Here is a 40,732-nt window from a genome sequence, read left to right as displayed (position 1 = left end):
ATCTTTCTCAAAAAAGACAGCGGCATCAAATCCGGGACGGTTCACTATCCGCGCAGCACGTCAACGTAGCCCAGAATTGCTGGCCCAACTCAACTGTCAAGGGCCATGAGTTTCTGCCCACCAAGGATTGAATTCTAATGGTCATTGCAACAGAAGCAGTTCGAACGGATCTAAGAACTCACCCCCCGCTCCCCTGCCCAGTCATCCGGTCCAGCGGCAACCCAAGCAACCCAGCCCCGGTCATGAGGAATCGGCCCCGAATGACTATGAAGAAGGTAGTAAGCGGATTACGGCCCCGCCGAAACAACCAGAAAAGAGCTGCCAATAACAAACAGCTAAATCAGCGTCAGAAACCCATCACGCTGCATAACAAGACCTCAACAGAGTATCCACGCCTGTCAACACTTGCCAACATCGTGTCAACACTTAAACACGAAAACCCCCTGTCACCAGGAGGTTTACCGTGCCCAAGGTGGGATTCGAACCGGCTTTCAGCCCTTACAAACAAACGGAAGTGGCGGGTTCTTGCGGATTTCCGGCCCAGTACGACACAGTCCGGGCCAGTCCAGAAAAAAGTGTTCCCGGCGGGAACACACCAGATCCGAACGTTTAAGCCTCGACTATCCACCCCTCACCAAATACGCACCTAAGTTGCAAAGCAGTCCTCAACGGCGCCTCAGGATCGTGACACCACGAGGACCATGCGCGATGGCATTGTCCTACCGGATTCGACCCGCAGACTGGCGGATAGCCCTGTTTGGGACAGGTAGTCCACGTACTTGATGCCATGAGACTCACTGCCTACGAAATCACGAGATTCGGTGTCCACGAAGTCATGAGGTGACACTCCAACTACGTGGATTACCGGTACCAACTGAGGCTATCCACCGCGCGATCATTCCGAATTAGCGAAGGTAGTCAAGGCCGCACTCGAAGGCCGCTATGAACTTGCAAACCAGAAATTAAACGAACCCGCTGAGCCTGCGGAACGCATTGCAGCTTATGTAGTAGGTGAGAAAGTGACGGAGTACAAGTCAGGAGGGTATGCATAGAAAGTCATGGTGACGAGGTCAGCTACTTGCTATGGTGCCCTGGTGGCGACGAAGTTCATCGCATTACCATCTCCTGGGAGTTCAATGGAAACGTTGAGAGCCCAATATTCAGTCCTAGCCTTGCCCGGTTTCTGACGCTTTCAAATAATTCTTCATGGCTTCTACGCCATTGTCTTGCACGAAGGCGATATCAAGATCCTGCCCCAGAATGTTGACGACAATGCGACGGATCTCGCCCTTGGTCTCCTGAGACAGTTCGTAGCGTGTTGAAACCCGCACCCATTTGTCATTGAGCATGACCTGTGAGAAGTCACCTTTCCGGCGAGGCTCTTTTGCATCAGCGGCAATCAAGTAACCGATCTCGTTCTGAAGCTGTTGCTTCTGACGCGCCATTAGTTCTTGGTCGTTGAGCATGGATATGGGCACAAGCCCAGAAACGATCGCACGTTTCTCAATACTTCGAACCGTATAAAGGACTTCTTCGATGAGTTCCGCTTGGTCTCGCGGGGCCGGGAGGTCATCTGGCAGCTTGGCCGCCGCCTTCTCTGCTTCCCGCTTGATCTTCTTCCACCAGACGTCAGAAACGTTTTCGAGCGACGCCCTGTCACGGCGGTGGGCCTCGATGATGACCTCGTTGATGGACTTGGCCGCCTTCCTAAACCCGTTCTGGTCCATCTTGATCATATTGAATGACACGGCAGGCTGACCAACTTGCCCTGTGCTTTCAAAGCCGATTAGCAGCGGAATAACGCGAGTGTCGTCGCCGTCGACAGCCTTTGATAGCGCGCCCATCTCGAAGTTAATCCACTTGGCATCCTGGTTCTCGGGGGTAAGGCAGATGATACCGATTTTCGTATCCGCCAGTTCTTTCTTAATCCGCTCTGACCAGTTGGTACCAGCGCTGATGTCCTCGTCACTCATGAAGACGATCGAAGTCTGAAAGACTTCCTTGACCCAAGTCTTAACTTCCCTCGCTACTGCTTTACTCCGGTCACCTGACCAACTAATAAAGACCTTCAAGATACTCCCCATCCTCGGCACGAATTCCCAGGTAAGCGTACCAATATCATGTTCCTAATCTCGTCAATCTCTGACGCCCCCATTCAATTAGTCTCTTCGGCCAAGAAACATGAGGACGACGGTATTGATGGAGCAATCTGGTTTGCTCACGACCTGCGACTGGCCAGCCATGCTTGGGAATGTTTTTGACAATAAGACTGGGGGACGTCACCAAAATGGTGTTCACAGTGGTCTTCTTACGGGTTTCATCTGGCGGTGCCTGCGCATGGACTTTTGAAGAATCCGTGCCACCGGAGAAAACTCCAGCGATCACTAGGCTGTGACCGCTTGGATGGATAGCGCCGATTCCAGCCTGCGTATGCATGAAGGTGAAGTTCTGGTACCCGCCAGGGTTACCCAAATAGCTTACTTCGGCGTATTCATACGTGTTGGCACCACACGACTCAATCCATCCAGATGGCTTCGCATTGAGTGACTCAAAAGTCGAGCGGCCCAATTTTCCCCTAATGATGCCAAACGTTGCATTCTCAACGCTCCACAAAAACTTCGGGTCAATGACGGTGACCGACCACGCTTCGACTCGCTCGTTTATGCTGCGAGTGGCGACGAAGGCATGTGGCGTCGAATAAACACGGTCAATCCATGCCTTTTTCTCACCTTGGGTACCATCTGATACGGAGCCTTGATTCCGAAACACTGGTGTGCCAAGTAGATCTTTCACATACTCGTCAGTAACCCAGTTGGATATGAGATTGAGCTTCTTCCGCCACACACGGCGGCTACCCCAGCCTTTCAGATACCACTTTCTGGTTCCAGACCATATGGTTCTGGATGCAATCAGTGCCGCGAGAACGGCACCAGCTATTTTTACGATTTCGAAGAGTTCCACACACTAATGATCTGTTGACAGTGCACTAATGGCAGAACCGCCGCTCCGGTGCAGGCGAAGATAGACGCCATTCTTGACGATATGGCGCGGTATGTCATAAATTTGACTTTTGCTAGCTAAAGGACGGCCCAAGTTACAACCTCTGCCGATTACCGCCGCGCACGTACGTGTCAGGCGGAGGCGGTACCAAATCTTGGCATTGACTATGCTGTGGTCGCTAATAGGCGAGCATGTGAATCAGAGCCCAGATAGCGCCAGCTCTGAGGGGGCTCTAGCCCAAGATCAGATCGGAGTTCAGCCAAGCTAACCGGCCTCTGGCTAGGTGTCACCTCGCTGAGCTGAAGGGCATACGCAATTTCGACTCCTTGAAAATAATCATCGAACTCTTGCCGATTCACGCCTAGCTCTAACGAGAATCTCTTCCATATTGACTCCGGGGTTCCGGTGGCCACATCTGCGACTTTGGCATGGGCCATGATGGCGCGATCTTGTCCCGAGGAGTACACGAAAACTGTCATTCCAGTAGCCCGATTTGGCACCCTCCGCCTGAGTTCAAACTTCTTAGTGCCATCTAGGATGAGCCTGACGTACCTTGTCTGAATGGACATGAGAACAGCGCTGCGGTCGGAAGTGGATGAATTCCTCAGTGTCAACGGTTCATTCCCCTTCCATAAATTTCAGTAAAAGCCTCTGCAGATATCGCCCGAGCTGTCGGTACTTGACCGAGCGAGCTTCCATAACTCACCACAATAGATTCTGCTTCTGACAACTTGACTGGATGCCGTAAGACCTCCGTGTCACCGAATCTAATTGCGATTGCTACACCCGTCCTCTGTGAGTGGTGATTCACGTCAGTCAGCGTCCATACACCATATTTTTGAAACCGCGCGTGCAAGGACTCAGGACGGCCACGATGAGAACTCAAGAGCTGTGAAGCCGCGACGATCTGTCCTCCCTTGGCGCCGCTGGCATACCAGAGAATTCGGCCAGGAGCTTGAGGACGTATTCCATCAGCCTTGTAGTATACGTGACGTCGACTGATTCCGAGACTTGACTCTCTGGGAAGTAGAGGCGTGTCGTAACCAAGTAGTTCGCTAGCAAAATGCTGCCTAATGGGAACAATGTAGCAGGTCAGTGGTGCATCCAGAATCTTAAGCGGCCAAAGTTCTCGCTCCAATCGCGCGCAGCTCTCAGCGGTTTCAGGTGTCTGAGTTAGCCACGGCCGAACGTCCCAATCCCCGACAAGTCCGTTGGCCAGGTCTCGGGAGGTCAGCTGTGCATCAACAACTTCGAAGGTCCAGTTACCGTTAGTCTGCTTAGCACCTTCATCAACGAAGACAGAGACCGCAGCTTCCCCTCCACCTGGATGGGGGTCAACTACTAGGATCCGAGCAAGCCCGGACTCAAGCGCTTCGTGTCTGAGCTGGAAAACCAGTTGTTTTAGAAGAGTCCGACTCAGCGGTGATCGGCGCACACGAAGGAGGTCAACCATGAGTGCGTTCCCAATAATCCACGTTGAGACGATTCCATCTGCAAGGATGCTATCGGTGGCATGAACGACGCGAATATTAGCAACCGAAGTGGACCGAATGCGCTTCATGAATTCTGGCTTGGACTCACCGCTGAACGAACTAACCAGGTGGCTTAGGTCTCTGTCTGCCCCTGCCGAGGCCGTGGAAATTGTGAACGATGTATTCTGAATCCTATTGGGAGAATCATCACGGACATCTCGAAGCTTGTCGATCATGACAACCAACTGGGACGGATGAAGTATTTCAACGCCATGCTTGAGCGCTATGGGACGAAGAACATTTGCGGCGTTGTCATCATTTGTTAGCAAGACCGATGCTCCCGATGTAATCGTCTCAGCCAGTACGCGGGCGTCATTGCCGAGACTCTTGTCTCTTGCCAAAATCCGAGGACTGATCTCCGCTATGACTTCCTCGGTCAATTTCTCGCATAGATCCAAGTCCGAAGCAAGGTTCTCAAATCTCAACATGGCTGCCATGACTTTACGTCGTTGGCTCAGCACCTTAGTCTCGGACAGCTCATTATTTATTGAACGAGTAGTGCAATACATCACTTCTCCATCCAAAGCCGGAGCCTCAAAGTATTCCCGAGTTAGGGCGTTACGTTCTAAGACGAGGTCCAGGACGACATTCGTGTCGAGTACCGCTTGCACTCGAGTATCGTCTTCAATGGCCGATGAGAAAAGATCAGGCTGACCGAAGCTACGAGACCATGCGGTCATTTCAGCCTTCCCAAGACCGCGACCCGTCGGAAGACTTTGCGCCTCAAATCCGAGCTTTGGCCACATTTTGTGGGCGCCATAGTCACGACGACATTTGAGCCGGATTCTCTGTCGGTCCCCATGTCGGTCTTGGATCGAATCTACGAGTTTGCGCGCTATCCCGATCGATCGATGTGAATCGCTAACACACAAATGTACTAGCCGAATATCTGCGTATGGCAAGTCGAACAGAACATATCCAACGAGTGTTTCATTTTCAAATGCCCCAATGACTCTGTAGCCTTTTATCGACTCCATAATCGCACTTGACGGGTAGAGCCCGAGATATTTCTTGAATCTGTTTCCCAATTCAACTACGGCGTCTAAGTTTTCCGGTATGCATACACCTATCGAAATTTCCCGATTGTCATCATGATCTTGACCGGGTATCTTTTTCGACATGGTCACGCAGCCCCATCTACTTGGATTTAATATTTCTGATATAAGAATAGCCCTTCATTGGCAAAGGCCAGCCAAATACACACGTTTGGCAGGAAATGTTAGGACGCTGACCGCCCGATCCACACCGACCTCACCAATCAAGAAGCAAGACCAGGACGCTGAAACAGAGGCATACGACCCCTACGGCATTGAGGCTGCCGCTGACGACCGGGGCTAATCGCCCTCCCCGCCCCGAGCAAGAAGCCCTTCTCACAGCCGAGACATTATGCCCTAGGCCGCGAGAGGGGCTTTTTTGCATTTTTTTGGCCAATGCTCATTAGCGGACGTAGGTCGGGATAAGATCCGGCTATTGTCTATTTTCATTCTTTTGGGGGGGAAATCATCAAGAAGCTACTCGAGCCGCTGGCACTGTCGTCCCTCGTTCTAACCGCTTGCAGCGGGAGAGCCGATACACCGGCGAGCAAGAGCCCGAGTGCGGCACCGACCGTCGACAAGTACGCGCAGACCTGGACGAAGGCCTACTCGAAGACCACATGCTCGGACTGGCTGAATGTCTTGACGCCCGCCCAGCAATTCGCTGGCGCTGCCGACATACTTACCAGCAGGCGAAACAAGGTCGACAAGGGGACTGGGATGCCGCCGGACTCCCCTAACCAAGGAATTTCAGGCCCCACCACTGGCTATTGCCTCATACCGAGCAGGACACTTACCGATGCTACCTACGCAATACATATGGACGGAAGGAAGTACCGGCCGTGAATTCAGAGCGCCCTAGGAACGTGCACCCAAATGGAACAACTACGGCGGAGATCATATGGCCGGACGAAGCTGAGTTGCGTCTGCGGTTTCCGCCGCGCTATATGGAGCTCGCCATTGAGCCATCGGAGTTTGAAAACTACTGGAGACAACTTGGATATGCGTTTGGTCTTCCGGATCCGAACCATTTTCCGGCGCTGACGCTTCCCCTGAAGGACGCAGATCGCAATGCGATCGCGAGATACGTCCTGTCGTGTCAAGAACTAGCCACGTACACCCTCCTGGGAAGTGATCGAATTCAACGCCTCAGCAAGGCCGAAGGCAAGCCCGTGAGCTTGGACTACACCATGCCACCAAAAGAGATTCTGAGGGGCTATGCAACCCTCTTCCGCCAGCTCCATTCCAAGGATGAAGCTAGCTACGAAGTTGTGAAGAGCATCTTAGCGTCCAGGCTCAAGCGGGAAGACGACGCCGTCCGATCCCCCGGTCTTGACTACATCCGACAGTGGTCTCGCGCTCGCGCCAAGCTTTTGCAGTTCTCCCTCATGGAAATCGTCCAGATGAAGGTGCTGCAAGCGGAGCGGCCAGGATTCGAGGTGCCACTTCCCGAGAACACCCACACGCCGAGCGAGCTAATTTCGATGTTTCAGTATGGGGAATACATTCACTGGGGCAATAAGCGCGAGGAGCACGCGGCTATTCTCCAATATCCTGTATATGCCAAACTTCGTGAGCTAAAGTTTCATGACATTCAAATTGGACTCTCCCACTTCTACTTTGGCTTCGCGAAGTTGGCAGAGGCTGCTGTTAGCGACCGGGGGTAGTCGATCCCTCCGCGCTCGTGCGCGAACGCACACATTTGCACTTTCCGTTGGAGCTAGCTGTTGAGTTGATGGCCAAGCCTGACGTCGCGATGCTCAAAGATGCGCGGGAGCGAGCTGACAAGCTGGTCCAACAGCCTAAGGGAATCAAACGTCGATGACTGCGGGAGAGTCTCGGTCCATATCAGGGTTGATGTTCGGCGGCGGGGGCTGCCGTCTTTTCGCAAACCAAAAACCTTTTTGTAGCGGCGAGTAACGACAAGGGACAGAGTCCCGGGCCTGATTGGCAATCTAGATGGCACTCTAAGAATGCGTTTTTGACCCCACCCTGACCCGTCAGCGTCATCGGTGGACGTCGTCGAAAACATCCCGCCCACTGTAATCCTGAGCGGGTGAAATGCCGCGATCATCATCGTCCCAGTCGTCCTGACCTGCTGGATCGTAGTTCTCACGTGCCCAATCTTTTACCTCCTCAGCGTCGGCAGAAGCCTCCCGAAAGGTTTCGCCAATAGTCGAAAGCCCGACCTCTTCAAAGTAGTCCGCATAGTTGTCGAAGCATTCAATCAGAGGTAGAAAATAGGATTCCGGATCGTCCGACGAATCCCAGCGGCTGTCCCATGAAGAAATCACTTCATTGGCATTTGGACCCAATTCCGCGCTGACACGTCGCTCGATTTCGGCACGCTCATCCTCGGTGTGAAGATCTAGCACGGTGTGATGGACCCAGCTGTCGTCCGGAACGTCTGCGGCTCTTGCTAGTGACTGGCCAACTATCCATAAACGGGCGGCTTCGTTCAACAGCCCCATGCCATGCATACGGGCGCAGAGTCGGACAACTGGAGAGGAGTCGAAGCGCTCATCAATGGGCAGCAACCGATTGGCCAGTAGCGGATCCGCAGCTACCATCATGCTTAGGAACTCGTCAGAGGTACTACTCAAGAGGAAATCTGCATACCGACGTCCCTGAATATCCATCGAAACCTCATGGTCCATCTCTGGTGTAAAGCCAACGAGTCGATCCACTACTTGGGGATACAGAGAGCTGGGGACTGAAACCACTTTGCCATAGCCCGTTTTGTGCTTTTCACCACCGCAGTTCAGACGCTCTACGATGTTTGATGGTCGGAGACCGGCGACAAAAACTCCCAACAGCTCTGGATTACTTGAAATCAAACCAGCAAAACCTTCGCGCAAGGTCGGGTGCCAGAAATGCCAGTGCCGCGCATTCTCGTTGTCGACAAGCCGCACGAATGAGCCGTCCATGGCGTTCAGAGCTTGCGTCACGTGCCCGAGATCGCTACCCAGACCATGCAAAGTGGACTCGGCAATTCCGCTCTGTGCAACCGGTGACTGCAGCCCGTCCACGCTCATATAGACGAGAGACAGCGCCGCTTTATAGTGATCATCGAGCTGTTCAAGAACCGCCACTGTAAATTCTTCATTGTGCGTGAAAAAGTGACTCACAGATGAGCGGGATAGTGAAAGGCCACTTGTAAACTCCTTGGCCCCAAGCCGGCGTGCAATCTCCGGCTTGAAAGAGGGCATATTCGCAACCTCTGCCAAAAATGGTCTAAGTTCCTTCTTGAAATCCCTACTCTGGTTCCCTAGGCGAATATGATTGTAAAGCATTCGTTGTTTTTCAAGGGCAGTCAGTTCGGCAAGATCAATCACAACTTGATTTTCTGAAATCATAGGGAAAATGTATGTCTTGAGGACTTTCCGCGCTTCATTCCATATGTATCCTCGGGAAGTCAGCACGACTTTTGCGCCGCCTTCGATGGCCGCTTTGATGTGTGCCGCGTTTGCAACCCAACTTTGCGCCAAGGATGGATCATAGCGAAGGGACCCGAACACGTCATCCAGCCAAAAGAACTGACCGGGTTCATTTGGATTCCAGCCTTCCACAAGTCCGCCCGGCGTCGTTGGCCGCTGAACAAGGCAATCCCATTCATGCATGGCAGCCGCCGCTAAAGTAGACGCAATGACACTCTTGCCCGACGCCGGATCGCCCAGCAGCATTACGAAACCATGCTTCTCGACTGCCTCCACAGCCCGCCTGTGAGATTCCGTGGGAACAAACGTAGAAAGGTCTTGTCCCATGGACGCTATGAGCGCTTTAGACTGCTCATAGCGCCTCTCGTCAAGAATCGTTGACAAGTCGCCCAATCCATAAACTCTCGGAACAAACCGCCGCAATCGACCGTTGGTCGCTATTGCAAGATTAATACTATTTCGCTCGTAGATGAGAACGTGTTTTACGCCGACACCCTTGAGCGCGTCTTCAATCTTCGCTGCAGATGCGGCCGAAACTGTTGCGTTTGTCATTAGGACGTAGGAGTCGCATCGACCCTTGTTGACTAGGATTTTGGCTTTAGCGATCTCGTCACTCACCGTTGAAAGCGATACAGTACCGCTGGAGTTGGTAGTCGCCTTGCACTGAGCTACGAGATGGCCAGTCAATGCACTGTTCGGAACACCCACAGGATCCCAAGTGCCCTCAAACGCCCCATCCCGCCCACCATCATTTGAATCCGCGAACGCTTGCACAGTCTGCCCGAGGACCTCACGCAAGACAACGAGGCATAAGTCTTGAAAGGCCCTCCACCCGAGAGTATGAAGGGCAAAGTTTGGACTTGCTACCGCCATTGCGAGGGAATTTCGGGAAGACATGCTCTGATTCCTTAGGAAACGGCTTGAAATTAACAAATCTTATGGTTTAGAACAAATCTAATTCGGCGAATAGTGCTCGAAAATACAGCATACCTTTTATGAATTTGAACAGAATACTATCAGTGTTGCCTTACGCGATCGTCGGTGACATTCCGTAACAGCGCCGACTCTCGGCCAGAATCTCAGACACAGGGAGACGGGCACTGGCGGGGATCCTTCCGCCCCCGAATGTGCGATACGGCAGTAGTTCGAGTCGCACTGACACGAACGCAGCGGCACTATCGCTTCACAAGCCATGCCCGGAGACAAGCGCCGTCTTTCGATACCTGCCGTCGACGTGGTTGTGAGTTCCCCTTATCCCGGCCGTCGACCGCGGCACGGCTGAACACGCTGGTCAATACTCACGAGCAAGCCGACGAAAATTGCTGGCAGGGGCCACGGCCCGGCAAGCTACCAACTAGTGGATGGCCTCAATAATGAAACATGCACTCAATCCGTTTCAATAGCCTGACACGGCAACAAGACGCACCTCCATATGGCTGGGCGTAGACCTAACGGCGGCTGGGGTCTGCCCAAGGTTTTGTTGAAAGTTTGGGCAGACCCTCGCGTATCAACGCCTCAGATCCCTGACACACATCAGTCTCTATTGTTTCCACAGTGTGGCGGATCGTTGCACGGCGTCGGCGGCGTCTTGGAGGGCTTGTGGCATGAGGTGACCGTAGATGGACTCGGTGGTGCGTGTGGAAGCGTGTCCGAGTCGGCCGGAGATCGTAAAGAGCGATACGCGGTCTTGCATGAGCCAGGACGCGTGTGTATGTCTGAGGTCGTGGATCCGGGGCGTTTTCGCCAAGCCGGCGTCGTGGGCAGCTGTCACGGACGGTACCCAAGTTTTCTGCCAAAAGGTGCTGTGCACGATCCGTCCGCTCGACTCCGAGACAAATACCAGCTCACTTCCGCCCCGCCCCGCTATGAGCAGGGTGAGTTGTTCCACTTGAACCGGTGGCAGGGAGACGGTGCGTCTTCCGGCGCGCGATTTGGTTGGCCCGACATAGTAGGCGTTGTTGCCGTCCCGCTTCCACGACTTGGTGATCTGCACCGTCGCCGGGTGGGATGGCAGTTCTAGGTCGTCGATAGTCACGGTATTGGCCTCACCGAAGCGGGTGCCGGTCATGACGAGAAACTGCACAAACACCTTGTATCCCAATGGGATCTTGTCCGGGAGAACTGCGAACTCATCCGGGGTCAGGAACTGGGCGTCATCGCCGATCGTCTCGCCCACCGGTAGGCGCATGCCGCGACACGGGTTATCGGGCCGGTACCCGGCACGGATGGCGAATTCTATCGCCGAAAAGATCAGGCCATGGACGTTGTGGATCGTCTTGGGGCTACTACCCTTGGCCTGCATGGCCCGCACCCAGTGCGTCAGGTGCCGCTCATCGAGGTCAGCTACGGCAATGGTCCCGATCAACGGTGCGATGTGGTGCTCCAGCATGGGCTGATACGTCCGTATCGTCCCGGACGAGGGACGAACCAGGTGCTCAAGGTGTTCTTTAACAACGTCGGTGACCGTCCGGGTTTTTTGACGTTGCGCTTTGACGGCGTCTTGGGAGATCGTGAAGGACTGGCCGTTAGCATCCAAGAGGCGCTCGAGAACGGTGGCTTCGATCTCTGTGCCGAAGGAGAGTCCCTGCTCGACCCGGGTCACTGGATCACGCCACCGCACGGTGAAGGACGGGGAACCGTCCTTTTTCACCCGCCGTCTGATGCTGGCCATAGGGATAACTTTAGGAACGGTGTCCACACCGTGACGGGTTTTGTCCACAGGTCAGAGGTAATTATGCCTCTGACCTGCGATGATACTGTGCCCGAGGTGGGACTCGAACCCACACACCTCTCGATACTGCATTTTGAGTGCAGCGCGTCTGCCATTCCGCCACTCGGGCCTTAGCATCGTTGTCGGAATACACAACGTCGCAAAGATCACGCCCTCATTCAGGACTCTGTTCTGAACAAGTGCGCGAAACTACTCTACATGCAGATAGGCTATTTCGTAGAACCGGTGCTTTCCTACCGGTTGAATACCTCGATTTTCCATGGAAATACCACTGAAATACAGCTTTCAAGGAGCCCACGTGTCTGAACAAACGGAATCAACCCGAGCGCGCCGCGTCATCGTTGCTGAGGATGAGACCCTAATCCGCTTGGACATTATGGAGATCCTGCGCGGAGAAGGCTACGACGTCGTCGGCGAAGCGGACAACGGTGAAAAGGCCGTCCAGCTCGCCAAAGAGCTAAAGCCAGACCTTGTGCTGATGGACGTCAAAATGCCCGTCATGGACGGAATCACAGCTGCCGAACAAATCGTCAAGGCTCGCATCGCTCCCGTAGTCCTGCTAACCGCCTTCAGCCAGAAGGAACTCGTGGAACGCGCTCGCGACGCCGGCGCCATGGCCTACGTCGTCAAGCCCTTCACCCCGGCGGACCTCATTCCTGCCTTGGAGATCGCTCTCTCACGCCACGAGGAAATCAAGATCCTCGAAAACGAGGTCTCCGACCTCCAGGAGCAGTTCGCCACCCGCAAGCTCGTAGAGCGCGCTAAGAGCCTGCTCACCACCAAGATGGGACTGACGGAGCCTGAAGCGTTCCGCTGGATCCAGAAGACCTCTATGGACCGCCGCCTGAGCATGCGCGAGGTCGCCGAGACCATCATCAATCAGGTCAACTAACTCGCCCACAGCTTTCCAATGAATCCGACTCACAAATAACTGTGGGGCCCTCATCCGAACCAACGGATGAGGGCCCCACAGTTATTTAGCCCAGTGCTGCAGGGCAGGACCTTAGCGGGCCCAATTTGGCAAGACTAAGTTAGAGGGACGGCCAGGGGCCGACCTTTTCCTTGTTCCCGCGAACGCCATTCCCGCTCTTGCCCGAGTCAGCCAAATCTCCGACCTTGTGAGCCTTGACCAGGTTGGTGGTGCCAGCCTGTCCGGGAGGAGAACCAGCGGCGATGACGACCATGTCGCCTTCTTCCACCAGTCCCTTTTCCAGCAGCGTGCGGTCAACTTGCTCAGTCATGGCATCGGTATGGGCCACAGTCGGTACCAGGACCGGCTCAATGCCCCATGTGAGCGCCAGCTGGTTACGGACGTGCTCATCCGGTGTGAACGCAAAAACCTGCTTGGAGGGCCGCAGGCGGGAGAGTCGGCGAGCCGAATCTCCGGACTGCGTGAACGTTGCAATGTACTTCGCCTCAAGCTGATCGGCGATCTGCACAGCTGCAGCGGTGATCACCCCTCCACGTGTCTTGGGCTTGGTTCCCAAGTCCGGGATACGGGTGAGACCGTCCGTCTCGGTGGCCTCGATGATGCGGGCCATAACCTTGACGGTTTCAATGGGGAACTTGCCCACGCTGGTCTCGCCGGAGAGCATGACTGCATCGGCGCCGTCGAGGACGGCGTTAGCACAGTCTGAAGCTTCTGCTCTGGTGGGGCGCGGGTTTTCAATCATTGACTCGAGCACCTGGGTGGCCACGATGACGGGCTTGGCCCAGCGTCGAGCCAGATCCACGCAGCGCTTCTGAACCAGCGGGACGTCTTCCAGAGGAAGCTCCACGCCCAAGTCGCCGCGGGCCACCATGATGGCATCAAAAGCGTCAACGATTGCTTCGAGATTCTCCACTGCCTGTGGCTTCTCGATCTTGGCGATCACCGGCACCCGGCGACCCTTTTCGTCCATGATCTCGTGTACACGCTTAATATCTGCGGCGTCGCGCACAAATGACAGAGCCACCATGTCAACGCCACATGCCAATGCCCAGCGAAGATCATCCTCGTCTTTTTGGCTCAATGCCGGCACGTTGACGGCTACACCGGGCAGGTTAATGCCCTTGTTGTTGGAGACTTTTCCAGGCACCGTCACTTCAGTGACAACATCAGTTGCATCCACGGATGTGGCGCGCAAAGAAACCTTGCCGTCGTCGATCAGCAGAATGTCCCCAACATTGACGTCCTCGGTCAGGGACTTCAGTGTTGTGGAGCAAATGTCTTTGGTACCCGGGACGTCTTTAGTCGTGATGGTGAAAACATCGCCAACCGCCAGATCGTAACCTTCACCGTTAGCAAAACGGCCCAGCCGGATCTTGGGTCCTTGCAAGTCAGCCATGATGGCAACACTCTTGTGCAGTTCACCTGCCGCCTTGCGTACGTTGTCGTAAGTGTTCTGGTGCACGGTGTAATCGCCGTGGCTCATATTCATCCGGGCTACGTTCACGCCCGCATCTAGTACCGCAAGTGTGTTCTCGTAGCTGGCAATAGCCGGCCCAAAAGTGGCCACAATTTTTGCGCGTCTCAATTTACCTACCTAGTGATGTGGTTAGTAGTGGAAATCTATGGTTCCTGTATCTAGCCTAGCTGTTCTGCTCTAAACACTCATAGGGCGATCACTGGGCGAGACGGGTGCGGGCAAAAACGTCTCTCCCATCAAGAACGCATCAACGGCGGCTGCACATGCGCGGCCTTCAGCGATGGCCCAAACAATGAGTGACTGCCCGCGTCCAGCGTCACCAGCAGCAAATACGCCCGGGCGACTCGTCATGTAAAACTCGTCACGTTTCACGTTGTTCTTCTCATCCAGCAAAATAGGCAATTGGTGCGTCAATTCAGCAGTCTCCGGTCCAGTGAACCCCAGCGCCAAGAACACCAAATCTGCAGGGATCACGCGTTCTGTACCTTCCTTGGGTACCCGACGTCCGTCGACATATTCCGTTTCTGCGATTTTCAGTCCCGTCAGCACACCGTTTTCGCCCACAAATTTTACCGTGGAAGCCAGGAAGGTGCGCTCTCCTCCTTCTTCGTGCGCACTAGCGACCTCGAAGAGATTGGGAAACGTGGGCCACGGATGCCCAGCAGCGCGTTCCACCGGCGGTTGATTGCCGATGGCCAGCGTGGTCACTGACGCCGCATGCTGGCGGTGCGCGGTCCCTAAACAGTCCGCTCCCGTGTCACCTCCACCCAGAATAACAACGTGCTTGCCCCGCGCATCAATCTGGCCCTCCACCGCATCACCAGCGACGCTCTTGTTGGACTGCGTCAGGTAGTCCATGGCATAGTGCACCCCCGTGAGATTCCGCCCAGGGATCGGAAGATCTCGCGGCACCGTGGCACCCGTGGTCACCACGACGGCGTCGTAGCGCTTACGCAGTTGGTCCCAGCCGACGTCTTTGCCCACCTCGATTCCAGTGCGGAAGCGTGTCCCTTCGGCGCTCATCTGCGCCAAACGACGATCCAGCTTCTCCTTCTCCAGCTTGAAGTCCGGGATGCCATAGCGCAGCAAGCCACCGATTCGGTCCTCGCGCTCGTAAACTGCCACCGTATGCCCGGTCCGCGTTAACTGCTGTGCCACCGCCATACCGGCAGGCCCGGAACCCACGACGGCAACCGTCTTGCCGGTGAGTCGGACGGGAGGAAGGGGAACCACCCAGTCCTGGTCAAACGCCTCATCGATGATGGAGACTTCAACCTGTTTGATGGTGACGGGAGGTTGATTGATACCCAGGACACAAGCACTTTCACACGGAGCCGGGCACAGGCGGCCAGTAAATTCGGGAAAATTATTGGTCGAATGCAAACGCTCCACAGCGTCTTGGCCCTTGTCACGCCACGTGAGATCATTCCATTCGGGAATCAGGTTTCCGAGCGGGCAGCCCTGGTGGCAGAAGGGAACACCACAGTCCATGCACCGCCCAGCCTGGCCTTGGAGTACGCCCTTTTCTTGCCTCTCGTAGACTTCCTTCCAGTCCATGATGCGCACCGGTACGGGGCGCCGAGTTTGGGTAATACGTTCTTTATTCTTCAAAAAACCGCGAGGATCAGCCACCGGTAACCTCCAAAATTTTGTGCCAGACGGCGTCGCCATCCGGGTCTTCTCCACGGGCGGCGCCCGCCAGCCGGGTCTCCAATACTGCTGCGTAATCCCTCGGAAGAACCTTAGTAAAGCGCTGCACGGCACCAGCAAAGTCGGCAAGCAGCGCCGACGCTATTTCAGATCCGGTCTCCTGCGCATGTTTGAGCAATAGATCGTGGACTATTTCCTGGTCCGCCGGATCCAGAGGAAGCAGTTTCAGTTCCCCCGCTGCCAGAGCAGTCGGATTGATATTGCCGCGTTCCAGATCCAACACAAAAGCTGTGCCTCCGGACATCCCGGCGCCAAAATTACGACCAGTGGGACCAATCACCAAAGCTTGCCCACCCGTCATGTACTCGCAGCCGTGATCGCCGATGCCTTCCACCACTGCTGTGGCCCCTGAGTTGCGCACCAAGAAGCGCTCCCCCACTTGTCCCCGCAGGAACAGTTCTCCGCTGGTCGCGCCGTAGCCAATGACGTTGCCAGCAATCACGTTTTCGGACGGCACAAACGTATTTGTTCGGTCTGGTCGAGCGGTGATGCGCCCACCCGAAAGCCCTTTTCCCACGTAATCGTTCGCATCGCCGAACAAACGCAGCGTGACACCGACGGGCAAGAATGCGCCCAACGATTGTCCGGCCGATCCCGTCAGAGTCACGTCGATCGTGTCTGGACCTAAGACATCGATCCCAAATTTCTTCGTGACGTAGTGACCCAACATTGTGCCCACCGAACGATCCGTGTTGCGCACGGGAACACTGATCTTGACCGGCTTACGTTCTTGCAGTGCATCTGCAGCCATCGTCAATAGTTGCTGGTCAAAGTGCTTTTCCAACTCGTGATTTTGAGCTTTCAGGTTCCGTCTGGGCACATCGGCCTGGACGCCCGCATCGGAAATGATCGGGGACAAATCTAGCCCCTCCGTCTTCCAGTGATCCACAGCGCGGCGCACGTCCAGCACTCCCGATTGGCCAGTGGCCTCCGCGAGCGATCGGAAGCCTAATTCCGCCAAAATCTCACGCACTTCCTCCGCCAAGAATTCAAAGAAGTTCACCACAAACTCCGGCTTACCGGTGAAGCGGGCACGTAACAGCGGATTTTGAGTGGCCACCCCCACAGGGCAGGTGTCCAAGTGGCAGGCGCGCATCATCACGCAGCCAGAAACCACCAGCGGTGCAGTTGCGAAGCCGAATTCCTCGGCACCTAGCAAGGCTGCAACCACCACGTCGCGACCCGTTTTGAGCTGCCCGTCAACCTGGACCACCACGCGATCACGCAAACCGTTAAGACGCAGCGTCTGCTGGGTCTCGGCGAGGCCCAGCTCCCACGGCATGCCAGCGTGTTTGAGCGAGTTCAGCGGGCTCGCTCCCGTGCCGCCGTCGTGCCCTGAGATCAGTACGACGTCGGCCTTGGCCTTAGTAACTCCGGCCGCCACCGTCCCTATCCCCATTTCAGAGACCAGCTTGACATGGACTCTGGCGCCAGGATTGGCCCGTTTGAGATCGTAGATCAGCTGTGCTAAATCCTCGATGGAATAGATATCGTGGTGCGGTGGCGGAGAGATCAGTCCCACCCCTGGCGTAGAGTGCCTGGTGGCGGCGATCCACGGGTAAACCTTGTTAGCCATCAACTGCCCGCCCTCGCCGGGCTTGGCCCCCTGGGCCATCTTGATTTGGATGTCTTGGGCGCTGCTGAGGTACAGGCTGGTCACACCAAAGCGGCCAGAAGCCACTTGTTTGATGGCGCTGCATCGCTGCGGATCCAAGAGCCTTTCCACTTCCTCTCCGCCTTCGCCAGTGTTGGATTTGGCGCCGAGACGGTTCATGGCAATGGCAAGGGTTTCGTGTGCCTCCTTGGAGATTGAACCGTAACTCATTGCGCCAGTCGAGAAATGCTTGACGATCGAGCTGACCGATTCAACCTCTTCAAGGGCTACTGCTGGGCGAATCCCGTCCTTGAATTCGAGCAGTCCCCGAAACGTCATAAGGTCCTTGGACTGATCGTCGATCCCCTGTGTGTACTTCTTGAAGATGTCGTAGCGGCGCTCCCGCGTGGAATGCTGAAGCCGGAAAACAGTATCCGGGTTGAACAGGTGTGGTTCCCCGTCACGGCGCCATTGATATTCGCCGCCGCCCAGCAATGGGCGGTGCGGAACATCGACGCCGTCCACGGGGTAAGCCAGCGTATGCCGCGCAGCGACCTCCGCAGCGATCACGTCCAAGCCCACACCACCAAGCTGGGTAACAGTGCCCGTGAAGTGCGCGCTGACCAATTTCTCCGAGAGGCCCAACGCTTCAAAAGTCTGCGCCCCGCAGTAAGAGGCCACGGTGGAGATGCCCATTTTGGACATGATCTTCAGCACGCCTTTGCCCAGGGCCTTGATGAGATTACGGACGCCTTGTTCAGCCGTGACCAACGTGATCTCCCCCGTGCGGATAAGTTCCTCAACACTTTCCATGGCCAGATACGGATTCACTGCAGCGGCACCGTAACCAATCAATACCGCTACATGGTGGACCTCACGGACATCGCCGGCCTCAACCACCAAGGAGATCTTGGTGCGGTTGGCGCTACGCAACAAATGGTGATGGACGGCGCTGAGCAGCAACAGCGATGGAATAGGGGCCCATGCAGCTGAAGAATCGCGGTCCGAAAGGACCACGTACTGCACACCGCGGTTGATGGCACCGGAAACCTGTTCGCAGATCTCCGTAAGCCGGGCACGCAAGGCCGCCTCGCCGCCGTCGAACTTGTACAAGCCGCGCACCTTCACGGCAATATGCTCCCCGCCCGTCCCATCCGGCTGAACCGGGGATTCGATGTTGGCAATCTTGGCGAGTTCGTCATTGTCGATCACGGGGAACGTCAGCGCCACCTGGGGCATCTTCACCCTGGTTTGAGAGAGCAGGTTACCCTGCGGACCGATTGCAGTGTTCAAGGACGTCACCAGCTCCTCCCTGATGGCGTCCAAAGGAGGATTGGTAACCTGAGCGAACGACTGCACAAAATAGTCAAAGAGCAGGCGCGGGCGCTGCGAAAGGACAGCCACGGGGGTGTCGGTTCCCATGGCTCCTAGTGGCTCTCCCCCGGTCTTCGCCATGGGGCCAAGCAGGATCCTTAACTCTTCTGTGGTGTACCCAAAAGTACGCTGGCGGTGAAGTACCGAGGCGCTAGTGTGCACTACGTGCTCACGCTCTGGCAGATCAGCCAACCGGATAGTGTTCTCTCGCACCCACTCCGCCCACGGGTTGGCAGCAGCCAGCGCCTCTTTAATCTCCTCATCGCGCACCAGCTTGCCAGCCTCAGTGTCCACAACGAACATCTTGCCGGGAGCAACACGGCCCTTTTCAACGATGCTGGCCGGGTCAAGATCCAGCACTCCAACCTCGGAGGCGAACACCACCAAACCGTCGTCAGTGACCCAGTACCGGCAAGGACGCAGACCATTTCGATCCAACGTGGCTCCTACCTGGGCGCCATCTGTGAAGGAAATAGCAGCTGGACCGTCCCACGGCTCCATCATCAAGGAGTGGTATTCGTAGAAGGCTTTGCGATCCGGGTCCATCGTGGCATGGTTTTCCCAAGCTTCAGGGACCATCATCATGATGGCCTGTGTGATGGGCCGGCCGGAAAGCCACAACAATTCAGCAACCTCATCAAAGGAAGCAGAATCTGAGGCACCGGGTGTACAGATGGGGAACAGTTCCTCCGGCGTCTCGCCCAGTAGTGAGTGAGACATTGTGGACTGACGGGCGCGCATCCAATTCCGGTTGCCTTTAACGGTGTTGATCTCACCATTGTGGGCAATGGTGCGGAAAGGCTGAGCCAGCGGCCACGATGGGAACGTGTTCGTGGAAAAGCGTGAGTGCACCACAGCCAGCTTTGTAGCAAAGCGAGCATCCGAAAGATCCGGGTAAAAAGGTTCTAGCTGGGCGGTCGTGAGCATGCCCTTGTAAACAATCGTCTTGGAAGACAGAGAAGGGAAATACACGCCGTACTTGTGCTGTGAGCGCTTGCGTAGGCGGAATGCTTTAGCGTCAAGTGCGTTCTCTTCCCTACGGGCGTATTCACGCTCCGGATCGATCGCCACGAACAGTTGACAAAAATACGGCATGCACGCGCGTGCGCTGGCACCCACCAACTCGGCTTTGATAGGCACATCACGCCACCCCAAAACTACCAAGCCCTCGCTGTGTGCCAGCGCTTGCATCCCGTCTCGGGCAACCGCGGCTTCCTTGGGATCGGCAGGAAGAAACGCTATCCCAGCGGCGTACTCACCGGCAGCGGGGAGTGAAAAATCGTTGACAGCACGAAAGAACTCATCGGGAATCTGGGTCAGGATTCCGGCACCATCGCCAGTTCCTTCATCCGCTCCAACGGCACCCCGATGTTCTAGATTACGCAATGCCACCAGGGCTGCCATCACGATGTCATGGCCAGCAGTCCCTCGCAGGGTGGCAACGATCGCCAACCCGCACGCATCTTTCTGCGCTTCTTGGCGGTAGAGTCCAGCATCGTCGGGAATAGCGGCAAATCGCACGAAGGGAGATACTGCGCTCTCTGCGGGCTTTGCCGCACCCGTGAGCGTGGCGCGGTGGTGAAGCTGTGAGGTTCCAGTCATGACAATGAAGTCCTTCCCCTGGTCGAGCGGTTGAAAGGGGACGTCTCTGGCCCTGTGCTACCGAGGAATTATCGCTCAGTAGCGTTTTTTGGTGCTGGTCACCACAGTAAATAACCTCCCCACCATGGCGGTACGGCACATCTAGCACTGTGGCAAAAGCAGCTGGAAGATCGTTCCGTGATGCAAGTGCACAATTACCGACGGCGATCGTTTCTCATCCGGTCGCGCGGCGATTCCCACTCTATAACTCAGTCCCGTTCGATGAATACACTCATCTCACATAATGATCTTATCTGCACGATCAGTAATACTTCGGTCTTGTCCGTAAAAAGGACGGCCCCACGTGGGACCGTCCCTTTTATTCAACCGTCAATCTATGAAGTGGCGAACTACGTTTGTTCGTGTCTTAGAGTTTTGAATCCTTAGCGGGCTCAGCCACCTCGGGCGTCACGTCAGCGGGCTCAGTCACCGCGGGCGTCACGTCAGCCGTAGCTGTGTTAGCTGCAGCAGGCTCAGCTACCGCGTCAGCAGCCGGCGCTGCCGCGGCGGGCTCTACTGCTTCGGTCTCAGACACTGCGTCAGTAGCTTTTCCATCAGTCATTTTTCCCTCATCAGGACCGCTTGCCGGCACCGCAGCGCCGTCATCCACGCCAACTCCGCTGTCGAGATCGGGTTCACGGCCAGCAAGGTACACGGTCTCAAGCGAGGAAGACGAGCCACGGCGCAAGAACGTCAGTAGCAAGAACAGGAGCAGCGCCACCAGGAAGACAAGGATACTGGTCCAGACGTTCAGACGAGTCGTAATACCGAAGAACGTTATCTGCTCGGCAGTGTCTATCCGCAACAACTCAATCCAGACGCGTCCAGCGGTGTAGATCATGGCGTAGAGCAGGAATAAACGGCCACCGCGGAGACGGAACTTTCTATCCAGCAGCAGCAGGGCCACCACGCCTAGCAGATTCCAAATACATTCATAGAGGAATGTGGGGTGAAATAGCGTCTCGGGACTAAATCCAACTGGTACAAAGGCCGCGTCAACGTGCAGGCCCCACGGCAAGGTGGTGGGACCGCCGAAGAGTTCTTGATTGAAATAGTTTCCCCAACGGCCGATTGCCTGGGCTAGTAAAATTCCTGGAGCTGCCACATCAATAAAGGCTGAGATCTTCACGCCAGCACGTCGGCAACCGATCCAAGCACCAACGACGCCCAGGACCACTGCACCCCAGATACCCAATCCGCCAAGCCAAATTTGCGGGATCAGCGCCAAGTTGCCCGTGCCGTTAAAACCTGGACCAAAGTACGCCTCCGGCGAGGAGAACACATGATAAAGGCGCCCACCGATGATGCCAAAGGGAATCGCCCAAATAGCGATATCCCAAATGGAGCCTTCTGGCCCTCCTCTCCGCTTCCATCGACGGTCGGTGAGCCAGATGGCTGCCACGATGCCCAACAGTATGCACAGAGCATAAGCGTGGATGCGCAGCGGCCCTAGGTCAAAACCAGACCAGACGGGGGCCGGAATGGCAGCCCCGAGTGTTGCTGCCATAATTTGCGTTGAAATCATTGCTTCCTATACTCCCGTAGTGGATGAAGTTGACGGCGCTGTCGTGCTCAAGCCGCCGGAGAGTTCTTTGGCGAGTGCTCCCACTGCGGGGACACCGCCGTCGCGCAGTGCAACGACAAGTGCCGTACCCACAATGACACCGTCGGCGTAGGCAGCTATCTCCCGCACATGCTCGGGCTTGGAGACTCCCAGACCGACGCACACGCGTTCGGCACCGGCAAGCTGCGCTGCAGTTACCACGGCCTGCGCGGCATTGGAGACCGATGACCGCGCTCCGGTGACGCCCATAATGGAGACTGCGTAAACAAATCCGCGGCTGGCCTGAACTGTCATAGCAACCCGTTCAGGGGTGGAGGACGGTGCAACCAAAAAGACCCGATCAAGACCATACTTCTCGGAGGCCGCAAACCATTCACTCGCCTCATCTGGGATCAGGTCCGGGGTGATGAGCCCGGCTCCCCCAGCCTCGGCGAGGCGGCGAGCGAACTCGTCGACACCCATCCGCAGTACAGGGTTCCAATAAGTCATCACCAGTACGGCGGCATCAGTCTCCGCGGTGACCGCAGCGACCACATCAAAGACGTCGGCAACATGGAAACCCTGGGCGAGAGCCTGCGTAGTAGCCGCCTGAATCACGGCACCGTCCATGACCGGGTCTGAATACGGGATACCAATCTCGATGATGTCCGCACCGTTACGCGCAACAGCGATGGCCGCATTGATTGATGCTTGTTTGTCCGGAAAACCGGCCGGCAGGTAGGCTATTAACGCCTTCCGCCCCGCTGCTTTAGCCCGATCGATTGCTGCGGCCGATTTGCTGACGAACGCAGCTCCATCTGCTGGCGGAGTTAGGCTCTCACTCATTCGTGGCATCCTCTGCGTTGTTGTCCATCGTGGTGGCACCTTTCGCAGAGCGGGTAGAGAGCATGGTGCCCTTCACATTGCCCTGCTCATCCAACATGCCAAACCAAGCCGCCGCCGTCTCCACGTCTTTATCTCCACGACCGGAGAGGTTGACGATGATGATGGTGTCCGACGGCGTCGACTCACCTTCGGTGAGCCTTTGGCCGACCTTCATGGCGCCAGCCAGTGCATGTGCCGACTCGATGGCAGGAATGATGCCCTCAGTTTGGCAGAGTAGCTTGAACGCAGCCATCGCTTCCGCGTCGTCAATGGGCTCGTACCTCACCCGCCCTAAATCGGCCAAATAGGCATGCTCTGGGCCTACTCCCGGATAGTCCAATCCGGCTGAGATGGAGTGCGATTCAATAGTCTGGCCGTCGTCGTCCTGCATCACGTACGAACGAGCCCCATGGAGGACGCCGGGCTTACCCAAGGTGATGGTGGCAGCGTGACGACCTGTTTCGATACCATCCCCCCCTGCCTCAAAACCATACATTTTCACGTCGTCGTCATCTAAGAAACCGTGGAAGAGGCCAATGGCGTTGGAACCACCACCGATACAGGCACATACCGCATCGGGCAGCCGTCCCACCTGAGTGAGGATTTGTTCGCGGGCTTCTTGACCGATTACCTCATGAAAGAATCGCACCATGGCGGGGAATGGATGAGCACCAGCAACCGTGCCGAGCAGATAGTGCGTGCTCTCCACGTTGGCCACCCAGTCACGGAGAGCGTCATTGATGGCATCTTTGAGTGTCTGCGAACCGTTAGTCACGGGGACCACCGTGGCTCCCAACAGTTGCATGCGGGCCACGTTCAACGCTTGGCGGCGGCAGTCCTCCGCGCCCATATAGACCACGCATTCCAGACCCAACAAGGCGGCAGCTGTGGCGCTCGCCACGCCGTGCTGGCCGGCGCCTGTCTCAGCAATGATGCGGGTTTTGCCCATGCGCTTAGCCAATAAGGCTTGGCCCAGAACATTGTTGATTTTGTGCGAACCCGTGTGGTTGAGGTCCTCACGCTTGAGGAATATCCGGGCACCGCCAGCATGGGCACTAAAACGCTTCGCTTCGGTCAACAGAGAAGGACGACCCGAATAGTTCTTGTTCAGTTCGGCGATTTCCGCCAAAAAATCCGGATCTACTTTGGCCTTCTCAAAGGTCTCTTCAAGTTCATCCAGAGCCGCAATCAAGGACTCGGGCATCCAGCGACCGCCGTAGCTGCCAAAGTACGGGCCAGGGGCGTGGCGCAGGGAATGTTCTTGGACAAATCCGCCGCCGTCGGCGCTGCCTGCGAGGAACGCCGTGGCAGCATCATTCATGTCAGCGGGATCTGATGACGAAGCTGTGGGCATAGGGGCCATCAGTTCTACCGTCCTGTTCGTAATTGGTGTTGCGGGAAAATGATGTCCGTAGCTGTAGCGGAAAATTGTTGTGGGCTATTCGGCGCCAATGAGCCCACGCCGGATTGCCTGGGCCCCGGCAATTTTGAATTCGGTGATTCGTTCTCGCGGAGTAGCGTCTTTAACAAGAGCTTCCCCGACCAGAATGGCAGTGGCACCGTGGCTAGCATAATGTGCCACATCTTCCGCGTCCCGCACGCCGGACTCGGCAATGACTACTTGCCCCTGGGGAATCATCCCGGCCAAGGCCGCAAAAACGCCGCGATCCACGTCAAGGGTCTTGAGGTTGCGCACATTGATGCCGATGATCTTTGCCCCCACACTAACTGCCCGCTCTATCTCTTGGGCTGTATGCGTCTCGACGATCGCGTTCATGCCTAGTTCGTGTGTCAGGGCCAGATAGTCACGCAATTCGTCATCGCGAAGCGCGGCAACGATCAGTAGCACTAGATCGGCTCCGTGTGCGCGGGCTTCCCAAATCATGTAGGGATCGCAGGTAAAGTCCTTGCGCAGTACTGGGATATCAACGGCCGCACGCACGGCATCCAAATCCGCTAGGGATCCGCCAAAGCGTCTCTTCTCCGTCAGGACACTGATGACCGACGCTCCGCCATCGTTGTACTGGGCTGCCAATGCCGCTGGATCGGTTATACCGGCCAGATCACCTTTTGACGGGCTTCGACGCTTGACCTCAGCGATAACCTTCAGCTCTGTACGGGCGGTATCAGTGCCGCCCAACGCCGCCAGACCGTCGCGGGCCGGAGGAGCTAGTGCTACGCGCTTGTGCAGTTCTTCAAGGCTCACAGCCTGCTTGCGGACGTCCAGATCTTCCCGAACGCCAGCAATGATGTCCTGCAAAACGCTCACCTCAGTGACCGGTGTTCTTCAGCTTGCTTCCCTCGACGCCGTAGCCGGCAGCCTTCATGGCGATACCCGCAACGAGACCGACAGCAATGATGCCGACACCGACCCAAAACAAAATAGTGGCACTTTCACCGATGGTGAACGCAACGCAACCAACGATCGTGCCCACCAGCATGATAGCTACGCAGGTCCAAGCAGCAGGGCTGTTTCCATGACCAATTTCAACACTATGGTCCATGGGCTCTTGCGTTGACACGGTGGTGGAGGTGGTGGCCGATTTGTTGCTCATAGTAAATCTCCCTTTGACGCGGATACTGCAATACATTCTGCCATTAGTTACTGGTGGAAACCGAACCGGCGCGAAGCCCAGGACGTGGACTCACGCTAGTCCGTTGGGTCTTCTCCCCGGCTGAGCTGATCCCAACTGTCAATGTCATCCACAGGGACACCCGAAGACACGTTCGCGGCCAGAGGTGATGCAGACTCATATTTGCTTCGTAGTCCCCATCCTCGACCAAACCAAAGAATCAGCGCTGCCGCGATTGCCAGGAGCGCGGCGGCAGCTACAGCTGCCACCGGAAACCACGTGGTGCTGGCGTTACTGGCCACACCAATTACTCCTGTGCTTTTACCAACTTCGGCCATGGCCGCCGTTGAAGGGTCCGCCAGGATAGCGAGGACGACGACGATGATCCCGACGGCTGCGGCGATGACTATCACTGAGGTGATGATCCGGGAGATCTTTCCAGCGATAGTTGACGCCAAGGTTCCCGCTAGCGCAACGAGCGCCAGCGCCGAAACGGAAACCGCTGCCTTGCTACCGGCAATATTGAGGTCGGATTGCTCCACCTGTCCTTGCCCGAAAGAAACGTGAATCCACGTCTGAGTGGTAGTACCAAAAACGAGCAAAGCCGCTATGACGGCCAGCAAAATCAGTGTCGATTTACGCGCCCACACAGGCGTTGCCTTGACGTTATTCATAACTTACTTTCCCAACCGACTCTGGAGCATTTGCACGGCACCGTCGTCTAAAGTACGCAGCGATGCCGCCGCGTAGACTGCCCGCAAAGGTGCAGCAGCCTTGTTGACAGTTTCCTCGGCTTCCGTTTCATTGACGGAATCGGCCACTATGCCGCCACCAGCTTGAACGTATGCTGTCCCGTCCAAGAGCAGCGCCGAACGGATAGTGATGGCCATATCCATATCCCCGGCAAAGTCCAGATAGCCCACCACACCGCCGTAAATTCCACGGCGGTGAGGTTCGAGTTCATCGAGCAGGCGCAGGGCACGGGGTTTGGGGGCGCCAGAGAGCGTCCCTGCCGGGAATGTCGCGGCCAGAACGTCATACGCGCTCTTCCTCTTCCCCAGCTTCCCCACCACGGTGGAAACAAGATGCATGATGTGGCTAAAACGCTCCACCTCCATGAATGCTGTGACCTCCACCGTGCCGGGCTCGCAGACCTTTGATAAGTCGTTGCGTGACAAATCCACCAGCATGAGATGCTCGGAACGCTCCTTTTCATCCGCCAGCAGATCCTTCGCCAGCGTTTTATCCTCGTCCTGGCTCGAGCCGCGGGGGCGCGAACCAGCTATCGGGTGCGTGATGACGTCCCCGCCTTGGACCGTCACGAGCGCCTCCGGGGAGGAACCGACGATCGAGTAGGGACGGCCATTGGCGTCAGCGAAGTTGTAGAGGTACATGTACGGACTCGGGTTGGTGTTGCGTAACACCCGGTAGACATCCAGCGCAGAGGCCTCGCAGGCCATCTCAAAACGGCGTGAAATCACCACCTGGAACACTTCGCCGTCCACGATCGCCTCCTTGGCACGATCGATGGACTTCAAATACTCTGTGCGGTCCCAGCGCTCATGGACACTTTCAGCGAATGATTCCAACGGAACGTCCATGACCGACATTGCTTGGGCAACTGGGAGCCGCATTCTGGCCACCATTTTCTCAACCCGGTCCACGGCGTCATACCAGGCGGAATCGACGTTCTCATGGGTGCCGTTGACGTTGATCGCGTTAGCGATCAGCATGACCGTGCCTTCAGCATTGTCATGGACCGCCATGTCGGCCACCAGATTTAGAGCCAGCTCCGGCAGCTTAAGATCATCCACAGGAGGTAGCGGCAACCGCTCCCAGTGGCGAACAGCCTCCCAGCCGACGAAGCCAACCAAGCCAGAGGTAAAGGGAGGAAGCCCGGGGAGCCTTTCGGTAGCCAGCAGCTTCAAGGTCGCTTCCAACGCGGCTACGGGATTACCCTCCAGCGGAACACCCACGGGAGGTTCGCCCTGCCAGCGGGCTGCCCCGTTGTCAGTGGTGAGGGTAGCCAGCGACTGAACACCAATAAACGAATAACGCGACCAAACCCCGCCGACGGCCGCCGACTCCATAAGGAACGTCCCGGGCGCATCCGCGGCCAGAGTTCGGTAGAGGCCGATCGGCGTTTGCGCGTCCACTAGAACTTTCAGATGAACAGGGACCACGCGGCGCGTCCGGGCGAGCTCACGGAATTCCTCCAAGGAGGGACTAATGACACCTAGATCGTGCATGAAGTGAAAGGCTCTCTTTTCAAACGGACATGTGGAGGCGAATCGACGCGGTGCTCGGCTAAGCGTTGCCGACGGTGGCGGGCAAGTCTCTGCCTTCGAAGCAGGTGCGAGTTCCGGTGTGACAAGCTGCCCCGATCTGATCAACTTTGATGAGCAGTGCGTCACCGTCACAATCGATCGCCACGGACTTCACATACTGGGCATGCCCGGATGTATCACCCTTGCGCCAATATTCGCTGCGGGACCGTGACCAGAAAGTCACGCGGCCGCTGGTCAAAGTCCGTTGCAGGGCTTCTTCATCCATCCATCCCAGCATGAGTACCTCATGGCTGTCATACTGCTGTACGACGGCGGCTACCAGCCCTTGCGCGTCTCGCTTGAGCAGAGTGGCCACGGCGGAGGGCAGCGCTGATTGGGGTTCTGAACTATGCGTCATCATCACCAATTCTAGTGCCAAAAACCCGCTCCATCCCACCAGTGGCACGAACCCGACCAGCTGTCTCAACGCCCGCGCGCAACTCCCGGACACATTACGGCGGTTCACAGTGCCACCGGCGTGAATACATGCTAATTTCACAAGTGATGCAATTTGTAGAACCATCCCGTGAAGTCCTCGCCGAGACCCTGCTGGCCGCCGGTCCCGGTGCCAAAACACTGTGCGACGGATGGCGGACCCAGGAACTGGCCGCACACCTCTACCTGCGCGAACACAATCCCCGGGTTGGTGCAGGATTACTGTTCAAGCCATGGAAAAAAGTTTCTGAAAAGGCCACAGCGAAGCTGGCAGCCGAATCCAGCACACCCGAGACCTTCGCAATCTTGATCGATAAATTCCGGGCCGGCCCACCGAAACTCTCACCCTTGTCACTGCGTGGGGTGGACCACAGCGCAAATCTCATAGAGTTCTTCATTCACACCGAAGATATTCGCCGGGCAACCGATCGCTGGGCACCACGGGCGCTAGATGCCGACTACTCCCAAGCTTTGTGGGCAGAGCTCATCAAACGCGCCGCGATCCTATACCGCAGCGTGGACCTAGGCGTAGTACTCGTCAATTCTGCCGGCCCGCGGCACGTAGCTAAGCGGGCCGCTGTCTCTGTGGCAATCATCGGTGACCCCGGTGAGCTGATAATGCATGCCAACGGACGCACAGGCCAAGCCCTCGTCTCCTTCGAAGGTCAGCCGGACGCCGTCGCACTTTTGCAAACAGCCGTCGTGGGTCTCTAACCGAGCGTCTTCCAAAAACGCCCCGAAAGTAACCGAGCGTCGAGGGGAAACGCCCCGAAAGTAACCGAGCGTCGCTAGCGGACTTCGTAGCCGGCGTCTCGAATGGCTTTCTTCACGTCAGCGATGGCATGGTCAGGGCCGAAGTGGAAGATGGAGGCCGCCAGGACAGCGTTGGCGCCCGCGGCTACCGCGGGCGGGAAATGCTCTGGCTTCCCGGCGCCACCCGAAGCAATGATCGGCACTTTGACGGCCGCACGGACTAATCTGATGAGTTCTAGGTCAAAGCCTTCTTTCGTGCCGTCGGCGTCAATTGAGTTCAGGAGGATTTCACCCACCCCTCGCTCTGCCGCTTCACGGGCCCACTCGATCGCGTCTATGCCAGTGCCTTTGCGACCACCATGGGTTGTCACCTCAAAGCCTGAGCGCGTGTTCCCGTCTCGAGTGCGCCGGGCATCCACGCTAAGCACCAGTACCTGGGAGCCGAAACGCTGAGTGATCTCATCGATGACCGCCGGGCGGGCGATGGCCGCGGTGTTAATGGATGCCTTATCCGCGCCGCAACGCAGGAGTGTGTCAACGTCGGCAACCTCGCGCACTCCCCCGCCCACGGTCAGCGGGATGAAGACCTGGCCCGCTGTAGCGGACACCACGTCAAGGGTAGTTTGCCGGTTACCTGAAGATGCCGTCACGTCAAGGAACGTCAGCTCGTCGGCTCCGGCACGGTCATAGCGCTGGGCGAGCTCGACTGGGTCTCCGGCGTCGCGTAGGTTCGCGAACTTCACGCCCTTGACTACGCGACCCCCGTCGACGTCCAGACACGGGATGACCCTGATGGCAACACTCATGGTTGGTTCCCTTAGCTGTAGTAAAAACTAGATGCGGCAGGCGTGAATGCTGCTGACCAAAATGGCGCGTGCGCCAAGGTCATAGAGTTCATCCATGATCCGATTGGTGTCCTTGGCGTTAACCATGGAACGCACCGCCACCCAGTCCGAGTCGCGCAATGGCGAAACAGTAGGCGATTCCAATCCAGGTGTCAGTGCTGTTGCTTTCTCCATGAGTATCTTGGGAACGTCATAGTCAAGGAGCACATACTGCCGCGCCACCAGGACACTGTGTAGACGGCGTATCAGTACTTCCACTCCGGGAGGAGAGGTGACGCCGCGCCGGCCAATCAGTAGTGCTTCGGAGGCTAGGATCGGCTCACCGAAGATTTCCATACCCGCGGCCTTGAGCGTACTGCCGGTTTCAACGACGTCGGCAATGGCGTCTGCCACACCCAGACGCACGGAGGATTCCACTGCACCGTCCAGGCGGACCACTTTGGCGTTGATGCCAAGTTCGGCCAGGTACTCGCGCAGCAGCCCGTCGTAGCTGGTGGCCAGGCGCTTGCCTTCAAGCTCGGCCGCCGTTTTGAAATGTCCCACAGGACCGGCAAAGCGGAATGTGGACACGGCAAAGCCGAGTGGGAGAAGTTCGTCGGCTTCAACTTGGGCGTCCATGAGGAGATCACGGCCGGTGATGCCCACATCCAAGGTGCCTGCCCCTACATAAACCGCAATGTCACGCGGGCGCAGGAAGAAGAACTCAACGTTGTTCTCGGGGTCAACCATGACCAATTCGCGGCTGTCGCGTCGCTGACGGTAGCCAGCCTCGGCCAACATCGCTGAGGCAGCTTCGGACAATGCACCCTTATTGGGAACGGCAACTCTAAGCATGGGAAGGATCTTTCGTCTCGAATCAAGCGTTTTTTGGCGTGGGCGGTCGTGCCGACGCCTTTTTAAGTCATCAAGAGCCACAGCGTGTGGCTAAAGATGCTTATAAACGTCTTGGAGGGTCAGCCCTTTCGCGATCATCATGACCTGGAGGTGGTAGAGAAGCTGAGAGATCTCTTGTGCACAGGCCTCATCCGTTTCATATTCGGCAGCCATCCACACCTCGGCAGCTTCCTCCACCACTTTCTTGCCAATACCGTGGACGCCGGATTCTAGTTCCGCAACGGTACGGGAACCAGCGGGCCGGGCTGCGGCTTTCGCACTGAGTTCATCAAAAAGGGATTCGAAGGTTTTCACGGTTTCCAGCCTACTGGGTTCAGTGCGTGTTCAAGGATTCTGCGAGCTGCAATGTCCGTCATGTGAACTTTCTCCCAGAACGGACCCCTCCGCACAGCCGTGCGCCGCAGGCTTCAATTCAGACACCCAAGTTGGCCAGAGTCATCGCTGTAGCCAAGGCCGCCGTCGTCGCCTCGTGGCCCTTGTCTTCCACTGAACCCGGCAATCCTGCACGGTCCAAGCCCTGCTGCTCGGTGTCGCAGGTGAGCACGCCGAATCCGATGGGTACCCCGGTGCGTACGCTGACTTCCGTCAGACCCATCGTCGCGCCTTGGCAGACAAAGTCAAAGTGCGGAGTCCCGCCACGGATCACCACTCCGAGGGCGACGACGGCGTCAAACGTTGGTGCCAACCGCGCTGCTGCGACGGCCAGCTCAAACGTGCCGGGAACGCGCAGAACGGTCGGGTTCTGGATTCCGGCGTCGGCGGCCCCACGCAGGGCTCCGGCTAGCAGGCCGTCCATGATTTCGGTATGCCAGCTGGCCGCAATGATCGCAAGTTTCGTGGTTGACGCCTGCACCTTCTGCGCTGGGGTAAAGCCAATGGTGGGTGCTCCGTGACCGCTCATAGGGCAGGTCCTTTCCGCTCGTTGTTGGTTTCGTGCACAGCATTGCTTTCAGGCACAGCGACTTTGCTACCCAGCCTGGACTCAGCGGAGCTAAGTTCCAGGGCGTGGTGCATGCGGTCACGCTTAGTTTGCAAGTACCGCAGGTTTTCCGCCCTGGCCGGCACGTGAGTGGGCACAATATCGCTAACAGTAATCCCGTGCCGGGACAGGTCCTCGGATTTGAGCGGGTTATTACTCAACAGCCGTATGTGCACAAGGCCCAAGGAATGCAGGATTGAGGCAGCGGCGGCATAGTCGCGGCTGTCTACCGGCAGACCTAGTTGCTCATTGGCTTCCACGGTGTCGGCACCGGCTTCTTGGAGACTATAGGCACGCATTTTATTGGCAAGGCCGATCCCCCGGCCTTCGTGTCCGCGCAGATAGACAAGTGTTCCTCCTTCGCGGTGGATCATGGCCAGCGCATAGTCCAACTGTTCCCCACAGTCACATCGATAGGACCCAAAAACGTCTCCGGTGAGGCATTCGGAGTGAAGTCTGACTAGGGGGACGCTCTGGCGCTGCGCTTCATCTCCGGCGGAGCTGACGCTCAAATGCTCGGCTCCGGTAGACGAATCCACCCAGGCCTGCACATCGAATCGGCCATAACGTGTGGGCAAGCTCACTATTGGCCCACCTTTCACCATCGATTCCCCGATCTGCTCCGATCCAACCCGCTCACTCATGTGCAGCCTTGTTTCTGGTGGGCGATTCCGTCGCAGCCATCAGGCTTTCCGCCGCATCCGTTGCCGCCAGAAACGCAGCTAAGTCAGCGATGGAGATGAGAACCAGATTTTCCCTGTCTGCGAACGCTCGCAGACCGGCAAGTCGTACCATTTCCCCGGCGTCGTCCACTACTTCAGCAATAACGGCCACGGGTTGGCACTTGGCTAGCTTGCACAACTCGACGGACGCCTCGGTATGACCGGGGCGCTGCCGCACTCCTCCGGCCACGGCTCGCAGCGGGAACATGTGGCCGGGCCGGGTGAGTGCGTCCGGCCTTGAGTCCTGGCTGGCCAGCACTGTGGCAGTCAGTGACCTGTCAGTGGCACTGATACCCGTATCCACGCCGTGAGCGGCATCAGCACTGACGGTATAGGCCGTGTGCTTTGCGTCCTGATTATTTGCCACCATGGGAGGCAACTGCAACAGGTCCGCCCGGTCATCGTCCATGGGAACGCAAATCACTCCAGAGCTATGCCGGATGGTCCACCCCATCAGCGCAGGGGTGCTGTGCTGGGCGGCAAAGATAATGTCGCCCTCGTTTTCGCGATTCTCGTCATCCACCACAAGGACGGGCTGACCAGCTGCGATCGCAGCAATGGCAGCGGATACAGGATCCAGCAGTGTCACGGGATTGGTATCTGCTCTCATGATTGAGTCCTCGCTGAATTGGTTGGTACGGCAAACTCCAGTAAACGCTCGGCATATTTGGCCAAGACGTCCACTTCTACGTTGACGTTCCCACCCACAGTTTTTGCACCCAAGCCGGTAGCGGTAAGAGTTATGGGGATCAATCCCACCTCAAACCATTGCTGTCGTTCAGACGGCGGGCTGACGGCGGTCACGGTGAGGGACACCCCGTCGACCGCGATCGAGCCCTTCTCGGCAATATACCGGGACAACACTGTTGGCACGGCGAAGCGCAGTCGGTGCCAATTGCCCTGCTCTTCTCGTTCTAGCAAGATGCCCACACCATCCACATGGCCCTGGACCACGTGTCCATCCAGTCGACCACCTGCAGGCACGCAGCGTTCCAAGTTGACCTGACTGCCCTTCTCCAACTCGCCAGTGGTGGTGCGTGAGAGAGTCTCGCCCATAACATCCACCTCGACTGTCGTCCCATCAATGCGCACCGCTGTCAGACAAACTCCGTTGACTGCGATGGACCCGCCCAGTGCAAAACCTTCTAGCGTGGCTGCTGCCGGTTCCGCGGAGAAGACCAGCCGTGCGCTGTCCGTTCCAGCATTGTGCTCAAGCGCGAGCACCGTGCCGCGGCCTTCAATAATTCCGGTAAACATGTCTAGTCGCTCTCTGCGGAAGGAACTGCCGGCACCCGTGCTGGCATGAGGGTGAGTTTAAGGTCTGGTCCCAGGCGTTCCACCGGGCCCGTAGTGGTTCCGTCCCATTCCCAACGCTGCGCATGGGCCAGCGTGCTGATGCCGAGGTCGTTCAGGGCGGGCATGCCGGTACCCAGCAGTGTGGGCGCCAAGTACACGACCAACTCATCGACCAGACCAGCAGCCAGGAACGCAGCGTTGATCTTGGAGCCTCCTTCGATCATCAGGTGACCTACCCCGCGCTTGTACAACTCCGCTAGAACGGTCGCCGGATCATGGGTTTTGAGTTGCACGAAGCCTGGCCCGTTCTGATGGCGCACTGCCGCATCCGGAGCCACCTCGCGCAGACCCATCACCACACGCAACGGTTGATGGTCTGCTTCGGACCCGTCTGCGGCACGCGCCGTCAACCGTGGATTATCGGAAATGATGGTGCCAGTTCCGACGACTATGGCATCCACCCGCGCACGCAGGGTGTGCGAGTCCTGCCGCGACTGTGCGGACGTAATCCAGGCACTGGTGCCATCGGCTGCGGCAATCCGGCTGTCCACTGTCTGCGCCAACCGCGCAGTGACAAAGGGCCGGCCGGCCGCCACAGCGACGAACCACTGGCGGTTCAAATCTTGGGACTCCTTCTCCATGAGCCCAAAGCGGACATTGATGCCTTCACGCCGTAGAGTTTTTGCACCTCCGGCGGCGGGGGCATGGGGATCGTGAATAGCGAAGATGACGTTGCCAATACCTGCGTTAATGATCGCCTGTGTACAAGGAGCCGTACGTCCCTGATGGTTGCACGGCTCCAAGTTCACGATGATGGTGGCAGCTGAAAGGTCACGTTTGACGCCGGTGCCCAAGAGCCGGTTGATAACATCCAGTTCGGCGTGCGGCGTGCCGGCGCCGCGATGGTGCCCAATGGCCAGGACCGTGCCATCGGCATCAATGATGACAGCACCCACCAGCGGATTCGCACCGCGGACACCTTGCCGTGCAGCTGAGAGCGCAGTTTCCATGCCCAAGACCTCAGCATCGCTGAACACTCTCAGATCGGCTTGGGCACTCTCGCCCTGAGCATCCATCGACTCTTCCCAGTTCATGACTTAATCTCTTTCCTGCTGGCAGTGTTGACCGTGTTGACCGTGATGTCAGGGAACGTTGTGTCCACATAGACTTCGCTCGCGTGTGCTTCGGCTTTGTCTTTAGCGTGCCGGACACGCCACCACACAAAGAACCCTGTCAGCGTGAACGCGCCGTAGAAGATGTACATAAAGGCTGAGGCGTAGTACCCAGCGCTAAAGAGCAGCGGAACCCCTACAAGGTCCACAGCGACCCAGATAAGCCAGAACTCAACCCACCCCTTAGCCATCCCATAAGTTGCAAGCAGGGAGCCCATGAAGATCCAGGCGTCAGCCCATACGGGCTCGTAAGATCCCAAGGCACGGAAGATCGGGGTCAGTACGGTTGTCCCAGCCACCATGGACACGAGTATCAGCCATCTGGTCTTGGTACCAGCCCAACTGGGTACGACTGCCCCCGCAATGGAGCTACCGTTGTCGTTCTTCGAACCTCGGCTCTGACGCCACCTGTTCCATCCGTAGACGGAGACGGCAATGAACATGATTTGGCGCCCTGCTTGTCCTAGCAGATTCGCATACACGGGCGAACCAAACACGGAGCCCATGAAGACGGTGAACAGGAGCGCGTTGCCGATGATACCCACCGGCCACGCCCAGATTTTTCGGCGCATTCCGCCGAGGGCACTGGCCAGCCCAAAAAGATTGCCTATGACTTCACGCCAGAGCAAGAATCCGCCGCCGGCGAATTCAAGTTTTGCGTCAAAGAGCCATCGCAGAAAGTCCATCGTTACCTTGCCCTTTCGAACCGCGATGGCTCCGGGGATAACGTCCAGCTTTGGCGCGCTGACAGGTTTCCGGTGCACCACAAACTGTGGCACCCCTGACCTGGCGGCCAAAAGTGTTCGTGCTTCTCCCATCCAGACTTTAACTGTCGGTTCCGGAATTTCACCAGATCAACCGATCGCTACCTGTTGTTGCCAACTGGTTGCGCGCGGGTCGCGGACTATAACCGCCGGTTCGGAATTACACCGACCCCGGAGCACGTTGATAAATTTTTCTAGAACCCGCCGAAGCAGGAACTTCTTTCATTATGACACTCTTTCAAGCGTCGATTGCTTTCACCTTTTTAGAACCGCAAGTGGCACTGATTTATTCGCTCTGTTTTTTCCCAAACGCAAGACGCGCTTTGGTCCGCAGCAATTCGATGGCTTCTGCCGGTGAGGGCGCCCCATAAACAGCCGATCCTGCCACAAAGATGTTCGCGCCGGCTTCCGCAGCCCGTGTGATCGATTCGTCGGTGATTCCGCCGTCGACCTGCAGGGCTACGTTGGCTCCAGAACCATCGATAGCGGCCCTGGCACGGCGAATTTTCGGCAGAGTCACGTCCAGGAACGACTGCCCCCCAAAACCGGGTTCCACGGTCATGATCAGGAGCATATCAAGCTCGGTGAGCATGTCCAGGTATGGTTCCACCGGCGTTGCGGGGCGCAGAGCCATGCCCGCTTTGGACCCGCGGGCGCGTAGTTCTCTGGCCAATTTGATAGGCGCGTCGGAAGCCTCCACATGGAAGGTCACAGAAGCGATGCCGGCGTCGGCGTATGCAGGTGCCCAGCGATCTACTTCGGCAATCATCAGGTGGGCATCCAACGGTATGGAGCTAACCTGCGCAATCCGCTCTACCACGGGCAAACCAATAGTCAGATTGGGCACAAAATGGTTGTCCATGACGTCCACATGGACAGCATCGGCATTAGCAATGCGGGCAAGTTCTGCTTCCAAATTGACGAAGTCTGCGGAGAGGATGCTGGGGTTGATACAACACTGCAATGGGTGAATTGACATGTCGAGCCTTTCGAATCCGGCGGAACTAGAGCTTGCGGATCAACGCCAGAAACATGGCGTCGGTTTGGTGCAGGTGCGGCCACAATTGAGCGCTCATCTGGTCAGTGCGCACCGGTGACCCCGCGTTACCAGCACCCAAATTGCCGGTGAGGCTTGCCGCGTCCAAGGCCGCTCCGGCGTCGAGTAGCTCCAAATCATCGCGCTTGCGCATGGCATCCTGGACCACCGCCGTGGTCTCGGCAATATGTGGGGAACAGGTGACGTAGGCAACTACTCCCCCTGGTTTGAGCGCGTCGATGGCAGAGTTGAGCAGTTCACGCTGCAGGGGGCCCAGTTCTGAGACGTCAGAAAGCTTGCGCCGCCAGCGTGACTCTGGGCGTCGTCGCAATGCCCCTAGCCCGGTGCACGGCGCATCTACTAATATTCGATCAAAAGATTCCGGATGGTCAACGCCTATGTCGCGGCCATCACCGGTGCGCACCGTCCATGTGTCTTGGGGTACTGCGGCCATCGCTTGGGCCACTAACTTGGCACGATGAGGGGTGGGCTCGTTAGCCAGTATCCAAGCCCCCTTTTCAGCCGCTAAAGATGCCAGTAAAGCAGCTTTTCCGCCCGGCCCGGCGCACAAGTCCAGCCACCGTTCCTCACCCTGAGTTAGCTCACTTTTGATTTGGGCCTCAGCCAGGGCACGGGCCACCAGTTGCGAGCCCACGTCTTGGACGCGGACCGTGCCCTCACGGACGCTAGAAAGCCGTCCAGGATCCCCTCCGGAGGACAACGCCGAATCGATGACCAGCTCTCCAGGCGTGAACCCGGCGTCGAAGGCTTCATCCAGGTTTCCGAGCCCCGGTAAAGCAACCAGATTGACCACAGGTGCGGCGTTATCGGCTTCCAGTAGCGCTGTGATCTCGGAGATGTCACGGCCATGAGCCACCAGGGCCTGCCGCAAAGAGCGAACGATCCACTCGGGGTGGGCATGTTCAAGGGCCGCGATAGCGACCTCGTCGCTAAGCCCTTCTGTCAGCTCCGCGACCCATTCCGGTAAATCTTTGGCGGAAACTTTCCGCAGTACAGCATTGATAAGTGCCGACGGGCCCGCCCCAATCACGGCACGCGCCAATCCCACCGTCTGATCCAAGGCGGCGTGAGCAGGCACTCGCATGGCCACCAACTGGTGCACGCCAATGCGCAGTGCATCCAAGATTGCCGGGTCCAGTTCATCCAAAGGACGGTCCACGCAACGCGCCAGAATTGCATCATAGGTACCCTGCGCGCGCAGCGCACCGTAGGCGAGTTCGGTGGCAAAGCCCGCATCCCGGCGGTCAAGATGGTGATGTCGAATGCGTGCCGGCATGACCAGATTGGCATAAGCGTCCTTTTCGGAGACGGCGCGCAAGACCTCAAAAGCCACGAGCCGCGCCGGATCGGCGGCGCGTGTACGCTCTGCCGGGGCTGCTGCTGTGCGATTACGGCCGGTGCTGCGGTTCCGTTCACGGCCAGCTTCGTCGCGACGGCGGTTGCCGCCCGGATGGTTGGCAGTCATTCAAATACCACATCTTCCTTATTGGCCAGGCCACGGGCCCAGTCAGTTGCATTCATCATTTTCTTCCCTGCAGGCTGGACCAAGACCAGTTCCACCGCATGGGATCCGGTGCCTACCAGCACGGATTTTGTTTCTATTCGCAGTTCTCCAGGTGCCAACTCTGTGACCTCCGGACACAGCTCCACGGGTCCCATTTTGAAGCGTTGACCTTCCAGCAGAGTCCATGCTCCCGGCTCAGTTGTCACGCCACGGATCCTGCGATTAATCGACAACGCTGGCTCGTGCCAACGCACATGACCATCCTCCAGCGTTAGTTTGGGAGCCAGCGAGACCTCCCCCTGCTGCGTCACTGCTGTGAGATTCCCGGCTTCCAGGCCCGCAATGGTTTCTCGCAGCAGCACGGCCCCGCTGTGGGATAAACGCTCCAGCAGGAGGGCGCTCGTATCGCTGGAATAGATAGCCTCGGTCATAGTGCCATAGACAGGGCCCGTGTCCAAGCCCTTTTCTAGCAAAAAAGTACACGCCCCTGTAAATTCGTCCCCGTGAATAACCGCGTGCTGAACCGGGGCAGCTCCGCGCCAAGCTGGCAGCAGGGAAAAGTGTAGATTGATCCATCCATGGGGCACAAGGCCTAGAGCAGCCTCGGGCACCAACGCACCGTAGGCAACAATTGCAGCAACCTCGGCGCCGGTAGCGGAGATGGCCTCCTGCACGGCGTCGTCTACTCGATCTGCCTTAATGACGGGCAAACCCAATTCCTGTGCTCGCGCAGCTATCGGCGAAGGCGTGAGCACTCGTTTGCGACCCAATGGCGCGTCGGGACGCGTCAGAACGCCAACTACTTGGTGGCCCGCTTGCATTAGAGCTTCTAGCGATGGCAGGGCGACGGCGGGCGTACCGGCAAACAGTACCCTCACTTGGCAATTCCAGCGCCGAAGGCGGACCCAATTGTGAGCGAACGTTTAGCCACGGTCTGCGCCGTCACATCATGATAATTGGCCATTCGGATGGCGCGAAGGGCGCTCTTGCGATCATCGCCTTCGAGCCGGTCGACGTAGAGTTTGCCGTCAAGATGGTCTGTTTCGTGCTGAAAGCACCTGGCCAACATGCCAGTAGCCTCCACGTCCACACAATTGCCGTCATAGTCCACACCGCTCACCCGTACCCAACGGTGGCGACGGACGCGAAAACCAAGACCTGGAACGGAGAGACACCCTTCGGCTTCGTCTGGAGCAAAGTCGTCGCTTGCCACAATGACAGGGTTAATCACGTGCCCCTCTTTGCCGTCAACGAAATACGTAAAGATCCGCTTGTTCACACCAATCTGGGGCGCAGCCAGACCGGCACCGCCAACATCGTGCATCGTTTCTGCCATATCGAAAACAAGCTTTGCCAGCTCTGGGCCAAAGTCTGTGACTTCCTCGGCAGTAGTGCGCAGCACGGGATCGCCGATGATGCGGATGCTCAGGATAGCCATGGATGGACCTCACTTATGGATTGATACCGGTGGTTCAATAACCGTCACACCAGTCTAGTTGGCCAGCAAGAAACGAACGTTGCCCCAGCCATGGATGAACTCATGAGCGAAAACACCCCGCACCCATGCCCCTGACTAGTTCCGCGTAATCAGCGGGCAGGAGGGGTAATCGGCAAAAGAGCTACGCCAGCCTTCGCTGCCTCCTGCGAGGTTTCCCACACGCGGCGCAGCGAAGTGAACTTATACCAGTATTCCTTGAGCACGGCAGGGTTCGCTCTGAGGGTGCGTACCTCCGTTTCACCAATGGCCACACCCAATAGCACCGGATCTTGGCCATACTTCCATGGCTCCCATAAGCCTGCGGCCTCATCGAGGACTGATTCTTCGGCCTTCATACCCGCCACCAATTGCATGACGACTTTCGCATCGAGGCTTTTCACTTGCCCGTTACGGTCTGTGCCTTTGGTTTTGTAATCGATGACGCATAGTTTCCCGCCAATGGTTGCCACCAGGTCAAGGGTTCCTGCGTAGCCCACTGAGTCGTTCCACACCGTTATCTCCGGGGCCAGCGGCACCACGCTGCATTCCTCCCACCAGGCATCAAACCGGGCGGCAAAGTTTTCTTCGTCCTTTTCGGCCAGGGCTGATCGGGCTTCATCCATCTGGTGCGGCCGGTCAAGATCACGCAGAGCGCGCTGCTCGCAGTAGTAATGAACCCGGTCCCCGCGGGCCGCTGCTGCGTCTCGAAATTGTTCAGCGGCATGAGAACTATCCCGGACTACTGTGCGCATCTGCCCGGGATTGCCGACGGCGGCCTCCAGGCCCGGGTGCCCAGCAACGGCACTAGCCGCCATATAGCCAATCCAGCCCTCAAGGCTCGTTGCCTGCTGGCCAATAACTGTGGTGATGGAGGGAACCTTTGGCGGATCCGTCAAGGAGCGGGCGTACATGCGCCCGAGGTCTGTGCTGTGTGCTAAAGCTGGTGCCGTCATAGTTCTACTATTTCATTAGCCGGATGTGAAGCAGAGAAAAAGGCATCCCGCTACGGGATGCCTTTTCGTCTTATGTTCGTCTTGTGGGCGAT

The 40,732-nt window shown here is 57.2% G+C and carries 33 protein-coding genes, 1 tRNA gene, 1 pseudogene and 1 riboswitch; of the genes and pseudogenes, 3 read left to right on the top strand and 32 right to left on the bottom strand.

The window, feature by feature from the left end; translation table 11 throughout:
• Window positions 1–1,166: 1,166 nt before the first annotated feature.
• The 4 genes and pseudogenes from LOH53_RS15650 to LOH53_RS17045 form a co-directional block, all read right to left on the bottom strand.
• On the bottom strand, window positions 1,167–2,084 hold the full coding sequence (locus tag LOH53_RS15650) for a toll/interleukin-1 receptor domain-containing protein (RefSeq protein ID WP_230068690.1): 918 nt from the start codon (window positions 2,082–2,084) through the stop codon (window positions 1,167–1,169).
• Between the two features lie 34 nt (window positions 2,085–2,118).
• Window positions 2,119–2,961 (bottom strand): ETEC_3214 domain-containing protein, encoded by an 843-nt coding sequence (locus LOH53_RS15645; RefSeq protein ID WP_230068689.1) that lies wholly within the window; start codon window positions 2,959–2,961, stop codon window positions 2,119–2,121.
• 649 nt (window positions 2,962–3,610) lie between these two features.
• Window positions 3,611–5,212, bottom strand: coding sequence for a PIN domain-containing protein (locus LOH53_RS15640; RefSeq protein ID WP_230068688.1), 1,602 nt, complete (start codon window positions 5,210–5,212; stop codon window positions 3,611–3,613).
• Window positions 5,213–5,257: 45 nt separating this feature from the next.
• Window positions 5,258–5,509, bottom strand: a pseudogene (locus LOH53_RS17045) (GNAT family N-acetyltransferase); the annotation flags it as partial.
• 899 nt (window positions 5,510–6,408) lie between these two features.
• Here LOH53_RS17045 and LOH53_RS15635 point away from each other — a divergent pair.
• Window positions 6,409–7,233 (top strand): hypothetical protein, encoded by an 825-nt coding sequence (locus tag LOH53_RS15635; protein ID WP_230068687.1) that lies wholly within the window; start codon window positions 6,409–6,411, stop codon window positions 7,231–7,233.
• Window positions 7,234–7,572: 339 nt separating this feature from the next.
• On the opposite strand, the gene LOH53_RS15630 is transcribed toward LOH53_RS15635, so the two are convergent.
• The 3 genes from LOH53_RS15630 to LOH53_RS15620 form a co-directional block, all read right to left on the bottom strand.
• Window positions 7,573–9,555, bottom strand: coding sequence for an nSTAND3 domain-containing NTPase (locus LOH53_RS15630; protein ID WP_230068686.1), 1,983 nt, complete (start codon window positions 9,553–9,555; stop codon window positions 7,573–7,575).
• A gap of 988 nt (window positions 9,556–10,543) precedes the next feature.
• Window positions 10,544–11,674, bottom strand: a complete 1,131-nt coding sequence (locus LOH53_RS15625; RefSeq protein ID WP_230068685.1) for a tyrosine-type recombinase/integrase — start codon at window positions 11,672–11,674, stop codon at window positions 10,544–10,546.
• 88 nt (window positions 11,675–11,762) lie between these two features.
• Window positions 11,763–11,843: transfer RNA gene (locus tag LOH53_RS15620), tRNA-Leu, on the bottom strand.
• A 189-nt stretch (window positions 11,844–12,032) separates the two neighbouring features.
• On the opposite strand from LOH53_RS15620, the gene LOH53_RS15615 reads away from it, so the two are divergent.
• Window positions 12,033–12,626 carry an ANTAR domain-containing response regulator gene (locus tag LOH53_RS15615; protein ID WP_230068684.1) on the top strand — a complete coding sequence of 198 codons (594 nt, stop codon included), beginning with the start codon at window positions 12,033–12,035 and terminating at the stop codon, window positions 12,624–12,626.
• Window positions 12,627–12,765: 139 nt separating this feature from the next.
• Here LOH53_RS15615 and pyk read toward each other — a convergent pair whose 3' ends face one another.
• The 11 genes from pyk to hisI all read right to left on the bottom strand — a co-directional run bounded on the left by pyk (window position 12,766) and on the right by hisI (window position 28,150).
• Window positions 12,766–14,250, bottom strand: coding sequence for a pyruvate kinase (gene pyk / locus LOH53_RS15610; protein WP_230068683.1), 1,485 nt, complete (start codon window positions 14,248–14,250; stop codon window positions 12,766–12,768).
• A gap of 69 nt (window positions 14,251–14,319) precedes the next feature.
• Window positions 14,320–15,774 carry a glutamate synthase subunit beta gene (locus tag LOH53_RS15605; protein WP_230068682.1) on the bottom strand — a complete coding sequence of 485 codons (1,455 nt, stop codon included), beginning with the start codon at window positions 15,772–15,774 and terminating at the stop codon, window positions 14,320–14,322.
• The gene (gene gltB, locus LOH53_RS15600) at window positions 15,767–20,422 is read right to left on the bottom strand and encodes a glutamate synthase large subunit (RefSeq protein ID WP_230068681.1); all 4,656 of its coding nucleotides are present in this window, start codon (window positions 20,420–20,422) and stop codon (window positions 15,767–15,769) included. The genes LOH53_RS15605 and gltB overlap by 8 nt, the downstream gene beginning before the upstream one ends.
• A gap of 406 nt (window positions 20,423–20,828) precedes the next feature.
• Window positions 20,829–21,986: a prolipoprotein diacylglyceryl transferase gene (gene lgt / locus LOH53_RS15595; protein ID WP_230068680.1), complete on the bottom strand. Its 1,158-nt coding sequence runs from the start codon at window positions 21,984–21,986 to the stop codon at window positions 20,829–20,831.
• A gap of 6 nt (window positions 21,987–21,992) precedes the next feature.
• A complete protein-coding gene (gene trpA / locus LOH53_RS15590) occupies window positions 21,993–22,850 on the bottom strand; it encodes a tryptophan synthase subunit alpha (protein WP_230068679.1) in 858 nt (285 codons plus the stop codon).
• Window positions 22,843–24,252 (bottom strand): tryptophan synthase subunit beta, encoded by a 1,410-nt coding sequence (gene trpB / locus LOH53_RS15585; protein WP_230068678.1) that lies wholly within the window; start codon window positions 24,250–24,252, stop codon window positions 22,843–22,845. The genes trpA and trpB overlap by 8 nt, the downstream gene beginning before the upstream one ends.
• A 75-nt stretch (window positions 24,253–24,327) precedes the next feature.
• Window positions 24,328–25,158: an indole-3-glycerol phosphate synthase TrpC gene (gene trpC / locus LOH53_RS15580; protein WP_230068677.1), complete on the bottom strand. Its 831-nt coding sequence runs from the start codon at window positions 25,156–25,158 to the stop codon at window positions 24,328–24,330.
• Window position 25,159: 1 nt separating this feature from the next.
• Entirely contained in the window at window positions 25,160–25,444 is a 285-nt protein-coding gene (locus LOH53_RS15575; protein ID WP_230068676.1) for an HGxxPAAW family protein, read from the bottom strand.
• A 95-nt stretch (window positions 25,445–25,539) separates the two neighbouring features.
• A complete protein-coding gene (locus LOH53_RS15570; RefSeq protein WP_230068675.1) occupies window positions 25,540–26,136 on the bottom strand; it encodes a Trp biosynthesis-associated membrane protein in 597 nt (198 codons plus the stop codon).
• A gap of 3 nt (window positions 26,137–26,139) precedes the next feature.
• Window positions 26,140–27,711, bottom strand: a complete 1,572-nt coding sequence (locus tag LOH53_RS15565) for an anthranilate synthase component I (RefSeq protein ID WP_230068674.1) — start codon at window positions 27,709–27,711, stop codon at window positions 26,140–26,142.
• Window positions 27,712–27,769: 58 nt separating this feature from the next.
• Window positions 27,770–28,150, bottom strand: coding sequence for a phosphoribosyl-AMP cyclohydrolase (hisI, locus tag LOH53_RS15560; protein WP_230068693.1), 381 nt, complete (start codon window positions 28,148–28,150; stop codon window positions 27,770–27,772).
• Window positions 28,151–28,293: 143 nt separating this feature from the next.
• On the opposite strand from hisI, the gene LOH53_RS15555 reads away from it, so the two are divergent.
• On the top strand, window positions 28,294–28,938 hold the full coding sequence (locus LOH53_RS15555; protein ID WP_230068692.1) for a TIGR03085 family metal-binding protein: 645 nt from the start codon (window positions 28,294–28,296) through the stop codon (window positions 28,936–28,938).
• A 74-nt stretch (window positions 28,939–29,012) separates the two neighbouring features.
• Here the strand turns inward: LOH53_RS15555 and hisF are convergent, their stop codons facing one another.
• The 14 genes from hisF to LOH53_RS15485 form a co-directional block, all read right to left on the bottom strand.
• Window positions 29,013–29,783, bottom strand: a complete 771-nt coding sequence (gene hisF / locus LOH53_RS15550; protein ID WP_230068673.1) for an imidazole glycerol phosphate synthase subunit HisF — start codon at window positions 29,781–29,783, stop codon at window positions 29,013–29,015.
• A gap of 27 nt (window positions 29,784–29,810) precedes the next feature.
• On the bottom strand, window positions 29,811–30,656 hold the full coding sequence (hisG, locus tag LOH53_RS15545; RefSeq protein WP_230068672.1) for an ATP phosphoribosyltransferase: 846 nt from the start codon (window positions 30,654–30,656) through the stop codon (window positions 29,811–29,813).
• 90 nt (window positions 30,657–30,746) lie between these two features.
• The gene (locus tag LOH53_RS15540) at window positions 30,747–31,010 is read right to left on the bottom strand and encodes a phosphoribosyl-ATP diphosphatase (RefSeq protein ID WP_230068671.1); all 264 of its coding nucleotides are present in this window, start codon (window positions 31,008–31,010) and stop codon (window positions 30,747–30,749) included.
• A gap of 118 nt (window positions 31,011–31,128) precedes the next feature.
• Window positions 31,129–31,617 carry a 6,7-dimethyl-8-ribityllumazine synthase gene (ribH, locus tag LOH53_RS15535; protein ID WP_230068670.1) on the bottom strand — a complete coding sequence of 163 codons (489 nt, stop codon included), beginning with the start codon at window positions 31,615–31,617 and terminating at the stop codon, window positions 31,129–31,131.
• Window positions 31,614–32,339, bottom strand: coding sequence for a GTP cyclohydrolase II (gene ribA, locus LOH53_RS15530; protein ID WP_230068669.1), 726 nt, complete (start codon window positions 32,337–32,339; stop codon window positions 31,614–31,616). Before ribA ends, ribH begins: the two co-directional genes overlap by 4 nt.
• Window positions 32,332–33,027: a 3,4-dihydroxy-2-butanone-4-phosphate synthase gene (gene ribB / locus LOH53_RS15525; RefSeq protein ID WP_230068668.1), complete on the bottom strand. Its 696-nt coding sequence runs from the start codon at window positions 33,025–33,027 to the stop codon at window positions 32,332–32,334. Before ribB ends, ribA begins: the two co-directional genes overlap by 8 nt.
• Complete coding sequence (locus LOH53_RS15520) at window positions 33,024–33,674, bottom strand: riboflavin synthase (protein ID WP_230068667.1); 651 nt, start codon at window positions 33,672–33,674, stop codon at window positions 33,024–33,026. The genes ribB and LOH53_RS15520 overlap by 4 nt, the downstream gene beginning before the upstream one ends.
• A 2-nt stretch (window positions 33,675–33,676) precedes the next feature.
• On the bottom strand, window positions 33,677–34,807 hold the full coding sequence (ribD, locus tag LOH53_RS15515; protein ID WP_230068666.1) for a bifunctional diaminohydroxyphosphoribosylaminopyrimidine deaminase/5-amino-6-(5-phosphoribosylamino)uracil reductase RibD: 1,131 nt from the start codon (window positions 34,805–34,807) through the stop codon (window positions 33,677–33,679).
• A complete protein-coding gene (pnuC, locus tag LOH53_RS15510; RefSeq protein WP_230068691.1) occupies window positions 34,804–35,571 on the bottom strand; it encodes a nicotinamide riboside transporter PnuC in 768 nt (255 codons plus the stop codon). The genes ribD and pnuC overlap by 4 nt, the downstream gene beginning before the upstream one ends.
• Before the next feature lie 116 nt (window positions 35,572–35,687).
• Window positions 35,688–35,832, bottom strand: a riboswitch (FMN riboswitch).
• Between the two features lie 103 nt (window positions 35,833–35,935).
• The gene (gene rpe / locus LOH53_RS15505) at window positions 35,936–36,628 is read right to left on the bottom strand and encodes a ribulose-phosphate 3-epimerase (protein ID WP_230068665.1); all 693 of its coding nucleotides are present in this window, start codon (window positions 36,626–36,628) and stop codon (window positions 35,936–35,938) included.
• 25 nt (window positions 36,629–36,653) lie between these two features.
• Window positions 36,654–38,171: an RsmB/NOP family class I SAM-dependent RNA methyltransferase gene (locus LOH53_RS15500; protein ID WP_230068664.1), complete on the bottom strand. Its 1,518-nt coding sequence runs from the start codon at window positions 38,169–38,171 to the stop codon at window positions 36,654–36,656.
• On the bottom strand, window positions 38,168–39,088 hold the full coding sequence (gene fmt / locus LOH53_RS15495) for a methionyl-tRNA formyltransferase (protein ID WP_230068663.1): 921 nt from the start codon (window positions 39,086–39,088) through the stop codon (window positions 38,168–38,170). The genes LOH53_RS15500 and fmt overlap by 4 nt, the downstream gene beginning before the upstream one ends.
• Window positions 39,085–39,648, bottom strand: coding sequence for a peptide deformylase (gene def, locus LOH53_RS15490; RefSeq protein WP_230068662.1), 564 nt, complete (start codon window positions 39,646–39,648; stop codon window positions 39,085–39,087). The genes fmt and def overlap by 4 nt, the downstream gene beginning before the upstream one ends.
• A gap of 149 nt (window positions 39,649–39,797) precedes the next feature.
• Window positions 39,798–40,640 carry a PD-(D/E)XK nuclease family protein gene (locus LOH53_RS15485; RefSeq protein ID WP_230068661.1) on the bottom strand — a complete coding sequence of 281 codons (843 nt, stop codon included), beginning with the start codon at window positions 40,638–40,640 and terminating at the stop codon, window positions 39,798–39,800.
• Window positions 40,641–40,732 lie beyond the last annotated feature (92 nt).

The sequence above is a fragment of the Arthrobacter cryoconiti genome, assembly GCF_020905375.1.
In the GTDB taxonomy this organism is placed as follows: Bacteria; Actinomycetota; Actinomycetes; order Actinomycetales; family Micrococcaceae; genus Specibacter; species Specibacter cryoconiti.
The sequence above is the reverse complement of the archived record's forward strand: the minus strand, read 5'-3'. Positions and strand labels throughout refer to the sequence as shown.

Excerpts from the sequence above, each read along its gene's own strand:
- LOH53_RS15650 (WP_230068690.1), bottom strand. The coding sequence starts at position 2,084 with ATGGGGAGTATCTTGAAGGTCTTTATTAGTTGGTCAGGTGACCGGAGT.
- LOH53_RS15640 (WP_230068688.1), bottom strand. The coding sequence starts at position 5,212 with ATGACCGCATGGTCTCGTAGCTTCGGTCAGCCTGATCTTTTCTCATCG.
- LOH53_RS15630 (WP_230068686.1), bottom strand. The coding sequence starts at position 9,555 with ATGACAAACGCAACAGTTTCGGCCGCATCTGCAGCGAAGATTGAAGAC.
- LOH53_RS15625 (WP_230068685.1), bottom strand. The coding sequence starts at position 11,674 with ATGGCCAGCATCAGACGGCGGGTGAAAAAGGACGGTTCCCCGTCCTTC.
- gltB (WP_230068681.1), bottom strand. The coding sequence starts at position 20,422 with ATGACTGGAACCTCACAGCTTCACCACCGCGCCACGCTCACGGGTGCG.
- lgt (WP_230068680.1), bottom strand. The coding sequence starts at position 21,986 with ATGATTTCAACGCAAATTATGGCAGCAACACTCGGGGCTGCCATTCCG.
- trpA (WP_230068679.1), bottom strand. The coding sequence starts at position 22,850 with ATGAGTGAGAGCCTAACTCCGCCAGCAGATGGAGCTGCGTTCGTCAGC.
- trpB (WP_230068678.1), bottom strand. The coding sequence starts at position 24,252 with ATGGCCCCTATGCCCACAGCTTCGTCATCAGATCCCGCTGACATGAAT.
- LOH53_RS15575 (WP_230068676.1), bottom strand. The coding sequence starts at position 25,444 with ATGAGCAACAAATCGGCCACCACCTCCACCACCGTGTCAACGCAAGAG.
- LOH53_RS15570 (WP_230068675.1), bottom strand. The coding sequence starts at position 26,136 with ATGAATAACGTCAAGGCAACGCCTGTGTGGGCGCGTAAATCGACACTG.
- LOH53_RS15565 (WP_230068674.1), bottom strand. The coding sequence starts at position 27,711 with ATGCACGATCTAGGTGTCATTAGTCCCTCCTTGGAGGAATTCCGTGAG.
- hisI (WP_230068693.1), bottom strand. The coding sequence starts at position 28,150 with ATGATGACGCATAGTTCAGAACCCCAATCAGCGCTGCCCTCCGCCGTG.
- LOH53_RS15555 (WP_230068692.1), top strand. The coding sequence starts at position 28,294 with ATGCAATTTGTAGAACCATCCCGTGAAGTCCTCGCCGAGACCCTGCTG.
- hisF (WP_230068673.1), bottom strand. The coding sequence starts at position 29,783 with ATGAGTGTTGCCATCAGGGTCATCCCGTGTCTGGACGTCGACGGGGGT.
- hisG (WP_230068672.1), bottom strand. The coding sequence starts at position 30,656 with ATGCTTAGAGTTGCCGTTCCCAATAAGGGTGCATTGTCCGAAGCTGCC.
- ribH (WP_230068670.1), bottom strand. The coding sequence starts at position 31,617 with ATGAGCGGTCACGGAGCACCCACCATTGGCTTTACCCCAGCGCAGAAG.
- ribA (WP_230068669.1), bottom strand. The coding sequence starts at position 32,339 with ATGAGTGAGCGGGTTGGATCGGAGCAGATCGGGGAATCGATGGTGAAA.
- ribB (WP_230068668.1), bottom strand. The coding sequence starts at position 33,027 with ATGAGAGCAGATACCAATCCCGTGACACTGCTGGATCCTGTATCCGCT.
- LOH53_RS15520 (WP_230068667.1), bottom strand. The coding sequence starts at position 33,674 with ATGTTTACCGGAATTATTGAAGGCCGCGGCACGGTGCTCGCGCTTGAG.
- ribD (WP_230068666.1), bottom strand. The coding sequence starts at position 34,807 with ATGAACTGGGAAGAGTCGATGGATGCTCAGGGCGAGAGTGCCCAAGCC.
- pnuC (WP_230068691.1), bottom strand. The coding sequence starts at position 35,571 with ATGGACTTTCTGCGATGGCTCTTTGACGCAAAACTTGAATTCGCCGGC.
- rpe (WP_230068665.1), bottom strand. The coding sequence starts at position 36,628 with ATGTCAATTCACCCATTGCAGTGTTGTATCAACCCCAGCATCCTCTCC.
- LOH53_RS15500 (WP_230068664.1), bottom strand. The coding sequence starts at position 38,171 with ATGACTGCCAACCATCCGGGCGGCAACCGCCGTCGCGACGAAGCTGGC.
- def (WP_230068662.1), bottom strand. The coding sequence starts at position 39,648 with ATGGCTATCCTGAGCATCCGCATCATCGGCGATCCCGTGCTGCGCACT.
- LOH53_RS15485 (WP_230068661.1), bottom strand. The coding sequence starts at position 40,640 with ATGACGGCACCAGCTTTAGCACACAGCACAGACCTCGGGCGCATGTAC.